Origin of the sequence: Aliivibrio fischeri, from assembly GCA_038993745.2 — a bacterium.
In the GTDB taxonomy this organism is placed as follows: domain Bacteria; phylum Pseudomonadota; class Gammaproteobacteria; order Enterobacterales; family Vibrionaceae; genus Aliivibrio; species Aliivibrio fischeri_B.
In genome coordinates, this window is sequence record CP160630.1 from 1 (window position 1) to 57,671 (window position 57,671).

The following is a 57,671-nucleotide window of genomic DNA, read 5'->3' on the forward strand; positions in this document are numbered from 1 at the left end:
ACTATGAAAACAATTGTACAGCATAAAAGCAATAATTCAACAAATAGCTGAACATGAATTTAATTATGTGATATTCATTAAAAAAGAAATTTTAAATATCAAAGCTGGCATTTACAGATAAAAAACACTAAAAATAATCAAGATAATTACGAGGAAAGTAACTTAAACTTAAAGTGTTACAGCGTCACTAAAGTTGATTTACAGTGTAAATTTTTACGGAAGCGTGAAAAATATTGGCTAAATTACGGTAAGTGTATTTTCAATTAATTTTATGAAAAAAAATTCTTAAAAATTTAGATGTAATATAAGAGATATGCTTGGGTCTATTTCCATCTTATCTGAGTAAAATAGAAGCATGATCAAGGGGTATATTCCACAAATAAACAGGTGTAAATTGATAAAATGTAAGTTCTCAGCTAAGAAGCATGATCAAGCAATAAATAGCTTCGGAAGCATGTATCTTTCTTTCTAAATTACAGAGGATGTATATCTGACAAGGCTTCAGAGAAAATCAACGAAAAAATCAAATAATTCACTCAGGTTGATCTAAGAAGAATGGTACTTGATCATTCTTCTGAAATACGATTAAAACGCATTAGACTTAAGATCATCTTAATTTTATAGCTATTAATGAATTAAAAACGTATTTTCGGACTAATCTTTGGTCTTAAATGTCATCCATCAATAAAAGACACCTCTCAAAAAGGGATAAAATAGAAATTCTGTGGATAACTTGTGTTTAGACCATGATCATTCTTCAATAAAACTCATGATCATCGATTCAAATGGACGATGATCATGCTTTTAAGATTTAATGATCATTGATCCAGAGTCATAATGATCATGCTTTCTAGATATTCTTGATCATGCTTTCATGCGTTTATTTTTTTAATTCTTTATTTTCAGTTACTTAAAAGCAAAAAACCAACCAGATCATAGATCAATATAATCATATAGATCAGAATTAATCATAAAGATCAGTTTAAAATAATAATAATTTTTTTCTTTCTTTAAAGATCCATTTCCATTAACCTATACGAAAGAATGATTAAAATACAATTAATGTCAGTTGAAAATGAATCATATAAAACCTACAGATAAAGAAAAGATCTACATTCCTCTTCCAAGAGATCACAAAGGTGGACACTTATTTGAAATCCCAACAAACTTAGTTGATTGGATTTCACAGTATCAACACTTTAAAGGTGTCACCAAAAGCATTTTAGAATTAATGAATCTTATTTCTTTAAAAGGATTTTCATCTCCAGATGGTTTAGTTTCTACAACTGAAATAATTGAAACAACTGATGGTCATTTAACTCGTGCAGCGATACAGCAACGTCTGCGAACGGCTGTAAACATAGGATTATTTGAACAATTTCCAGTTCATTTTGAACATGGTCTAGCTGGAAAAACCATGCTTCATAAATTTATTAATCCTTCTCAGCTAATTTCTGCACTTGGGATAACCAGTCTTAAGTCAGAACAAAGCCACGAACAAGAAAAACAAAAGCGTTCAAAAGCACTAGCTCAAACACAAGTAAACCGACAATTCCTAACAGAACACGGTTTAAGTGTACCTCCTAGTATGCGTGATGAAGCAGATCAGTTTGTAGTATCTCCAACTAACTGGGCTGGGATCATAGATCAAGCTTTAGCCCCACCACGAACAAGAAAAAATTATCAGAAAGCCATGGTTGCTATTTCAGGAACAAAAGCAATTATTGAAACAAGATCTTCTAAAAACATCATGACAGTTGATGATCTTATGACGCTTTTTGCTTTATTTACTTTAACTGTTCAATACCATGATCATCATCAAGACGATTATCATATTCAAACAAAAACAATGGGAAATAAAACCCCCATTTACATTACTGATATTCTTACACTTCGTGGTAAAAAAGACTCAGGACCTGCACGGGATTCTATCCGAGAAAGTATTGATCGTATTGAATTTACAGACTTTCAGTTACATGAATTAACAGGCCGTTGGTTAAGTGAAAATATGCCAAAAGGCTTTAAAAGTGATCGTTTCCGTTTCTTAGCTAGAACGATCACCGCATCTGATGAGGCACCGAAAGAAGGCAAAGATGGTGAGATCAAGATCAAACCTAATTTGTATATTTTAGTTTGGGAGCCATCATTTTATGATGAATTATTAACCAAAGATTACTTCTTTTTGTTTCCACCTGAAATTTTAAAGCAACATACACTAGTATTTCAGCTCTATAGCTTCTTCAGAAGCCGTTTAGCACGTCGAATGACTGATAACCTACTCCTGAGTGAAATTAATCAAAAACTCGCTCGTAACGTTGATTGGAGACGTTTTTCATTAGATCTTATTCGAGAACTAAAGAAATTAGCGAAGGATAAAGTTACTGAAGAGCTGTTTATTGTTAATTTATGGGGTTATCACTTAACGATTTCGATGCTGGATAGTTCAGAAAAGTTGCCTGATTATCAAATTGATATTCGTTGTGATCCTGAAGAGGTAATTCGATACTCTCGTGCAAGAACAACGAATGCTGGAAAGCGTAATATGGCACCAACAATGCCAAACCCTTTACGTAACGAGATCATGCCAAAGCAAGACCTTGATCAGCTTTCCACGATCATTGATGGTGAATTTGAGCCTATTAAACGCAATGATCCAAGTAAGAGTGGCCGTTTAGGCCGTAGGGTTAAGCTACGTAAACATTCAGCTGAAATTAATGCTGATGAATTAACTATCACATTAACCAAATACACGTCAGAGCAAGCGCTAGAGCGCAGTATTACGGCTTTATCTGCTATGACAGGGCATAGTTCATCCTCTATTTCTGATGAGTGCAAAGAACTATTAGATAAACTAGATTATTTGAAAGTTGCTGGTGAGATCTTACCTTACGAAACATTAAGTAAGACGATTGAATTTTACAATAGTCAAGATCATGGCAAGCATCTATCCATTGAAAACTTGATCTCTGGATTAGCTGTACGTAGAAAGATCTGTAAATTGGTTTATGCACAGAACTATGATCAAGATGTATTGCATGCATTAGATGAAATGGCAGGGTAGTCAATATATTGACACGCTTATGGCTGTTTATTGACAATATGATGACATAAAGAAAAGGGGGAGGCTATTATTACTAACGAATAGACAACCTTTGTCCTTTACCAATCGAAAGATTGGCTCATATTGTTACACATCTTACTTTTATTGTTTAAATAATTGTATTGGCGAGCCTCAGAGCTCGCCGTTTTTTTATCTGCAATAAATCATTTTTACATTCTCCGTATCCTATGACTCCATGATCATTCTTCCATTGAAAAATAAGGTGTTAGAGCGTTTGATACTCGTAATTATGAACAATTTTTATTACTCTATACGCCTATTTATTTTCTATTATTGAGATGAATTCCTATGATTGAACGCCAAGAAACAAAACAACGCATGAGCCGCATCGTAAAACACAACGGAACGATTTATTTGTGTGGTCAAGTATGTGCTGATGCAACAAAAGACATCACAGAACAGACACAAACTATGCTAGATAAGGTGGATCTTCTGTTAGAGCAAGCCGGGAGTTCTCGTGAGCATATGCTGTCAGCTACGATCTACATTAAAGATATGAAAGATTTTGCTGAAATGAATGCGGTATGGGATGCATGGGTTCCTGAAGGCCACGCACCAGCACGTGCATGTGTTGAAGCAAGTATGGCTCGTGACGCTTTATTGGTTGAGATCTCAGTTATCGCGGCTGAAAAGTAATATAAATTAAGTGATTACCAATTTTTATTGGTGATCACTGCTTTTTTAATCAAACTCTCTTGATCATCTTTCCGTAATTCTTCTGTTTTATTTGATCTCTGTTTTCTTACGCCTTGATCATGTTTCTGTAAAATAAATTCTATTACAGAATGACTGTTCTAATTTTGCTTGTTGCTGCATGTGTTTGTACATATCTAAATGTTATAACACGTCCAGTTCTAAGTAATAAATTAAACGGTTTATATTTATTGTGATGATATTTATATGTTGGATATTTTTTGTATATTTATTTATTATATTTATCTTTTTAAAGATTATGAATGGTTTAAGTATTATTTAAAATAAATTAATAAACATTTAAATGTTAAAAGTTAAATTCATGCAACCGTTTACATTTGGTTACATATTCAGTTTTATTACTTATATACACTTTCTTATGGTTTTTTAATCTAAAAAAGTTAATTTTTCTTAGAATATATAGATGTTTTTTGTGTTTATAATCTTAACGGGATATATAGCGAGAAACTGAAAAATATATGTTGTTAATATATAAACAATATAAAAGTCTGCACATTTCATTATGTTTTTTGCATGTAATTTATTTATGACTGATTTATCATGTCATGAAAGATTTTTGTGAATAATCAAATTCATAATGTTAATAATTTATGATGTCTTTAGAAATGGATTTATCAAAGAATCATTGAATAACAATTATTCTTATTTATATATATCCATTTTTTGTACTTTCATACATTGTGGTTTTATCTACATTATTTTTATTGTGGTGTGAGATTTATATGAAAGAAATAGAGAGTAATCCGCCCTTTGAGGTGTTAACTTATAGGAAAAATAGAATAAGTTTAGAAGCTCTTGAGGATAAGTTTTTTTTCTTGATTGATGAAAAAGAGGATAAATTTTCAATATACTTTAAAGATGAAAAATATGGCGTTTTTTTGTCTTATGATTCTAAAGGAAAAGAAGATAAAGTTAATAAATTTCTTTTACCTAATTGTAACTCCCCAATTCATATAGAGACAAATGGAAATAGTGGAATTGAGATTTTTTCCCCTTGTCTAAATTCAATAGTAGAGAGCTTAATAAGAAAAAAATAAACACTGTTTATGGTGAGATCATTAGTAAACTGAGAGTTAACTTTTCAGAAGATAAAAGTAAAATGATTGTGGAGATAAATGCAATTATTTGTTTGGTTTCAATATCTTTGATCGAATCAGAAAAAGAAAGAATAATAGATAAAATAGTCAGTTTTATTAGAGAAAATATAACTAATGATAAATTATCTCTCGATTATGTTGCTCAGAACTTATATATGTCAAAAAGAAAGTTACAATATATATTTTCAAGTAACAAAACAACATATAAGAAGACACTAAACGAAGTGAAAATTGACTTATTAGTCTACTATATAAATGAAAATCCTGATGTTAGTATTAAATACATATTGTCTAAATGTGGTTTTAATTCTCACTCATCAGCAAGTAATGCATTTAAAATTGCAAAAGGTGAAACTCTTTATCAATATAAGAAAAAAGTAAGGGCCTCATAAATAAACAATAAAAAAGCCTAAGTCTAAAAACTAGACTTAGGCTTTTTTATTGTAATGAGTTTAGGCTTATACTGTGAAGTATGAAAGCTCTTCTTTTTGTGATGCAGCTAAAGAAGAGAGTTCTTTGGCTGCTTGATCGACAAGGTTTATCGATAGAACATTCTTATTAACTAGATCAAATGTATTCGTAACATTTACCGCTATCTCTTCGGTCACATTAAATTGTTCTTGTGATGCAGTTGCAACTAATGTGTTTACATCTGATATTGAATTTGCCGAATAAACAATTTCATTAAATGAACTTTTTACATCTTCTGATAAAACGACGGACTCTTGGATTAGTTTTACATTTTCATCCATATTGATATTCGCTTTTTCTGATTGAGCTTGTAATTTGACTATAATTTCTTGGATGTTTATTGTCGACTTTTGTGTTTTTTCAGCAAGACTTCTTACTTCATCGGCAACAACTGCAAATCCTCTGCCTTGTTCTCCAGCTCTAGCTGCCTCAATTGCTGCATTCAATGCTAATAAATTTGTTTGCTCAGAGATCGTTCTAATGACATTGGTTACTTCACCAATGTTAACTGTGTCGTTTCTTAGCTCATTAATCATATTAGCAGTTTCTTGTACTGAGTCATTAATGGTTTTTGTTAGGTTAATTGATTTATCTAATGCTGTATTACCATGTTCAATATTATTAATTGCTTTTTGTATTTCGTTCTCGGCATCAAAAGCATTTGCTGTTACTTCTTTCGAAGTACTAGATAATTCATTGATAGCTGTAGAGATTCCTTCTATTTGTGTTTGTTCTTCTTGTGAATTTTTTGTTGTATCAAAGATCACATTGTTTAATTCTCTAGAGGCAAAAGAAACATTATCAGCTAAAGATAGGCTATTTTTAACTATTGTCGCCAGTTTATCGTTTAATAGAACCATGGATGAGTATATGCCTGTGTCTTTATCTGTTTTGGTTAAATTTTGTGATAAGTCACCATTGGCAATATTTGCTAATATTTCTGATATTTTTCTTGGTTCGCCTCCTATGTTTTTCATCACATTCTTAACTAGATACGCGATTAATGAGATCGAAATAATTATGGAGGAGAGCAAAATTAATAAACTCTTTAGACTTATTTCTGAGATAGCTTCAAACGTAAAGGTCGTGATTTTATTGTTTAAATAAGCTAAATCTTTCATTGCTTGTTTTTCTGCTACCTGCGCATTGGAAAGGTATTTTTTTGAAGAGCTTTATCCTTCTCATTAAAGAGTTTTATTATGTTAGTTTCATAAATAGTTATATCATTTAATATAGTATCAAGGAGTGTTTTGTTATCATCGTGTATCATAAATGAACGTACTTCATTTATTGTATTTTTATTTTTAGTTAAATTTTGTTCAAAAGATTTTATCTTATTATTATCACCATTAACTTGGAAAGTTAGATTATCAATAATTGAATCTCTGACCTGAATTTCAACATCAGATATCCCATTTAGTATTTTTGTTTGATTTTTTACGAACGTAAAGTTCGAATGGATAAAAAAGATCATAACAGTGTTGATTAGTACGATTAATGATATGGTTGATAAACTTAGTTTTTTTAATGTCATATTATTCACATTTTAAATTATATTTGGTTGACTAAATGATAAGTCTTAGATTTGAATTCTTTAATTAGTAAATGTGCAAAAAAACTCATAATGTGCACTTTTGTCTATCGTATATTGATATCACTTCCTTCATGGCACTCACTACTTTTATAGACGTAATGATAGTTAATTTTATTTTTTCTAATTGGTTCTATAACAAAGCTTCTTTTTCCAATGCTATATTGTGATTCGATAATTGAGCGTAAAGAAAGGTAACCACATTTATTTAGTGCTGTAACGAAGCATGCTAGTATTTTGATTTCTGATTTATAGTTTTTTTTCACTGCGAATCCTATTTAAAGTTTGTGTTTTAATATTTTAATATATGAAATTAATTGGTTACTTTTGCGCAAAAAGCGTATTTAAATGTGCAAATTGACTGTGGTTATTGATTCCTATAGCTAGTAATAAAAAGAGATTATTGATAAAAAGGAGGTCTTTTTTAATTGGGAACTTTAAGTTATATATGACACAAACCGATGTTTTTTTATTTATTGACTCTTGTCCACAACCGACTTTATTAACCACAATTGATGGGATTATGGTGTATTCAAATTCTTCATACAAAGAACAGTTTTATCAAGAAAAAGCTAATCAGCTCACTCCTGTTATTGATAATATAATTGAATCAAGTACGGAACCTTTAATACAAGCGAATGCTCTGTATTGTAAGTTTCTTGAATCGTTGTTTTTAAAGAATAAAAAAACAACGATAAAAAAAGAATTATTTTATTATAAACAATATGTTACTCTGCGGACGATTGTTTCTATTGATTGTGATGATTACATATTACTTATGATATCAGAGGAAAAATAACATTATTTTACTGCAACTTATGTGGGTTTATTTTATAAACCCACATAAAATTGATTAGTTAATAATGCCGCAAGCAATTCGTTCTCCTGCTCCACCAAGAAGTTTAGGAATATCAGAATGGTTATCTCCATGTGCATGAATTATAATAGATTTCCCTTTTATTTCATCAATATTAAGCCGTGGTGCTAATACAGGAACTAAAGCATCCCCATACTGATCTACATATAAAGGGGGTAAATCACCTTTATGATTATCTAAGGTCCAAGGGAAACCATGTTTTTTTGTGTTATCGGGGTCATAGTGTCCACCTGCGGAACCGGCTAAAATTTTAACACCGTTATCGCTTATTTTTGGATCACAACTACCTTTTTCATGAATATGAAAACCATGTAAACCAGAAGGTAAATCTATAAGGTTAGGTGTAAAAACAGTTCCAAATTTACTGCTTGATATTGTTATATCTCCAATAAGTTCTTTAGAGGTTAAATCCATCATGTTTACATTATAATTCGTCGCCGATAATGTATAAAAAGGAGTTGCTATTAGTAGTAATAGAAAGCAAGATAGTTTTTTTTGCATTATCATTTTATACCCCTTTTCTTATTTTATTTGAATAGATTCATAAATAAGAACTTCATTTTTATATTCAGCAATAAGCTCTTCTACTAATTTTTTATCTTTTTACTGTTACTGTTCACAACAGCATTAAAGAGTTTAATGCGTATGTTTGAAATCCTATCACTAACTTCTTTTTTTAAAGCAATTTGTGTTTTTAATTTTTTTAATCTCATTTTTTATTTCCTCATTTTAATTATCTTATCGTTGTTTCTCTTCTAGAACGACTGAACTAGCCTTTTTTCACTTAAATCTATAATGAGTTCGGATGTAAAAATAAAGTTTTTTTTAGAAAAAATATTAATGATTATTATTTTGCATATTATTAAATAAATTTAATTTAAAATTATTGATTTTTTTTAATTTTGATATAAGGGATTTGGGTGCGCGTTTTTTGTTTTTTTGTGCGTGTGGTGCAGTGTTTCTTTTTTAAATCCCTTTTTAGAATAGCGCGCTACTACAACATCAAAATATAGGTTTTTAGAATGCGTAATTCATGTTATTTAAAATTAGTACCTGCTCTGTTTAGTTTCTATGCTATGTCAGCTAAAGCTGAGATTATTTATCCAAGTTTTTTCATTGGCGGTAGCTTAGGCTATCAATTAGCTGATGATGATAATTACAGTTATTCAGATCCAGGAGCTCCATCTTTTGGTATTAGCGCAGGGGTTCAATTTAATAATGATTGGCGTTGGGATATTGGATATCAACATTCTGATACGTTTGAAGCACGTCAAAATAATATAGAGTTGACACCTAGGTGGTTTGAAACAGCCTTGCGTTATGACTGGGAATTACAGAAAAACTATAAGGCGTATGCGCGATTGGGTGTAGCTTATTGGGATGTAGATAAAGAAATTAAAGGCATGGAAACTCGTTCAACTCAAGGAATATCTCCATTAGGAGAGGTGGGCGTTAGCTATGCTTTGACACCTAATATTGATATTGAAGGTGGTTTCAAATATATCAATGAAATTGGTGATAAATATACAGGAAGATATGATAACAATTCATTCGTCATTAACTTAAATTACAAATTTATTAATGAAAAGAAAGTTGTTCAGGTCGTTAAAAAGGAGTCTAAGCCTTTGCCTCCAAAGCCTGTTGTACCTGTTAAACCAGTTAAAAAAACAATTACTACGAATGAAGAGTCATATGTAACGTATTTTGCTTTTGCTAGTAGTAAAGTCAATACAGGAAGTCTTGAGCTCAAAAAGGTACTAGATACCCTGAATAAATACCCTCAAAGTCGATTAATTTTGACTGGGAATACCGATTCTATTGGCTCTTACGCTGCAAACCAACGATTGTCGCAAAAACGAGCTGATAGCGTCGCTCGCTTTTTTACTGATCGAGGTATTTCAATATCAAGAATAACGATTCGAGCAGATGGTGAAACTAATCCTGTAGCAAGTAATATCACTGCAGAAGGAAGAAGCCAGAATTTGCGTGTTGATATGAATATTCCAAGTTTTTCTTATGAAGAAGTGGCATCAAAATGATTAAATCAACAATGATTGTGTGGGTTAAATTGCTCACACTTTTTTTCACTGCTATAAGTTTGTTTGGATGTAATGCAGAAGATGCTTTTAGTGTCCCTTCAACAAATGATGGAAGTCAGAAAACTTTAGTTAGTATTCAAATATCGCCAGCTGAAAAATTGAGTTTTGGTAGAAGTGATTTACAAATCGCAAAGGGTAATAAGTTACCGTTATTAGCGATGGGTACATATAGTGATGGTTCAAATGAAAACATTACCGATAAGGTTGATTGGGCAAGTTCGGACCAGTTAATTGTTAGTGTTTCTGGTGTTGGTATAACCCGAGGGGAAGCCGAAGGTCAAAGTGGGATTGTTGCCACTTTGGGGAATATCATTAGTAATGAGCTTGTTATTTTAGTTAATCCTGCAGAGGCTGTTTCTGTCCAAATCACACCAGCATTGAAGAACATTCCTGTAGGTAGTTCTCAGCAGTATGAAGCGGTGGCAACTTATACAGATGGAACAACTACGGTAGTTAATAATCATGAGCGTATAGAGTGGTTTGTATCTAGCCCAACAAAAGTCACGATGACTCCTACAGGCAAAGCTTCTGCTATTGGTGTCGGAAGTATGGAAATATTTGCTATGTTAGGCGACATAAAAAGTAACGTAGCTGATTTGATCGTAACAAATGCGGCAATAATGTCGATTCAAATTGAGCCAGCGGTTAAAGAGATCGCAAAAGGACATAAACAACAATACACGGCAATAGGTACGTTAAGTGATAATACGACTGAAGATGTTACTAATAATGTTACTTGGGCTGTTGTTGGGGATGGTGTTTCTATCTCTGAGAGTGGTTTGGCAACTGGTAATGAAGTCGGAACTGTTAATATTGAAGCTTCTATCGGGGATGTTAGAAGTAATAAAGCCTCTTTAGACGTTACAGATGCTGTTGTAACAGTCCTCAATATTACGCCTTTAAATACAAGTATTGCTAAAGGGCGTTCTCAGCAATATGAGGCGGTAGCCACGTATTCTGATGGGGGAAAAGCGGATGTAACTACTCAAGTTACTTGGAATAGCTCTGATACTAGTACAGCAACAATAACTAATGGCACTGCTAATGGAAGAGCTGTTGGAAGTACGACTATTAATGCCAGTTTTAATGGAGTTAATAGCGAAGATGCGATGTTATCAGTAACTGCTGCTGAGGTGGTTAGCCTTCAGGTTTCTCCTGCGGTTTATAGCCTTGCAAAAGGCACATCACATCAATATACAGCGACTGCGATTTATACTGATGGTAGCTCTGCTGTTGTTAGTAATGATGTTAGTTGGCTGAGCTCTGAATCAGAGATTGCAACTATTACTGTTGGTGGATTGGCTGTTGGTGTTAAAGTTGGTCAGATAACAATAACTGCTTCTTTGGATTCAGTAGTGAGTAACGAAGCTGAATTAACGGTGACTTCCGCAGTATTACAGTCTATTCAAATTACTCCTGCTATGAAAAGTATAGCTAAAGGAAATACTCAGCAATATGAAGCGCTAGGTACATACTCTGATGGTGGGGTGCAAGACATAAGCACATTGGTTAGTTGGAGTAGTTCTGACACTAGCTTAGCAACTATTTCTGCTCAGGGTTTGGCTTCTGGTGTCTCTGTTGGTAATAATATTGATATTAAAGCTACTTTGGGAAGTACTACAAGTAATACTGCTGTTTTAAATGTTACGGCAGCGGACGTAGTATCAATTCAGATTACACCACCGAGTGCAAGTGTCGCAAAAGGTAACTCTCAGCAATACACGGCGACGGCAACATACACAGATGCAACAACTGTAAATATCACAAGTTCAGTCAATTGGTTTAGTTCCGATACGTCATTAGCATCGATTACATCTGCTGGCTTGGCCACTGGTATTAGTGAAGGTGAAGTTAATGTTCATGCAACATTTAATTCTGTTACTAGTAATAATGTAACGTTAACTGTTACTGCAGCAGAGCTAGAGTCTATACAGATTACGCCTCCTGTAATTAGTATCGCAAAAGGTAATACGCAACAATATGCGGCTACTGGTTATTATAGTGATGATCAGAATGTTGATATTACGGATTCTGTTACTTGGATTAGTTCTAATCCTGCTTTAGTTACTATCTCTTCTGGAGTATCAGGTGGTTTGGCTAATGGTGATCATGAAGGACAAGTAAAAATTTCAGCGGAATTTAATTCAAATGTTAGTAATGAAGCTACTTTGTCAGTAACCGCAGCTAAAATAGTCTCTATTCAGGTAACTCCAGCAACAGTAAGTATCGCAGAGGGGAATACTCAGCAGTATTTGGCAACAGCAACTTATACTGATAATCGTACTGCTGATGTTACCAATTCTGTTAGTTGGTCTAGTTCTGATACTGATTTAGCAACTATCGATGCTCGAGGCTTAGCTACTGGTGTTGGTGTCGGCGAGGTACAAGTTATTGCAGTGAAAGATGGTATTTCAAGCAATGAGGCAATATTAACTGTTATTAGTGCTAGTGTTGTTTCAATTCAGGTCACACCTCCTACGAAGAGTATTGCGAAAGGAGATACCCAACAGTATGTCGCGATGGCTACTTATAATAACAGCACAACAAAAGATGTAAGTAATAGTGTTAGTTGGTCTAGCTCAAACTCTGGGCTTGCAACTATTACCTCAGAAGGTTTGGCTACTGGAGTTACTGAAGGTGTTGTTACTATTAATGCTTCTTTAAATGGAGTAACCAGTAATTCGGCATCTTTAACTATAACATCAGCGGTTATTCGTTCTCTGCAAATAACGCCAGCGGTTCAGAGTATTCCTAAAGGTAGTCAACATCAGTATACAGCAATAGCAACATACTCGGATAATTCGACATTAGATGTGACAGGGCGAGTTAATTGGAATTCATCTGATCGTGGTATTGCAACTATTACAAGTACGGGGTTAGCGCAAGGTGTTATTGAAGGCGAAGTATCAATTACTGGTTCTTTAAATGGAATTAGCGGTAATGATGCTACATTGACTGTGACTGCTGTAGCTATTCAGTCTCTTGTACTTACACCTGAAACGGCTAGTATTGTTCGTGGTACAACTCAGCAATATTCGGCAATTGCAACGTATAGTGATAACTCAACGATTGATGCAACATTAACGGGTAGTTGGTCTTCGTCTTCTTCAAGGGTTGCCACTATTAATCGCGGGGTAGCAAGTGGTGTCCGTGTTGGTCAAACGGATATTCAGGTATGGTTCGATGGGATATTGAGTAATGTAGCAAGCCTTACTGTTACAGATCCTGTTTTAGTTTCTTTGGATATTTCGCCAGAGACGACCTCTATAGTAAGAGGTGGTACTCAGCGTTTTGTTGCTGTAGGTACTTATAGTGATTCAAGAATTTCTGTTTTAACTAATCTTGTTAGTTGGAATAGTGATGCCTCTATTGCCACTATTTCTGATTCTGGGCTTGCAACTGGGGTTGGGGTTGGAAGTACAGCGATAAAGGCAACTTTGAACGGTGTACAAAGTAATACGGTAAATCTAAGTGTTACTGCCCCTGTGCTGAATGGCATTGCTGTGACTCCAGTAAGTTCCTCTGTTTCGAAGGGAGCAACTAAGCAGTTTACTGCAATGGCTGAATATAGCGGTGGTGCGCCTTCTGTAGATATAACGGACACTGTTGATTGGCATGTATCAGATACTTCTATAGCAACAATAAGTTTGACAGGTGAAGTTACTGGTGTGGCTGTTGGTCTGGTGAAAGTGACAGCAACTCAAGGGAATATTAGTAGTAATGAAGCAAGTTTAACTGTTGATGATGAGCGATTAATTCCTACATTACCTGATGGAAATAACGTTTGGCTTCCACCACAAGAGTTTGGTTGGTATGAAGATAATTTAGGCATTACACCTGATGGTCAATATACTGAAGACGGTGTTAGTGGGCCTAATGGAAAATCTATTGGATTGTTCACTTTTGCAAATGCAAGAGCTGTGTGTTTTAAATTGAATTCAAGCCCTGCGGGTGGAGGATTTACCAGTTGGACTCTTCCATTACGAGACCATTTTGATAATTTGACTCGATTTAACAGTAATATGTTTGTAGACCATGGTTGGCCTGCTGGCAGATTAGTATGGAGTGGTACTGCTAACCCTGATTTTCCTGTGGCCTCTGGAAATTTGATTATGTTTGACTTAACTAAACAAGGACCAAATAATACAGAGAATGGACTTTCAACTGATTTATATTATGTGGCTTGTGATAGATTTAATAGATAATTAAATATAGTATTGAAACCGAGTATGTTATGTACTCGGTTTTTTTATATTTACAAGTTGATTTATTTATATTTGTTTTAGATTCTACATTCTTATTTTTTATATTGTTTGGGTGCAAATCTGAAGATTGTTTTAAAAATACAAGCTATCGAGTGAGCCTTGCAAAGGGCAATAGCCAATAATACGCAGCAGTGGGGAGTTATAGTGATGGTAGGTCGGAGGATATTAGTGAGGCACGTATCATCTACAGCTATTGCTACCATTACTGCTCGTTATGATAGGTATACAGCAACTGCAGTATTTACAGTAAGATAACGAATAAATATTTTAGTAGAAAAGCCGAATATTATATGCGGCTTTTTTTATGGAATATTATTAATTAAGAGGCCTTGAATATAAAGATTTAAGGCTCTGTCATAGGGTTAACTAAATGACTTCATTATTAAATGAAGAAGGTTTTTATTGGATGGAGATACTTCTAAACTAATAATTTTTAACGTATCTATTATTTAAATTTGACGAAAAGTAAGCATATTATATTTATTTGCATTTATTGTTGTTATTTTGCACTTTTGACTAGATCTTTCACTTATTCTATCACTAATACTTATTGCTCTTTATTATAAAATAGGCTAGGTATATATGAATAAAATAAAGTGTAATTATATTTTTAGTTTGAAAATAAACTATTGTTTTTTACGAGGTGTAGTTTTATCCATTATTTTTCTCTTTTTATATGGGTGTAATTCTGAGGAGGCTTTTAATGACAATATTATTGAAAATAAAAAAGAATTAGTTAATATTCAAATATTGCCAGTTAAAAATATAACTCTTGGGATGAGTGATTTAAAAATAGTAAAAGGTGGTTATCAGGCATTTGTTGCTATTGGTTTTTATAATGATGATTCTAGTGAAAATATTAGTGATGAGGTATTTTGGAGTAGCACATTTTCTGAAATTGCAACGATAACAGAAATCGGAATTGCAAAGGGACTTGATGTAGGAATTACCTCTATTAAAGCGATAAAAGATGGGATCATTAGTAACGAATTGAGCTTAACGGTAACGGCCGCAGCGTTAGAGAGTATTCAAATAACGCCAGCAGTAGTGAGTCTTGCCAAAGGCAATAGCCAACAGTACACGGCGATGGGGTTTTACAGTGATGAAACTAGTCGAGATCTAACTCAAGAGGTGTCATGGCGCAGCCGTGATACGTCAATCGCTACCATCAGTGAAGTTGGGTTAGTCGTTGGTGTGGGGGTTGGAAATTCAATTATCACTGCAGTAAAAGATGGAGTGGTGAGTAACGATGGACGGTTAACGGTAACGGCCGCGGCGTTAGAAAGTATTCAAATAACGCCTGCAGTGGTGAGCTTTGCAAAGGGAAATAGCCAACAGTACACGGCGATGGGGTTTTACAGTGATGAAACCAGTCGAGAATTAACCCAAGAGGTGTCATGGCGTAGCCGTGATACATCAATCGCTACCATCAGTGAAGCTGGGTTAGCCATTGGTGTGGGCGTCGGAAATTCAACGATCACAGCAGTAAAAGATGGTGTGATGAGTAACGATGGGCGATTAACGGTTACGGCCGCAGCGTTAGAAAGTATTCAAATAACGCCAGCAGTAGTGAGTCTTGCTAAAGGCAATAGCCAACAGTACACGGCGATGGGGTTTTACAGTGATGAAACCAGTCGAGAATTAACCCAAGAGGTGTCATGGCGTAGCCGCGATACGTCAATCGCCACCATCAGTGAAGTTGGGTTAGTCGTTGGTGTGGATGTTGGAAATTCAACGATCACAGCAGTAAAAGATGGGGTTGTTAGCAATGATGGACGCTTAACGGTCACGACAGCAGCGTTAGAGAGTATTCAAATAACGCCAGCAGTAGTGAGTCTTGCCAAAGGCAATAGTCAACAGTACACGGCGATGGGGTTTTACAGTGATGAAACCAGTCGAGAATTAACCCAAGAGGTGTCATGGCGTAGCCGTGATACGTCAATCGCTACCATCAGTGAAGCAGGATTAGTGGTTGGTGTGGGTGTTGGCAATTCAACGATCACAGCAGTAAAAGATGGGGTGATGAGTAACGATGGACGGTTAACGGTCACGGCCGCAGCGCTAGAGAGTATTCAAATAACCCCAGCAGTGGTGAGTCTTGCCAAAGGCAATAGCCAACAGTATACAGCGATGGGGTTTTACAGTGATGAAACCAGTCGAGAATTAACCCAAGAGGTGTCATGGCGTAGCCGTGATACGTCAATCGCCACCATCAGTGAAGCCGGGTTAGTGGTTGGTGTAGGTGTTGGTAATTCAACGATCACAGCAGTAAAAGATGGGGTGATGAGTAACGATGGACGGTTAACGGTCACGGCGGCGGCGTTAGAGAGCATTCAAATAACCCCAGCAGTGGTGAGTCTTGCCAAAGGCAACAGCCAACAGTACACAGCGATGGGGTTTTACAGTGATGAAACCAGTCGAGAATTAACCCAAGAGGTGTCATGGCGTAGCCGTGATACGTCAATCGCCACCATCAGTGACGTTGGGTTAGTGGTTGGTGTGGGTGTGGGCAATTCAACGCTCACTGCAGTAAAAGATGGGGTGATGAGTAACGATGGACGGTTAACGGTCACGACAGCTGCGCTAGAAAGCATTCAAATAACGCCAGCAGTGGTGAGCCTTGCCAAAGGCAACAGCCAACAGTACACAGCGATGGGGTTTTACAGTGATGAAACCAGTCGAGAATTAACCCAAGAGGTGTCATGGCGCAGCCGTGATACGTCAATCGCTACCATCAGTGACGTTGGGTTAGTCGTTGGTGTGAGTGCTGGAAATTCAACGATCACAGCAGTAAAAGATGGTGTGATGAGTAACGATGGACGGTTAACGGTTACGGCCGCAGCGTTAGAGAGTATTCAAATAACGCCAGCAGTAGTGAGTCTTGCCAAAGGCAACAGCCAACAGTACACAGCGATGGGATTTTACAGTGATGAAACCAGTCGAAATATCTCCAATGAAGTGTCGTGGCGTAGTAGCGCAATAGCGGTTGCGATCATTAGTGGGCAAGGCATGGCAGTCGGTGTGGACGTTGGCGAAACTATCGTCAGTGCAGTAAAAGATGGGGTGGTGAGTAACCGAGCTAATCTTATTGTTAGTGAAGCCGTTTTAGAATCAATTATAATTTCTCCTATAAATGCATCAATAATCAAAGGTAGCATATTGCAGCATGCTGCTACTGGAATTTATAGTGATGGCGCCAGCCAAGATTTGACTCGAGAGGTATCATGGCGAAGCAGTGATACGTCAATCGCTACCATCAGTGAAGCGGGAGTAGCCGTGGGCGTGGATGTAGGAAGCTCAACCATCACTGCCGTGAAAGATGGAATATTAAGTAACGATGGACGTTTAACTGTAATCGCTATATCTGAACCTGTAAATTATTTTGTAAGTGTGAAGCCTAAACATTCGGTTATATTTGTTGGAGGAGAGCAGCAGTTTGAAGCTGAGCTTGTGTATGATGATGGTTCTAGAGAGATCTTGCCAAATAGCAGAGTGATGTGGAATAGCTCTGCATTTAATATTGCAACAATAACGAATATTGGTCGGGCTAAAGGTATTGTTGATGGTGGAACGCGAATACAAGCGACGTTAGTTGATAATGTTAATGTGTGGGGAGAAACAACATTAAGTGTTATTAATGTTCAATCATTATTCGCATATACTATTAATGTTACCGGAGGCGTTGTTTTAAATTATGGTGATAGATTAGGATTAACTGTTACTGGTTTGTATAGTTTATCAAATAGTGGGTTCGTTGATTTAACATATACTTCTATATGGACTAGTTCAGATCATAATGTCATTAGAATGGAAGGGCCTGTAGCGTACGCAGTTGGCTTCGGCTCTGCAACAATTACAGCTACCTATGAAGGTAGGGTAAGTTCTGTTGAATTAACGGTAAGATAAGTTATTTTTTTGATAAAGCCGCCTCGAATTATTAGAGAGCGGCTTTTATTTATTCTTTTACTTTGCTCTTTAAGCATGAAAATAATGATTTGCTTTTTTTATTATATTTTCTGTTATGTTTTTTATACCATTCTGGATAATTAATAAAAATACCGCCTCTTTCAGTCATTTCATCAAAGTTTATTCGATACATAATAGAAGCATTATCTGCACCATCGAATGTATTATAATCAATATATTGAATTGCTTTTTTTATCACATAGCCATTCCATGCGGGCTTCATAGCTTCTATCCAAGATGATTCAGTGCCAAAGAAAGGCTCTTTTATACCGATGAATTGAATTATTGTTGGATCAAAAACATAGGTACAATTTTCATGTATTAATAATGTTGCCATATGATTTTCATTATTGTCGCGATTTACATCAAGCCATGTCATACCAGGTCTTGTTAATTGACATAGTCTATATTTAATATTTTCTTCTTTTATGCCGTATGATTTAAGAATCGTTCCTATGTGCTTTGCAGAATCAAAGCATTTTCCAGAAGGTTGGTTTATAAACTCTTGTACGACATTATCATCGATAACTTTATTTATAATGTCCTTTATAGTTTTCTTTTTTGTTATAGAGTAATTCTGATGCTTACTCTCTTTTGTATATGATAAATAGTTTTTTTTGTTATTTAATAATGAGGGGTATATTAATTTTTTATTGTAAATAAATGGGTGGTGGGTGAGTGTTTTCTTATTATTAATTAAAAATTGTAAATAGCTTCGTATAGAAAATGGAATGTCTAATTTAATTTTATTTGATAGGTCTAATACCCCATCTCTTTTAGGTAAAAAACGTATAACTATCAAGTTTTTTTCCTCGTTATATTTTTTATTTTTAATTTGTATAAATATTTTTTTGTTAAACGAGGATGTACAAGACTTGAGATGTCTTGCTCTTTGAGTTGATGAAGATAGATATTTTTATATAGCATATTTAATAAACCACTAAAATTATATTGGTAGTTTATAATATATGTATATGATTTTGTTTTTATTACATTATACGCAAGAAGGTGTTATAAATACGCTAATTTTTATTCATGAAACTGTACTTTTAAAAATGCCACTACCACCGTTATTAAGTGGTAGTGAAATTTTATTTAACTAATTTAATACTTTCAACATCTATTGTGGTTTCAGTAAATGTTTTATTAATTTGCCCTTGAATTGTGATGGCTGTTTCTGGTGTAACTTTTAATCCTCTCCATTTACTATAATCAATGTTTACGCTGATCGTTCCTGATGCATCAGTGAATACGTATAAACTACCGCCTAAAGAGGCTGCTAATGAACCAGTTAATGTTACTGGAGTGTCGTCACTGAAAACTCCGGCATCTAATACTGCTTTCACTGATTTTAATCCATACACAGGGCCTGAAAACCCTTGCCGATTAGTGGTGTTTGCAGCAAAACTTGGCGATGAAATAAGAGCTATTAGAAACAGAATTTTTTTCATTAGTAATCTCAATAATTATTTAATTTTTTTAACGCTTCACTTGGAATATCCAAATAGTATCCTTGAATATAATCAATATTAATTTGACGTATTAGTTCAACTTGCTCTAGGGTTTCAACGCCTTCAGCAAGTATTTTTCCTCCTTCATTATGAATTTCATTGGTAATTAACTTTAGTTTTTCGATGATTTCATCATCATCTATTATCTTTTTGATTAATGATATCCCTATTTTTGTTAATTCTGGGTTTACTATTTTTATAGTCTCATAATCAAAATATCCACAACCGACGTCGTCAAGCCAAAATTCAAATCCCAATGTTCGATATTTGTTCATCGCTGATATTATTTTTTCCCAGCAAGGAATAAATGTATGCTCAGTTAACTCAAGTTTTATTTTCGATTTATCTTCTACTTTATTCAATAATATACTAACACTCTTATCTAACAGCATATATGGTGATAGATTAATCGATATGAATCTATCATTATCAATGTGATTTGTTAGATTTAGTATCTGTTCTAGACATATTAACTCTAGCTCATGCATTACATCCTGTGATAGTGCAGCGGAGAATAAATTGTTAGCTTGGAATAAGCTTGAATTTAATGGGCCTCGTGATAAAGCTTCGTAGCCAATAAGTTCTTTTCTCTCTGAATCGTAAATGCCTTGTAGAAATGGAGTGATTTGTTTGTTCTCCAGAACTTTTTTTAATTCGCCATGTGGAGTTGAATACAGTTTATTTAAATTTTTATGTATGAAATTATAATTCTCTCTGTATTTTATAGTCGATAATTCAATTTTTGCTAATCTGAAAGTTAGAATACCAAGTTTATCTTGAAGGAAAATAGTAATACTGCTTTTAATACTTAAATGTATTTGTTCTACATTATTTCCTTCATTTAGAAAATAAATTTTATTTGATTTGTGTTTTTCATCGTGCAAAATAAACTTATTTTTCGATGTTATATGAATAATTAACTCTTTCCATAAATTTTTACAGTAAGAATATCCAAAGAGTTCTATAATTAATGGCCAGTTAGTTAGAGCTACTAATGTAATTGTTTTCATGTTTAAACTTGCCTAAAAATTATATGACGGATTTTTACCAATGGTCATTATGGCCTTCGTTTAGCTAACGAAGGCCATAATTATTCCTACGGGATGTTGCTTAGTGACGAGTCTATTATTAAGTTATGTGAGAAAGTAAAAAATCACTTAAAATGCAATTAAATCTCGTTTATGTGCATCTATATATCTATAAAAATAATTACTTCGCTTTCCTTTGTTTGTTTTATGAATGTTTTTTGCGTTTTGTAGAGTTGTGAGATTAAGTATTTCCAAGTTTTAAGGATGGAATGTTCATACGTCACATAAGTAAGAATTTTTTGGCCTCTGACATTTCTCTAACATAACGCCTTATTTATTCCGTACACTGCCCGCTTCTTAGTTAGTTTGGTTTTTTCATGTCTGTTTTCAAATATTCACCGCTCTTTTTCTCTTTATTTTTAACTGCTTGTGGCTCTGATTCTGAAGATTCATCAGATACTTCAAGTTATTGTGATACGAGTATGGGGAGTAGGGTGAGTGAAAATGGAAACATGAAAACAACATTTCCTAAAATTAGCTGCCAAGTTATAGTTAATCCTGATATTGGTTTTACTGATTTTCATTCTATTTCAATTAAAGATAACCAATGGAAGCCTGTTCCTTCATACCCTGAAACCAGTACAGTTTATTATCGCTGGGATTGGTCGGTTTTGCAGCCTACGGATGCTGATTCATTCGATTTCTCTGAAATAGAAGAAGTGGTAACTAAGGCGCAAAATGCCAATAAAAAATTAGCTCTACGCATTGTAGCAATGGAAAATACGGGCTACGGAGCAGCAGAAAGCAAATTACCAACATGGTTAATGAACACTATTTCAGGAACAGATGCTCCTAATGGTGTGTTTATTCCTGATTATACGAGCTCTGGGTTTTTAAGTGCGGCCAATAAGTTGATAGCTAAATTAGGAGAGGTATTTGATGATCCTGATTTAATTACAAGCATAGATATCGGTATGGTTGGTTCTTGGGGTGAGTGGAATTTAGAAGATGCTTATCCTGGTGACGGCACGTTAGGTTTATACGCTAGCGGTGAGAAAGGACTATTTTCTAATTTTTCTCGTTTTTCTGAATACGCTGATATGTTCGAATCTGCGTTTACTCAAGTACCTAGAGTAATGTTAATTGGTTCAGCTAATGAAAATGAAACCTTTTTAGCTCAAGCAACAAGTAGTACAAAACCAGCTGGGTGGCGAGCCGATTGTTTGGGCGATAAGTACGGTTATTTTTCTAATAGTTGGAGCCATATGGATGAAGGCTACCCTGAGGCATTAACAAACGCTGAACAACATGGTTCGCCGAATATTAAAAGCATCTGGAAACAAGCTCCCGTTCAGTTTGAAACTTGCGATGATATGACGGTATGGAAAACACATCATGCATACACAATTAACGATGTCACTGAAGTGTTTAATTATGCACTTGACCATCACGCATCATTGATTAACGCAAAATCAAAACCAATTCCTGATGAATTTCAACCTGCTGTTCAAGAGGTACTTAAAAAGCTCGGTTATCGTTTTGAATTAATCTCTCTAACGCATTCTAAAGAGGTTTTAGCATCAAATTCGATGTCAATTACTTCTGAATGGAAAAACAGTGGTGTAGCCCCTTCTTACTATCCATATCGACTTGCTTATCGCTTTGTTGATGCTTCTGGAAATGTAGAAGCAAAACAAGAGACCTCAAGAAATGTTCTTGATTGGTTACCTGCTGAAACAAGAACGGGCACGGCTCCTGTGATTAATCTTCAAGATGATATTAAGGCTCCAGCGTCAACAGGCATATATGATTTACAAGTCGCTTTAGTAAATGATCTTGGGGATGCACACATTAAGCTTGCGATAGACATGCCCCAAGAAAATAATTGGTATACGATTTCTAAGGTTACGATTAATTAATGTCTTTGTTTAAGGCAGTCTAAGCAATAAGAAATCGTAAAGATGTATGGTCTCTGAGCGAGTTGGAGCTTGCTCATTGATTTGGATTAATTGATGTTTAATCGTATAGATCCGAAAACCGACAATAGAGATAAGAATAAACGCAATGACGTAGATAATTGTATGATTGGATATGTTCATGCTGCCCCACCTTATTGAAAAATCAATGATAACGACTGCTTACATTAACCATACATTTAATGTGGGTTTAATTCTGATAACTGGATTAAAAAAACAGCATAAAGTTTAATTTTTATCCAAAAAAAACAGCCACTATCATCGAGTGGCTGTTTTATTATATTTATGATAAACGTTAAGATTAACGAGTTAGATACGCTGCAACGAAACGAGTAATATCAACCATATCTGATACTTTAATGAATTCTTCCGTTGTATGTACTTTTGACATACCAGTAGAAAGGTTAACCGTTGTTAAGCCTTTTTCATTAAATACGTTTGCATCTGAGCCACCACCAGTCGGTTTAGTAAACGGATCGATGTTAATGCTTTCAAACGCTTCTTTAATACTTACAACATGTGGGTTTTCATCTGCAATTTTATAAGCGTTGTATGCGCGAGTAGAGATGATTTCAATTTCAGCACCGTGTTTATCAGCTGCTGCTTTAAATGTTGATTCCATATGTTCAACTTGCTTCGCTAATTTTTCATCATCTAGAGAACGAGCTTCACCTTCAATGTACAGCTCTGGCATCACAATGTTCGTTGCTTGACCACCACGTACGACACCGATGTTAGCCGTTGTTTCTTCATCAATGCGTGATAATGTCATATTAGTAATCGCATCAGCCGCAACCGTTAGAGCATTAATGCCTTCCTCTGGAGCTAAACCTGCGTGGGCTGGACGACCTGTAATGGTTACTTTAAGGTTCTGTTGACCTGGTGCTGAGGTAATGATGGTACCGATAGGGCCGCCTGAATCTAGCACGATAGCGTGGTTAGATTGAATGTAGCTCATATCGAAATTTTTAGAACCGTGTAAACCGCCTTCTTCATAAACCGTAAAAGCCAGCTCTAGTGTTTTGTGCTCTTGGTTGTTTTCTTTAATTACTCGAACCGCTTCCATTACAGCGGCGATACCTGATTTGTCATCACCACCAAGAATAGTGTTACCTTTAGAGCGGATTACACCATCTTCAATAATTGGTTCAATGCCGTTACCCGGCGTTACTGTATCCATGTGAGAGCTAAATACAATGCTTCCCTCTAATGAACCGTCCAATCGAGCATAGATGTTGAAACCATTTGATACGTACTCTGGTACTGGTAATTTTGATACGGTAAAGCCAAGCTCACCTAATTGCTCTGCTAACGCTTCTGCAATGGCTTTTTCATTTTTTGATTCACTATCAATCTGGATAATATCTAGAAAGTGATTTACTAAACGTTCTTGATTCACTTGAGTCATGATTTTTCTTCTTTCTTAAAGGAAACTTAAAATCACTCTAACCAAAGAAAGCGCCCAGAAAGATGAACTGAATCAATAAAAGCGCCGACAGCTTTACCATATTCATGCGTTATATCTTAATAATTAAAAGGTATAACAAATAATCAATATTTTATAACATTTTGCAACTTTCTCGATTCATATCACTCTTATCTATATATTAATAAGAAAGGTAACGAGGTTGCTATGAAATCACGATTAAAAATCACAACAGTTGCTCTACTGTTTGCTTCATTTTTTGCTGTTATAACAAGTTTCTTTTCTACCGCTGAAGACATGACTCAGCCAATGAAAGGGGACAATGAGGTTGCGACTCTTGCTGGGGGATGTTTTTGGTGCACTGAATCTGATTTAGAGAAGTTAGATGGAGTGGTGGATGTGGTTTCTGGTTATTCTGGGGGAACCCTTGAAAATCCAACCTATAAGCAAGTGTCATCAGGAACATCAGGTCATATTGAAGTGATTCAAGTGACGTTTGATCCGAAGGTGGTTTCTTATGAACAGATCCTTGATCATCTTTTCAGGCATATCGACCCAACAGATAATAAAGGATCGTTTGTTGATCGCGGTCCTCAGTATCGTCCTGCTATTTTTTATCATAATGAAGATCAGAAAGTGATCGCTCAGAATTTTATGAAAGATATTGATGCAGCAGGGATTTTTCCAAAACCGTTAGCTACTGAGTTAATTGAGTATAAGACATTTTGGCCAGCAGAAGCGTATCATCAAGATTATTACAAGCGTAATCCTATTCGTTATAAGTATTATCGTCATGGTTCTGGTCGTGATAAGTATTTAGATTCTGTATTTGGTGAAGATAGAGAGGAAAATCCGAAAACATTACGTCAGTACATTACTGAATATGAAATGGCAGTTAATGTGAAGCCTTACAGTAAGCCTTCTGAAAGTCAGATCAAGAAGTCTTTGACAGAACTGCAATATTATGTAACGCAAGAAGAGGGAACAGAACGTCCATTTGATAATGCTTATTGGGATAATAAAGCGGAAGGTATTTATGTTGATATCGTAAGTGGTGAGCCTTTATTTTCATCAACTGATAAGTATAAATCCGGGACTGGTTGGCCAAGTTTTACGAAACCAATTAATAAAGCGTACATTGTCGAAGAGGATGATTTCCAGTTATTCACTAAACGTACTGAGATTCGAAGCAAGTATGCAGATTCACATTTAGGGCATGTTTTTAATGATGGCCCTAAGCCTACAGGTTTACGTTATTGTATGAATTCTGCTGCGATGCGTTTTGTTGCAAAAGCAGATTTAGAAAAAGAAGGTTACGGTGAATATTTGTATTTGTTTAATTAAATAGGTTATAGCTGTATTTAGATTGTTGTATATCAAGGGGGCTTATAAATTTTAATTTTTAGGCCTTTTCAGTTAGTCTCCCATGTATCGTTAATACTTAATGAGTCAGTTTATTACCATGAATAAGTTCAAGATAATGTTACTTTTGCTATTTGTTGCAAATACTGTTCAAGCCAAAGAAGACAAAGAGGCATATCAGGATTGCATTTTCCAATATGTTACTGGGACTGAAGAGCCTAGTGTTTCACTGATGTTAACCAATGCCTGCAAGAAACTTTATATTGATAACTTTATGCTAGAAGAAAAAGAAGCTAATTATAATCAATGCTTACTTGATAATCTTCAAAGTTCTAAAAATAAAGTAGCATCATTGAAAGTTAAGCAGGCATGTGATCAGAAACATCGTAGCTTTTTCAATTAATAAATTGATGTTATTTCAGCAAATCAATAGTAAGAAAACCCCAGCTCATCAGTGGTTAAGCTAGGGTTTTTATTATATAGGTATAATTTTATTTATTTTGTGCTGCAATGTGAGTTGCGATTGCATCCATTAATGCTGGTGATAGGCAATCGTAAGTAGGTAGGCCTAGTTCAACAAAACGAGCACGGATCGCATCCATATCTTTAGGATCTGTACCTGTTTCAATAATAGATGATACAAATGCAGCAAATTGTGGTGCAGACCAACCTTTATCAGCTGATAGCTCTGTGTGAACAAAGTCTAAACCGAAGAACGGATGACCTTCGTTATCAATACGACCGTACATGTGAGTACCACACTCTTTACATGCATGACGTTTAATTGTTGCTGTTTCATCAATAACAACTAATTTCTCAGCATTTGCGATAACTTCAACATTGCCACGTGGAATCACTGCAACTTGAGAGAAGATAGCACCTTCTGGTTTCCAACATTTAGAACAGCCACAAGCATGGTTGTGAGCCGTTTGAGCGGTTAGCTTAACTGCTACTTTATTCTCTTTACATTGACAGTGTAATGTACCGCCTTGGAAGTTTTCATCTGTCGCTGCAAAGCCATTGTCGATTGCTGGATGTAGTTTTGTAATTGTCATTTTTTTTCCTGTAAATACGTTCAGTATTTTTCGTAATGCGTTGTTCAAGCTTTGAACCTTTATCAAATTTTAGTTAGTTGTTTTCGTTATCTGAGCGCTCAAACGATGGGAGGCATTTTTCTCCTTTCTGTGGCGGTAAACAATTAGGTAAATTGTAATTCATTATTACCAATACGTAATAATGTAATCTCCAAGTAAGTGCTCTATTACTTTTGTGTAATGTTTATATTAGTAAGTGTTGTTTTTATCTTTATGATTTTAAAGGTTTATTTTCATGTTTTTTCTTTTTATAAAAAAATAGCTATTTAATAGGTTTTGTAAATCACAACTATAAGTACAAGCTATTATCTTTAATTTATTTCTAGGTTTATTCTATCACCGTAGTTTATTTGGGGATTTAGATATGACAAAAAGTGCATTAGTTGTTGAAGGTGGCGCAATGCGTGGCATTTTTGCTAGTGGGGTATTGGATATTTTCATGAAAAATGAATTTATGCCTTATGACTTTGCTATTGGTGTTTCTGCGGGAGCATCTAATTTATTAGGCTACCTTTCAAATGCACCACAACGCAGTTTTCATGTCATCACTAAATTGGCTACCCATAAACGTTTTTTTAATATTCCTAGATTTGCAAAAGGCGGGGATCTTGTGGATGTTAAATGGCTTATTGATGAGTCTAATATAAGACATCCTCTTGACTTAGATACGTTATTTTCTTCTATACCTATGTATGCAGCAGTAACAAACATTGATAGTGGTCATGCTGACTATTATCAAGTTAAAGAAAATAATCTTAATGATGTTATTGAAGCGACAACGGCTTTACCAATTGCATATAAATCAACACCTTGTTTTTCTGGAGGATGTTATACCGACGGTGGTGTGGCGGATTCTATTCCAGTGAGGGAAGCTTATCGTCGTGGTGCTAGAGATATTACGGTTATTTTATCTCATCCATTAAGTTATGAAATGAAGGCACCTAAATCGTCTTGGTTAATTACGAAATTATTGTCACGGTATCCACAAATTGCGAAAGCTATGCTTGTTCGTGCAGATAATTACAATTTATCATTAGAATTCATTCGTAATCCTCCTGAGGGAACGACGGTTCGTGTTATTGCTCCACCTGAAGATTTTGCAGTTAAACGCCTTTCAATGAAATCTCCTATATTAATGGAAGGTTATCAAATGGGTGTTTCTGCTGGATTAAATCATTTATCAAGTCGTGACGGTACATTTGGATTAGATACTGAAAATTGTCATTTCTGTATTTAATTCTATTTTTATAAACAGTTTTATCGTGCACTTTATATAAACAAGGAATCAATCATGAGTAAGAAGTTAACAACAGCAGCAGGCTGTCCTGTTGCACATAACCAAAATGTTCAAACTGCGGGTAAACGTGGCCCTCAATTATTGCAAGATGTGTGGTTTTTAGAAAAACTGGCGCATTTTGATCGTGAAGTTATTCCTGAGCGTCGTATGCATGCGAAAGGCTCTGGTGCTTACGGTACATTTACGGTTACTCACGACATTACGAAATATACGAAAGCAAAATTGTTTTCTGAAATTGGTAAACAAACCGAGTTATTCGCGCGTTTTACAACGGTAGCTGGTGAGCGTGGTGCTGCTGATGCTGAGCGTGATATTCGTGGTTTTGCATTAAAATTCTACACAGAAGAAGGTAACTGGGATTTGGTTGGTAATAATACACCCGTATTCTTCCTACGTGATCCACTAAAATTCCCTGATTTAAACCACGCAGTGAAACGCGATCCTCGCACAAATATGCGAAGCGCTAAAAATAACTGGGATTTTTGGACATCACTACCTGAAGCACTTCATCAAGTGACCATCGTAATGAGTGATCGTGGTATTCCTGCAACATACCGTCATATGCATGGTTTTGGTAGCCACACGTTTAGTTTTATTAATAGCGATAATGAGCGTTTTTGGGTTAAATTCCACTTTAAATCACAACAAGGCATTAAAAACTTGTCAGATGCTGAAGCTGCACAAGTGATTGGTCAAGATCGTGAAAGTCATCAACGTGATTTACTTGAAAGTATTGATAACCAAGATTTCCCTAAATGGACACTAAAAGTTCAGATCATGCCAGAAGCGGATGCGGCAACAGTGCCTTACAATCCGTTTGATTTAACAAAAGTATGGCCACATAAAGATTATCCTTTGATTGAAGTGGGTGAGTTTGAGTTAAACCGTAATCCGCAAAACTTCTTTGCTGAAGTAGAGCAATCAGCATTTAACCCAGCAAACGTAGTTCCTGGTATTAGCTTCTCTCCAGATAAGATGCTACAAGGTCGTTTATTTGCTTACGGTGATGCACAACGCTACCGTTTAGGTGTAAACCACCAACATATTCCTGTGAACGCTCCTCGTTGTCCTGTTCACAGTTATCACCGTGATGGTGCTATGCGTGTTGATGGTAACTTTGGTAGCACGCTAGGTTATGAACCAAATAATGAAGGCCAATGGGCTGAGCAACCTGATTTTGCAGAACCAGCATTAAATCTTGATGGTGCAGCTGCGCATTGGGATCACCGTGAAGATGAAGATTACTTTTCACAACCGGGTGATCTATTCCGCCTAATGACCGCAGAGCAACAAGCTATATTGTTTGATAATACTGCTCGTAACTTAAATGGCGTACCAAAAGAGATTCAACTTCGTCATTTAAGACATTGTTATAAAGCTGACCCTGCTTATGGTGAAGGTATCGGTAAACTGCTTGATATTGATGTAAGCGAATTTAATTGATAAAAAAGTTAATATAAGGCGACGAATGAGTCGCCTTTTTTATGTCTATCATTTTGATTTAAATAAAATTTATCAAAATGATAAAGTCGTTACTGTTATGGTTTTTTTCTTTGTAAAAAATGAGACCGAGTGTTCACTTTAAGAAATGGCCATATTCATTTTTTTATTTCTGGGGATATAGTCAATCCAATTGCATTAAATGAACCGGAGAAGTACCCCATGAGTGCATACATTCAATTTCCAAAAGAAACGTTTAATAAAACAGCGCCAATTGCTTATGGTGAAGATGAGCAAGAAGTGATGATTGATCAAGTCATTTACGACTATATCTTAAAATACAGCAAAGACTCGGCTGAGGCTCAAGGATTATTATCATTGCTTGTATCTGAAAATAAAGACTTTATTGAGAAAGCTCGTGAATCCTCAGAGATTAAAGAATCTCGAGCTGATTATATTGTTAATTTGATGAGTTCTGCATTATTGAATGTGTCTCCTGTTCCGCTTGATGCGCATCAAACCGTTGAAATTAATTTTGATAATTTAACTTTTCAATGTGGAAAAACTGTAAGTCAGTGTTTTTCTATTCCAGCGTTCATCATGAGCATGATGAGTCAAAATGATGTACAAGAAGTCATTGAATCTGAACTTGTTCATATTGACGCAAAAGACTTTAATTTCGAACTTTTTAACAGTTATATTCGAGGCATTTTATTCTCACGATTATTTGAGAATAAGATCACCGCAGACAACTGGGTCTAGTCTGATTTTATGAGCGGTTATCATTTTGGTATACCGCTCTTTATTATGATGGTTTACGTGAGTTTACATTGTAAATTTCATGAAGTGAGTCGAAAGCCAAATTGCTTTTTTCATTTTGTTCATGAGCGACTGGAAAGCAGATAACAAAATGATAAATCGCATTTAATAATGAGCCGATATATCGAGTGAAATCGTCTTTTTTTGCTAGCTTTGTTTGTGTAAGTACTATGCTATTAAGTGCTGTATCGTTCATAAACAAGGAAAGAAAATGACTAATAAATTAACTTCGCTCACTATTGCTTTTGTTGGCGCATTATCTTCAATGGGAGCACAAGCACATGGCTGGGTTGAATACCCTAGTGCAAGACAAAATACCTGTTATTTAGATGGAGGTTTTTGGGATAACACCATTCCCAATCAAGCGTGTCAGGCTGCTTATGATGAATCTGGCGCTTTTCCTTTTGTTCAGCGAAATGAAGTTGCCGCTAATGTACCTAATTATCAAGATATGGCACACGTTCAAGCGATTGTTCGTGATGGTCACTTATGTTCCGCAGGTGATGCTGCTAAGTCTGGATTAAACTTAGGCTCATTACATTGGCAGAAAACAGCGATAGCACTGGATGCAAATAACCAGATAGAGTTGATCTTTAATGCGACAGCCCCACATAACCCTTCTTACTGGCAGTTTTATCTTTCTAATGAAAATTATGATCCAACGGTTCCACTTACTTGGGGAGATTTTGTTCTTATTGATACTGCAGGTAATGTTCCTGTTGGAGAAGATAAAAAATACCGAATTAAAATAACATTACCAGCAGATAGAAGTGATTCTGCGGTTCTTTATACGCGTTGGCAGCGTGAAGATGCAGCAGGTGAAGGATTTTATAACTGTAGTGACATTTCATTTAACGGCTCAGGCACAACACCACCAAAGCCAACCGATCCTGTTGAGCCACCACAATACTCAGACTTAGGCTATTACATTAATCAAGGATTTGGACCTGTTGAATCTGGAGATACGGTTCGTTTTAGAACGTTTGATTCTACAGGAACTGAAACTACGGATATTAGCTTAGCTATTACAGCAAATAATACATCAACATGGTCAGCCGAATTGGCAGGGCAGTTTAATCAACTCAAGAACAAAGAGTGGTTCATTGGTATTTGGCATCAAGAAATGAATCATTATATGTATGATTCAAATAATATTTATGCAAATAAAGTTTTTGCACCTACAGCGAATGTGAGTTACCAGCTGTCTTTAATTAAAGCCGATATCACCCCACCTGTTGAGCCGCCAGTAGAACCGTCAAATCCATGGGATAAAACCGCAACGTACAATGCAGGCGATATCGTGGATCATAACGGAAAAGCATGGGTGGCACAGTGGTGGACAAAAGGTGAAGAGCCAGGAACGACAGGTGAATGGGGAGTGTGGCGAAAGTAAATTTTAATTAAGGTAACTAGTTCGCTCTATTATTCTTCTTAAAGCTCTGGATTTTTCTGGGGCTTTTTTATTGTGCATTAAAACATCATACTTCTCGACAATGTGATCGAGATCTCTGTATAATTCGCGCCTAGATTTTCTCATTCATCATACTTTCGTTCTTCATCTTTTAGCGCTCTATCGCTTAATCATGACTTGTCAGTAAACCTAGGAATTACTTCGTTGATACAATCAAACAATATCACTATGCAGTTTGGCGCAGAGCCTTTATTCGAAAACATTTCAGCAAAATTTGGCAACGGTAACCGTTATGGTTTGATCGGGGCGAATGGTTGCGGAAAATCAACCTTCATGAAGATTCTAAGTGGCGCATTAACTCCTAGCTCTGGCAACGTATCAATGACACCGGGACAAAAGTTAGGTGTGCTAAGTCAAGATCAATTTGCGTTTGAGCAATTTAACGTAATCGATGTTGTGATCATGGGTGACAAAAAATTATGGGAAATCAAACAAGAGCGTGACCGTATCTATTCATTACCTGAAATGAGTGAAGAAGACGGTATGAAAGTGGCAGAGCTTGAAAGTGAATTTGCTGAAATGGACGGTTACAGCGCTGAAAGTCGTGCTGGTGACATCTTAATCCAAGCTGGTATTGATGAATCACTTCATTTTGGTTTAATGCAGCAAGTGGCACCCGGTTGGAAATTGCGTGTGTTATTGGCACAAGCTCTGTTTGCAAATCCTGATATTTTGTTACTTGATGAACCAACCAACAACTTGGATATTCATACGATCAACTGGTTAGCTGAAGAGCTAAATCAACGTAAATGTACCATGATCATCATTTCGCACGACAGACACTTCTTGAACTCTGTATGTACGCATATGGCGGATATTGATTATGGTGAATTACGTATCTATCCTGGTAATTATGAGTATTTCTTAGAAGCATCTAGCTTGATCCGTGAGCAATTGCTAGCTGGAAATGCGAAAAAAGAAGCTGAGATTAATGAGCTACAAGATTTCGTAAACCGTTTTGGTGCTAATGCATCGAAAGCGAAACAAGCAAGTTCTCGTGCTAAGAAAATGGAAAAGATCACTCTGGATGAAGTTAAGTCATCTAGCCGTATGAGCCCATCAATTAACTTTGGTGAAGGTAAAAAATTACACCGTCAAGCATTAGAGCTTGAAAATTTAGGTCATGGTTTTGATGGTGATGTTCTATTTAAAGGCGGAGACTTACTGCTTGAAGCGGGTACACGTTTAGCGGTAATTGGTGAGAATGGTGTAGGTAAAACCACCTTCTTACGTTGTTTAGTTCAAGACTTAAAACAAAACGAAGGTATTGTTAAATGGTCTGAAAACGCTTCTGTCGGTTATTGTCCTCAAGATAGCACTGCTGATTTTGATAATGATTTAAGTATTTTCGATTGGATCTCTCAATGGCGTACCACTAAGCACGATGATCTTATGGTTCGTGGTATTTTAGGTCGTTTGTTATTTACTGCTGATGATGCAAATAAGAAAGCGCGTAACTGTTCAGGTGGTGAGAAGAACCGTTTATTATTTGGCAAGTTAATGATGCAAGATATCAATGTACTTGTTATGGATGAACCAACAAACCACATGGATATGGAAGCGATTGAAGCTCTGAATAATGCGTTAAAAGTGTACCCAGGTACGCTAATCTTTGTAAGTCATGACCGTGAGTTTGTATCGTCTCTTGCAACGCATATCATTGATATTAAAGATAAGAAGATCATTAACTTCCAAGGCACTTATGATGAATATTTAGATCATCAAGTTAAAATGCTTCAGGTTAAAATTGCCTAATTTATTCGCTTTAGGTTAAGATCTTTAAAAACGCGAGTTTGATTACCAACTCGCGTTTTTTTATTTTGTTTATTTAGGAATTATATATGTCACTCATTAACGCTAAAGAAGCGGCACCAGCACATACTGTCGTTGTACTCGATTTCGAAACTACTGGTTTATCTCCAAATCAAGGAGATCGTGCAATCGAGATTGGTGCTGTTAAATTAGAAAATGGTGTGGTGGTTGATCGCTTTCAAGGTTTAATGAATCCGGGGTTTAGAGTCAGTTCATTTATAGAAAACTATACTGGTATTTCTAATCGTATGCTTGCAGATGCAGCCAGTTGTGATGAAGTGATGAATGAGTTTGCCAACTTTATTCAAGGTTGCAATTTGGTTGCTCATAATGCCTCGTTTGATAAGCGTTTTTTAGATGGGGAGTTAGCGTTAATCCAGCGTGGATATGATGGGGATTTTGCTTGTTCACTATTAGTTTCTAGACGATTAACTCAAGAAGCGTCGTCGCATAAATTAGGCGATTTGGTTGCTTATCATCAAATTGAAAATGATGGTGTATTTCACCGAGCATTAGCTGATGCTGAGGTTACGGCATCATTATGGTTAGTATTATTAGAGACGTTAGAAAGAGAGCACGGAATAGTAAATCCAAGCTTTGAATTAATGATGAAGATAGGTAAAACCCCTAAAGCATCCATTGCAAATTTTTTGAAAAAGAATCGCTAATACGAAGGGGTGGGGTATTGTTTTAAAAGTAGACGACTTACAATGAAGAAATAAATAGATTGTAACTCATTGGATGATAACCATAATGGATTTAAATTTACTGAAAACGTTTGATGTTGTAATGAATACACTTAGTGTAAACGAAGCAGCTGAAACATTAGGAAACACTGCTCCGGCGGTCAGTCATACTTTAAATCGTTTACGTAAACAGTACCAAGATCCTTTATTTGTCCGTAAAGGGAGAGGAATCGTTCCAACTAACTTTGCTATAGAGCTTCATGCGGAAATTCAAGAACCACTTAATCGATTACTTAATGGCGCGAAATCTCGTCAAGCGTTTGAGCCTAAAACCAGTAAACGTACGTTTCGTATATCAAGTCATAAAGATTTAGATTTGATGGTGGTTCCTCCATTAATTGCTTATCGGGATGAAAATGCACCTAATGTAAAGCTTAAAGCAGATATTGAGCATTTAAATGAGCAAGACAGACAAACAGATTTACGAATGCGTAAAGTGGATTTAATTCTTGCTACTGTTCCTTTAGAAGAGCATGGTTATCACAATAAACTGCTTTTTGAGCAACAGCTTGTTGTTGTATGCAGTAAAAACCATCCAAGGATTAAAGACAGTATTACTCAAGAACAGTTTTTTGCTGAGCAGCACTTATTGTGGCAAACCCAAAGAATGGATAAATTCATTATGGATTCTTTGGTAAAAGAAAAATTGCCTAAAAGAAAAGAAGCTTATACAACGGGTTCTGTATGTAACTCTATCGTAATGGCAGCTCAAACGGATTGGCTCTGTGTTACTGGAGTATGGCATGCCAAGATGTTATCTAAAATGACACCACTTACTATTTTACCTTTGCCCTTTGAAGCCCACCCCTTACCTGTTTATATGACATGGCATAATTCACAGCACTCTGATACTGGTCATCAGTGGCTCAAATCTATGTTTGAGCAAGTAACTAATAACCTGATAGATTTAAAATTATAATATTAAATCCATTAGATTTTGGATTTAATATTATTTAATCCACTTTTCAAAGTTACGCTATCGATCGTTTATTTTTCGAGCCTTATTATTTCTCTATCGACGAACAAGCTGAGTTGTTCGTCTTCATAGAGAAGATGAGTTATGACATTAAAAAAATCCATAGTATCACTTGCTGTAATTACAACATTAGCACCAACGCTTGTGCTTGCTGCTTCAACAACTAATCAACCAAAAGAAGCAACCCCTTTTACTATTCAAAAAAATGATCAACTAAAACAATATTTAAATTTTGATAATAAAGCTGATTTTGAAAATGCTTCTCGTGGTTTTATTGCTACTTGGCCAGAAAAAACGATTAAAGATGCGAAGGGAAATGTGGTTTGGGATTTCGCTAAATTTGATTTTATCAATCAGGATAATGGTGTAGAAACCATTAACCCATCACTTCTTCGTCAAGCTAAATTAAATAATATCAATGGGTTATTTAAAGTTAAAGATGGCGTGTATCAAGTGCGTGGTTTTGATTTGTCAGTTATGTCATTTATTCGTGGTGATGATGGTTGGATTGTTATTGATCCACTTATTTCTCCTGAAACTGCAGCTGCAGGCCTTAAATTATTAAAAGAAAATGTGGAAGATGTGCCTGTTACCGGTGTTATCTTTACTCACTCTCACGTTGATCATTTTGGTGGTATTTTAGGTGTAACGACTCAAGAAGAAATTGACAATGGGGATGTTGCAATTGCTGCTCCTGAAGGCTTTTTCTCGCACTCTGTTGCAGAGAATTTGATGGCTGGTACAACCATGTCACGACGTTCATCTTATATGTATGGTAACCTTCTTGAAGCAAGTAACAAAGGCATGGTTGATGGTGGTTTAGGTAAAACAACATCATCAGGAGCTCCTGGTATTGTCAAACCAACAGAAATTGCTAATTACACTGGCCAAGAAATGACAATTGACGGTGTGGACTTAGAAGTTATGATGGCTCAAGAGTCTGAGGCTCCTTCTGAGTTTATGTTTTATTTCCCGCAATATAAAACGATGATGGCTGCAGAAGTCATGACACATACTATTCATAATATTTCGACATTACGTGGTGCTAAAACTCGTGATGCGTCTTCGTGGGCTACATATGTTGATCAAGCCTTACATACCTATGGTGATAAAGCTGACACAATGATAGCTTCTCATCACTGGCCAACTTGGGGTCAGGAAAATATTAAGAGTCAGTTAGCGAAGACTCGTGATATGTATAAATACGTGCATGATCAAACATTACGCCTAGCAAACAAAGGTTATACTCCCAATGAGATTTCAGCGACAATTAAGTTACCAGATTCATTAGGCAAAGAATGGTATAACCGTGGCTATTACGGTACGGTTTCGCACAATGCTCGCGCAACCTATGATTATTACTTTGGTGCGTGGTGGGATGGCAACCCTGCAAACTTAAATCCATTAACTCCAACGGAAGAAGGTAAAAAGTACGTTGAAGCGATGGGAGGCGAGAAAAAAGTTATTGAAATAGCACAAGCTGCAATTAAAAAAGGTGAATATCGCTGGGCAGTAACTTTGCTTAATAATGTAACATTTGCGAATCCTAAAAATATGGATGCTCGTTATCTAGAAGCTGATGCTATGGAGCAACTAGGCTATCAATCTGAGTCTGGCCCTTGGAGAAACTATTATTTAGGTGGCGCTAAAGAGCTTCGAAATGGTATTAAACCTGTTGCAACAACACATACAGCAGCAATCGCAGTGAATATGCCATTTGATCAGTTTATGAAATATTTAGGGGTAACAGTTAAACCTGAAGTTGCCAAAGGCATGGACATTAAAGTGAATATTGATGTTGAAGGTGATGGAAAATACTCAATGGATTTAAGTAATTCAGTATTGAAATCATACTCAGGAACTCAATTTGATAACGCAGATGTAAATATTACGCTATCTCGTCAGACATTTGAAAGTATGATGGCGAAAAAGACAACATTGAAAGATGAAATCAAAGCGGGTCAGTTTAAAGTATCTGATCAAGCTAAGTTCCAGAAATTTATGTCTGTATTTGATCAATTTAATTTATGGTTTGGTGTTGTAACGCCATAAGTTAAATGCAAATAAGCCCCATTGAATGAAGGGATTCGATGGGGCTTTTTATATTTTAAATTAACAACTAACTTTTCATTTATTTATATAGGAATGAGACTAAAAGCGTCGATTTAGAAGTGTGATAAATTGTCTTTTTCTATCTGACTTCCATCCGTATTCCATGGCTAATGACCAATTTTGATTAAATACGTAGTTAGCCCCAACTAAGCTAGCCCATTTATCCGTATTACTTTGTTTTACTTTATAGTCAATGCCAACCCCTTCGTAGTTATACGTTCCGGTTAGTGTTAATGTGCTATCTAAATAGGTACCGCCAGCATATACGGCGATAGATTGAGGGCCTGTGATCGGGAATATCTTTCCTACCCTAGGTGAGATATTGACGATTAAGCCTTCTGCATCATTCTTTTTCATATCAGCGTAAGTTACTGAAATAGGTAGAGTGACGAAATAACTGTTCCACCCTGAAGCCAATACGGTTCCTAAGGTATAGTTTGTACCTTCTAAATGAGCGGTAACACTTACATTAGGATTTTTTCCTTGTAGCCTACATGATGGAGGCTTTAATATTCCGCTGCAATCTCTACCTAATTGTTTAATTAAATCATCGCCGCTGAATTGTATTCCTATATCAGCCGTCCCTTTAATTTTCCCTACCGCTCCAAAGACATTCATAAAAGGGAATAGCCACGCATCTAGCTTTAGCTGAGGTGATTGAGTGTTATTACTGTTGTTATCAAAAGAAACAAAATCAATAGGGTACTGTTTAGAGCCATTAATCCCCACATCTAAATCACGGATATCCATGTATTGAAAAGTATCTGTATAGATAATGCTTATGCCATAAGGTTTGGGTAATGAATAACCTTTATCAATGACTGCTTGTGCATAAAAAGGAAGTGACCTTTCCCATTTTTTCGGGCTTTTGTTGGTTTTGGTGAATAGCTATCAGCTTTTGTAGGTTCGGTTTTATTTGGAATCGTAAAGTCACCTAATCCTGTATCGTTTAAATCATGGTTAACGGAGGTTGATAAGTAGCGCAATGTTCCTGTTGCACCGAAACCAGAATTTGATAGTACATAGACTGGGACATCATTTTCTGCATCAAGAAGTGCGGCTGAAGTTGTTGTCCCTTCATCATCAAGATTTAAGGCCGCTTCAAGTGAAAGAGTGTGGACTCCTCGCTTGTATTCAGCGATTGCCTCTTCTGTATCAAAAATAGCGAGGGCTTCATAATTACCAAGAGCCAAGCCAATACCAAGGTCATATCGGTTAACATCAATATAAGTAATTGAAGAATCTTCATTATTATAAATAGCCCCTCTTCCTGTCGCTCCTCCAATTGCCGGAACCATGATGCCTGATAAACTGACTGTACCATAGCCTTTTGCTGATTGAAGTTGGTCGGCAACATCAGGGTAGTCTTTACTGATTTTAGTGATGATCTCAGAGGAGGTGGTATTTATTTTGTTTCTTACATCGTCTCTGTCTTTTTTGGGAACATGAGAGCTGCAACCTACCAATATTCCTAAATAACAAAACCATAAAATACGAATCACCATATGCATAATCCTTTAGCTAAAGCTGATCGAAGCGAAAAAGAGAGTGGGATCTAAAGCGCATTAATTCTTTTGGCCACCGTATTTGTGAATAATTAAGTATAAGGTATTTATTTGTGACTGTTTGGTTTTTAAGGAAATAAAATCACTATTAGTTGTTTTCGTTATTCATTGTCGCTTTTGTTCAATTTTCAAATAAATAGGAAGATTATCATACTCTGAACTAATCATATTTTTTCTGTAAAAACGGAAAAATAGTGGGGCTAATTGATGAGAAAAAAAGTAAAACTTCATTTGTTTATCATCTTGTTGTAAATAATTGCTACCAAGATCTTAAAACGATGAAAAAGAGAGGTTCATCGAAAAACTTTCATTGCTATTTTTTCTGTATACGGTGGTAAAATCTCGGAGCAAAATAGAGCAGTTTAATCCCCCTTGTTTTATGAGGGACCTGCATTAGATTGCTTACCATTGATTTTAAATACTTTTATCAATGGTAAACAATCTACCATATGTATGGAGCAACAAATGAGTGAGCAAATTCTCACACTATCGCAACTAGGCTGGCGACCTTATTTTCAACAACAACTGACTTTTGAAGATTTAACTGATTTTCAGGTTGGTCGAATTATTGAACAACATCGAAGCAATGTGATTGTTTTGAGTGAGCAAGGCCAAGTGAGTTTATTACCACCATCTGGTGATGAGCGTGTTTGTGTGGGTGATTGGGTACTATTTGATGAAGATCTACGAATTCAGCGTGTACTAGATAGACAATCATTGTTTGATCGTAAAGCACCTGGTTCTAAAGTCGCATCACAGCTGATTGCTGCGAATGTTGATAGTGTCATGATCGTATGTTCTCTGAATAACGATTTCAATTTGAGCCGTATTGAGCGTTATCTTGCTATTGCAAAAGAAGCTGAAGTAGAGCCTGTGGTTGTTCTGACTAAAGCTGATTTATGCGATGATGCTGATGATAAACAAGATCAAGTGCAAAAACTGAATCGTATGATGAGCGTATACAGTGTGAATGCGCTAGATGCGAAAGAGCTAACAGCGTTACATAGCTATTGTAAAAATGGTCAAACTATCGCTTTCTTAGGTTCATCTGGTGTTGGTAAATCAACATTAGTTAATGGATTGCTTGGATTTGAAGCTCAAGAGACGGGCGAAATCCGTGAAGATGACAGCAAAGGTAGACATACAACAACACACCGAGCTCTTAAGCTAATGCCTCAAGGCGGTTTGTTAATGGATACTCCTGGAATGCGTGAATTGCAACTAGCAGATTGTGAGCAAGGTGTGAATGCTACATTTAGTGAGATTACAGACCTTGCGCTAACATGTCGTTTTAGTGATTGTTCACACACCAAAGAGCCGGGTTGTGCTGTACTAAGAGCGGTTGATTCTGGTGAGTTAGATGAGCGCCGTTTGGTGAGCTACCAAAAGCTAATGCGTGAGCAAGCTATTAATGGTGCAAGCCTAGCTGAACAGCGAGCGAAAGATAAAGCATTTGGAAAAATGGTACATGGCGCTATTGCTGAAGCTCGTAGCCGTAAAAAAGGGTATGAGTCGAGCACTTATTAATATACAAAGTTAATTTATAAAACCGTCTTTATTATTTTGAATAAAGGCGGTTTTTTTATATAAAATCATTCAATATAAATATGAATGATTTTATAAGACTTTTAATTATGTTTTGTTATTTTAAAGATTTATGATGTAAATTTAATTGTTATTTGTATTAATATTATACGATATAATACTGTTTGTAGATTGATATCACTTTGTCATTCCGTTGCAACCCATTGATTTTTATGTGGTAAGTTGTAAATATCTAAAATATCTAAAATATCTAAGGTGAGTTAATGTGTTTTAATCGTTTGTTTTTTAAATGGCATTATTAAAAAATCAAATGATTAAATTATATAATTGAAATTTAGTTTCAAGTTGAATTATATAATTATATGTAACTTGCATAAATCTCTAGTGTGAATGATTCTTATTTGAACAAATACTTTCATTAGCATAATTCTATATTTTAAAAAAACGAATTATTTAATGTATTTGAGTGTTTTAATTTTAGGATTTATTTACCATGTATTATATGGAGTTTTTATGAAAAAAAGTTTTATTTATTGCTGTATATCTCTTTGTTTAAGTGGTGGAGCTTATGCTTATGATGATGTAGATGGGGCGGCAGTTGCAATGCTTAGCAGTGTACAGAATCCTGATGTAGTTTATATCGATGCGCAAAACTGGGATGAATCAGCTAGTAATGTTATCAAATATACTGATATGAATGATGATATAGTTGCTAATAATAAGAAATATTTGATTGATTTCAGTCGAATTACCGTTCCAGAGTTAAAAGAAAAAAAGAAATCATTATTACGAAATAATATCGGTTTAAGCTTTGAAGAAGACTTCTTGATTGTTACTCGACATAAAGGCAAGTTAATGTTTTCTCCTTTGAATAATGAAAATGATGCTAATTTATTTACTTTAGATTCTAACGATGAACACTCTCCTCCAATTGCCGCCTTATCCTCCGGTGAGGATGTATCTGGCCAATCAGGTTCACTTCCACATGTTTCATTTTATCTAGAAGTAAATAAACAAATCACAGATGCTGAATGTAGCTTTCCAAATTCTTTAGTTTGGGATGATCGTGGTTCTCGATCTTTTTGTAGTAATGGTAATATTTCTTTAATTTATCAAGTTATTTTAGAACGTTCATTACAGTTTGGTACGAGTGCGGCAGCAACCCCTGATGCGAAAATTGTTAGGATTAGTTTAGATGATAATACATCTGGTACTGGTATTCATTTAAATGAGCAATTGTCGGAAAGAGCAAATCATGCCGGTTATCAAGTTATTTCTGGGTGGGCTATCGAATGGTCAGCAAGTGCGATTGCTCAAGACTATTTATTTGATTTTTCGACATCTAATAATAAAGCTCAAATTTTAAAAACATTTCCAAGAGAGAATATTAATGCTAATTACAGCATAACAGAGACATCAGGATTTAGTGTGGGAGTTTCTGGTGGAGCTGAGATTAGCGCTGAAGGACCGAAAGGAAGCCTTCAAGCTAATGCTAGTTATAATCAAACGAAGTCTCTGACATTTAATACATCTGATTATCGAGTGGAACGAAATTCACATTCACCGCATCATGTTTCATTTAAATGGAATAGAGAGCAATATGCGACATCAGAATCGTTATTAACATCTTGGACAAATTTAGTTTGGGTTACTGACTACCCTGTTGATCTTGGTTTAGTTAAACCTATTGGTTACGCAAGCTTTGTTCCTAAGTTTGATGTTATCTATAAAGCATCTCCAAATGAAACCGGTACTACAGTATTCACTATTGACTCATCAGTAAATATGAAACCAATTTATAATCGTTCTTGGTTTTATTTTTATGGAGTCGGCGCACATCAAACATACTATGGTGTCGAAGATTCGCCTCTTCGTCGTATAAATAAACCTGTGTCATTTACTGTTGATTGGGAACATCCGGTTTTTACTGGCGGACGACCTGTAAATTTACAACTTGCTTCATTTAATAATAGATGTATCAATGCTGATGATAATGGAAATTTATCGCCTTCTATTTGTTCGACAAATAGTGTTACACAGTCATTTATTTATGATCAGTATAAACGCTATGCTAGTGCTACAGATACGAAAAAATGTTTAGATGGACAAGATTTAACAAAGCTTAATTCGTGTAATTTTAATTTGAGTCAACGTTGGGAATGGCGTGGTGATAAATTGCAGAATGTATATGTAAAAGGAGATGTTGGTAGTGCCGAATATCTTTCTCATAATAAATCAACGGGACAAATTGGCTTGTCTATTGAAGAAAATACTGAGCAGAGTATTCGTACTATCACGTCTTATACATCTGTTTTTGACCCGAAAAATGTGAACAACAAATCATTAACTATTTTTGCTGATGCTGATTATTCTGGTGAACGTTTATCAATTTCAGATAGTATTGCTGACTTAGAAGGTATGAATAATAAATTGAGTTCATATACGATTCCAGATGGTTGGGAAGTTGTTTTCTTTGAAGGCAAGAATTTTACTGGAGGATACTATACTAGACATTCTAGCAGTTCTTATGCATCTGATTTTAATGATTTAATCCAGTCTATTAGAATTCGTCAAAAGTAATAAATTTAAATACTAATAAGGCTCCTTAATAGGGGCCTTTATTGTATTTGATGTTATGAGTTTTGTTATTCATTTTTTAGAGCACATATAAAAATTATGGTAGCGGATTAATTTATAGGTTTTGGGTATCGATGAAAGTTGAATATGGTGTAGGTTGGAATAAAAAAATCAATCCATTTCTAGTGCATGATAAATATAAAATATATGGGTACGTTTCATTAGATAAATTATCAGAATGGAATAGATTGATACCTAAGCAGAAAGAATGCGAATTTTTTTGTAAAAAAGAATATCGTTATCTTTTGTGAATAGAGGCATGGATTGCCTTTAGGTGATAAACCTCGTACTATCCTAATTAATTGAAATAATCAATAATTTGACCCAGTAAGAGTATGTAATTATGAACAACGATGCAGACATCATCACAAACCTAGAAGATCTAGAAACGTTTTTAATCTCAATTGAAAATGGTGGTTTTGGCTTAACAAATGTTGCCGGTATTGCATTAGCAACAAGCAATAAAGATGGTCGCCGTTTTGTTGCCGTATTGGATGATAAGCACCAGCTTTTATTGTCTCGTTGGGTAACAGAGGAAGTGTTTCAAACGGGGCAAGATTTAGTGCGTAACGGTCCAAACCGAACAACGCATTAATTATTGTTCTGAGTTCTATTGTTTCTAACTAGGAAAACTGATTTATAAAGTAATGGTTAGGAACAATAGAAAGTAATGATTGCGCATATGAAGAAAACAAACACCATTGCTTCAATCAGCCACTCTTTGTCATCCCAGCCTAATAGTTTTATCTCTGCTTTCGTTAGTTTGATTTCTAAGTCTTCAAAATCATCATTTAAATCGCACATAGCCATTCCTTTTTATGTCTGAAATTTAAAGTGATCTTATCGTTCCTTTTGGTTTAGAAAAATTGAATAATTTAAAACTAGCATTTAATTAAACTAAACAAGAAAGAGGGGGTTAGTACCGCTCCTCTTTGCTTCTCTATTAATTATTTGATTGTATCCTTTCGATTCATGTACTTAGCGATAAAGTAAGGTGGGATTAAAAAGATTAAAAAATAGATGGATTCATGGATGAATATGGATGCTATTTTCTCTTCATGGTTTAAGTAAGCAAATAAAGCCGATATATCCAAAAGGATATAGAGTGTTGCTAATACACTTGAAATGATGAAAGCCAAGCCGAGAATATCTCTTTGATAAGCTTTTGATATCGTCATTTTTATTCCTTCAAAAATGTTAGGTACAAAATAACTTACGCCTAATCATCCGGTGATTTTTTGCGCTATATCAATAATTATTTTTTGTGTGTGGAAAGTAAGATTTACTATTTGATAATTAAAGAAAAATTGGATTATTGCTGTTAATTACGTTCTTTTATAGTGCTAATTAATTGGTGATAATTAACAGTTAAGTAACCATTCCGATACAACATATTGATAAGAAAGAGAAAGTTTGAGAATTATAAGTCAAAAGTCTGGTTTCATAATATGAAAGTGGTAGCATGATCTGGTGTGTTATTTAAGGAATAGAAAAATGGTCACCACCACTCCAACGCGTTTTAAAGTTAAAGTGAACACAAGCAAAGGAAGCTCTTATTGGACACTTAGTGGTTCTACAACCATTTTTGAAGAAGCTGTTGTTTTTACTATGGAATCCATGCCAGATTTCTTTCGACAGTCGCTTAATCAGGATTCTATTGAATTATTACCTGTTGAGTAAAAGAGAAAAAATGCAATTTGTAGTGCATGAGTATAAAGGACAACGTTAATTTAGTGTTGTCCTTTTTATTTAATAACTATAAATAGCTGTATATATAGATGATTTATCTGCAATGGTGCGTTATTTTTAATTTATATGAGTGCAAATAACAATATTGTTAGTTATTAATAAATAAATTTAAGGGTTAGTTCTCATTCTGTTAAATAGAAAAAGTTGACACTTAAGTTTGGGACTTATGCATCAAATGGTGAAAGCTTCAGATGATATAAAGGCAAAAAATACACCCACAAAAAGTAGGTGTTAATGATGTCATTATAATTCTGGAGTAGTAGTATGCAAGACAATAATGCACGATTTCCCACGATAGCTAAGGTTTTGATCCTCAGACAATTTTTATGGGGTGCCGCTTTTTATGGTGCCTTTGTACTTCTCACTAAATTCTTTCTCGATGATCTTAATTATAGCGAAGCTGATACCATAATGATGATGGGGGCCTTTGGTGCCGTTGGCCCTGTATTCTCTGCCGTTGGTGGTTTTTTAGCTGATAAGTTTATCGGTGCATTTCGTGCTGTATATATAGGTTATGCCACTTATTTAGCCGGTTTTTTATTACTAGGTATTGGTGCGAGTCAGCTTAATGTGCCTATGAGTATTCTGGCTATTGCCTTAATTGGTTTTGCTCGTGGATTATCAGCAACATGCCCAACGGTTCTTTTTGGGAATTCATATTCAGAGACGAACCGCGAGGCTTTTCAACAAGGTCTTACTATAAATTATTCAATTAACAACCTTGGTTCTTTTTCTGCTAAATATCTTTTTCCTTTTTTAATTGCTTACCTAGCTTATCAAGGCGTATTTTTTGTATCTGCTATTTTAATGGCGCTAAATTTACTTATGTTTTATAAGTTCCGTAAAGAGCTAGTGAGTGTCGGTAATGATTTAGATAAAGCGCCATTACCACTAAAAACTTGGGGTCTGTTTTTTGCTGGTTCAGCAGCTATGCTAGGCCTAATCTTTTGGATATTTTCAAACCTTGAAACGGGTAAATATATTCTTTATACCTTGGGCTTTGGTGCTATTGGTTATTTTATTTATGAGATAACTCAAGCTACACGCGCATATCAATACAAAATGGTGGCAGTATTAATTACGGTTTGTATTCTTATTGTGTTCTATTTCTTTTATGGTCAAATGTTTACCTCAATGAACATGTACGCCATTAATTTAATGGATGATACGTTACTTGGTTTTATTCCTATCCATCCTGAATCGAATATGGCATTTAACCCTCTATGGTGTTTTGTTCTTGGTGGACCAATGATTCAACTTTATGCATGGTTAGATCGTAAAGGATATTCGCCAACAATTCCGACCAAAATTGCGGGTGCATTCATGCTAAGTACCATTGCTTTTGGTTATTAGAACTTTCAGCAGGATCAATTGGTGAGAATGGTAAAATATCAGCAGATTGGATATTACTGGTTCACTTTTTTCAATCAGGGGCTGAGCTTATTGTTGGGGCTTTGGGCGCTGGGTTTATTTTTGAAATGGTGCCACGTTACCTTGCTGCGTTTTCAATTGGTTTACGCGCGGTTGCGATTTCATTAAGTGGTATTTTAGCGGCGGTAATTGCAACGAAAATCGCGTTACCAAAAGACATCGTATTTACACCAGAAGTGGTTGAAACCGTGTATACCAGTTACTTTTATATGCTAGCGCAAGTGGCTGCATTTATGGCGGTATTGACGCTAGGGTTATCTAAAGTGATTCAAAAGTTAATTACTCGAGGTGAAGCGTTAGAAGCAGAAGAAAAAGTAGACACAACAATGAGATCAAATATCGGTTGATATAAAGTAGTAAGATGAGCAAAAGAAATAAGAAAAGAGCGAATAGCTCTTTTCTTATTCTGTTTGGTGGGAAAGAGTCAAATTATACCGCCATGTTGAAGTTCATCGGAAAAGGAAAAAAAGAGATAAGCTCCACTGGAAATCAAGAAAACAAAAACAAGCTCTTCAAAAGTCCAAGCTTTTATATTCCATTTTCTTTTATTCCTCCCCAGCCCCTTTAATTCTTTTTGATCCAACTCTATTTCTAGATCCTTAAAGTAGTCATCTAAATCGTCACACATACGTAGCCCTCCTAGAACGTAACTATTTAGCTTGATCTAGACTACGCCAATTATCTTATTTGCATAACTGATGTAAATTACAGTAATCAATAATATTGTTTATATATCAGCTAAAACCGACCGACATAAGCTTTACCAATTAAGTTATTATCTTTTTTAGATAAATGGTGATTAATGTGCGTGAGCGTATCTACTTTCACCTCACTTAATTTTCCTTTTATTGGTAATAAATTTGAGCCATGCGTACTATCAATCAATGGAGCATCATTAGTTACCTTTGCAGTATTATGTTAGTTTTCAACGACAATTAGCCGCCAATACGACGGCTAATTTATGGGGGATTGAGTTTTATTTAGACAGTTCAGCCGCGGTATCAACAAAAATACCTTGGATATCTTTTGCTTCACGCTCTGTTTGTCCGCCGTGTTTTAAAAATGCAGAGATAATAGCGGCTGTTTTTTGTTCTTTAGCACGCTCTAAAAAGTAACGTAACTCTAATTCTGCGCCCGCGTCTTCATCTTTAATTGATGTCGCAATGATCTCTTTGTACATCACAATATCACGCACTTCTAATGTGCTAATCACACCTAAAGTCATGGCTAAAAAGTTATCCATTTCTGCTTTAGGAACAAATTGAGTAATGATATTTAAGTTTTCAGCTTGTTGTGCTGTGAAATCGTTACCCAATAGAAGAGCTTGTAATGCTTTGTTTTTGCCCATTCTTCTTGCGAATTGAACTGCGCCTTGTCCGCCAGTAGGAATATTTACGTGAACTTCTGGTTGAGCAAACGCTGCATTCTCGGTGCCATAAGCAAGATCACACGCCATAACAAACTCATTACCGCCCCACGAGCCACACCATCAACTAAAGCAACAGACACTTGTTTCATTGCTTTGATGTTCATGATCATGTGGTTGAACTCAATAGACGCTGCTTGACCGCCTTGCGTACCGTTGATCACGTTTAGATCAAGGTGTGCTAAAAAGAAGGTTTCATGCAGTGATTTAAACACCACCACTTTAGTATCTCGGTCATCTTTTAAAGAAAGTACATACTCATTAATTTCGTTAATTAGATTAATGGTTAATACATTCACTGGTGGGTTATTGATAGCTACTGTTGCGATGCCATTTTGGTTAGTGATTGATAATGTTTTCATAATGTACTTCCTCTAAATCGCCTATTGGCTAGTTTAAATATGGTTACGTTGAGAGGGTGTCCTCTGCGTCAGTGAGGTAACTATAAGTAATCTATTAGATGAGAAAAATACTAATAAAGGCACAATATTGATGCTAAAATTGCACCAATACTGTTTTTATTTATTCCCGTGAGGCTCAAATGGATTTTTCTAATCGCTTACTTTTATTGTTAGAAGTCACTGAACTTGGCTCTTTTACTAATGTTGCAGAGCAAAAGAATCTTGATCGTTCAGTCATTTCAAAGCAGATAAGTCGTTTAGAAGAAGAGTTAAGGGTTCGCTTACTTAACCGCACCACGCGCTCGTTATCATTAACCGCTGCGGGTAATGAGATGGTCAACCAAGCGAAGCTATTACGTGATTTGCTTAATAACACTCATCGTTTAGCGCAAAACTACCATTCTGAGCCAAGAGGGATATTACGAATTACCAGTTCAATGATGTTTGGGCGACAGTACGTTCAAGATGCTATCTCGGTTTTTCAGAAGCAATATCCAGATGTGAAGTGCGAGTTGAGATTAGAAGATAGAGTGGTGGATATCGTGCAAGAAGGCTTTGATATTGGTTTTCGTATTGGCAGACCAAAGAACTCCAGTTTGATTTCTCGTAAAATTGCTCGAAGCCGTTTGTTAATTGTCGCGTCGCCTGATTTTATTCAACAGCATGGGAAAATAGAGACGATTGAAAAGCTAGAATCTCTACCCGCGACGATTTATGCGGCTCCCGGTTTATTTATTGATAAGTTCACTTATCTTGATGAAAACAAGGTTGAGCAACAGTTTCATTTGAATGTCGCGTATAAAGTGAATGATGTTGAGATGGTAGTAAAAAGTGCAGTAGCAGGTAATACGCTTGCAGTGGTAACAGCCCAAATGATTGAAAACGAAATTATTGAAGGAAAGCTTATCCCAATAATGACTCATTTGAATCTTGAAGATTTTGGAACGTTTTATGCCGTATACCCACACCGAGATGCCCCGATTAAAACCAAGTTATTTATTGATGTTTTAAAATCGATTATTGGAGAGGACTCTCCGATGTGGGAGAAAAATATACCAGATTTCGCCAAATTATATGGCGGTACGAAGTAGTTTGTCGGTTTAGCTTTGAGCTGTTTTTAAGCGTTAAGGTTTCTCGCCATCTTCTCTGCAATACGCTTAAATTCAGCGATCTCTTCATCAGAGATATCCATCGACATCTTTTCAAACATCGTTTTATCAATCCCCGAGATTTTTTTCATAATCTCTTTGCCACCTTCAGTGATACGAAGGCATTGGCTGCGCTTATCTTCAGGGTTAGGCTCTTTAATGATGAGTTCTTGTGTTAATAAAGAGCTTAAAAGGCGTGTGACTTGAGCTTTATCTCTATGTAAATAATTAGCAATATCAATGGCTGTACAATGTGGTTTGTGGTTAATGATCTTGATAACACGCACATGCATAGGAGTGATCCCAAGCGCTAATTCTTCAATTTGGTCATGTAAATTACGCTTTAATGTATGCACGAGCGTGAACAAACTCTCTAACGATTTTCTTTCTGACATTAAACTCTCACCATGAAAGTGGTTGACATTGTCAACTAAAAATATATAGTTGATATTATCAACTTAATTGAGCGTTCTTTCAAGAGGAAGCTCAAATCAGTTTGTTGTTATTTACGACACAATTCAGATTATTAGAAGGTAGAACTATGATCCCTAAAATTAGAAAAGATAAGTGTTACCGAGTGACGATTGAAGAGATAACACCAGAGCAAGAAGTGGCTCAAACATTAGCGTTTGAATTTCAAGATCGTGAAGATGTTTTTAATATCGTGAACAACGTAAAGCAAAAAAGTGGTTTGGAGCCAGAAGTAGCAACCAGAGTGGGTGTTGCATTGCGTTTATTGGGTCCTGTGATGATGGCAAATCGTAAACATGAATTGTTTGCGGATTTTATGCCGCACTTTAAAACCTTTATGCAGAATTTGAAGAGTAAAGTGAAAGGCAAATAAGAGAGTGATGCTTTTCTGTCCACTGATTTTATGAAAAGAAAGCCGAGTATTTAAGTACTTGGGCTTTTTTATATCTACTGTCTACCTTGAAATGATCTTACACCTTGAGGACATTTAAAAGGATACTTCATTATTATATTTAATTTTGTTTAATTGGTATCTATTTGTTATTAAATGATTTTTTAAGGTTTTCGTCTGTTTTTACTTGTCGATTAAACAAGGCTAAATTTACATTTAAAGGTTAATCAATAGTGGTGAATAGTCGTAGTCGCTAATATCTAAAGTCATAAAGCAGCATAAATAAAAAAACTCAATGAAGATGAACGATACATACATCAAGAGGAATCATATGAATATATTCTTAGACTACGCTTCATTAGGCATACTTTTTATTGTTTTATTAATCTTCATTTATGGATTAATTATTGTGCATGATATTCCCTATGAAATGGCGCTTAAAAGAAACCATCCTCATGCCGAGGCTATTCATGTTGCGGGGTGGATTAGTTTATTTTTTCTTCATGTTCTGTGGCCGTTTTTGTGGATTTGGGCAAGTATGTATAACGGCGATAAACAAGCATGGTTAGGGGAGAAAGATAAGGTCTCAGCACAAGAATATTCATCTTTGATTGCTCGTATTAATGAATTAGAAAAACAGATTAAGGAGTAAAAGATGGAAACGCTTATCATCTTAAGTTACATCGCTCTATGTATCATCGTATTTAAAGTTTGTAATCTTCCTAGAAATAAATGGACGATTACAACGGCTTCTGTCATTGGTCTGTTTCTTGTAGGTTGGATATTTTTATATATGGCGATGTATCAACCCGTCTCTCGCATGGCAAGACTTTATAGTGTAACCACACCAATTACTTCTCAAGTGGAAGGGTTAGTAACCGATGTATTTGTTCAAGGTAATCAGCAATTAAAGGCGGGAGATCCGTTATATCAAATTGATAAAGCGCCTTTTCAAGATAAAGTAAATCGAATCCAGAGTGATATTGCACGTACAGATTCAGCAATAGATTTTTATCAAGCTGAGTTTGATCGATACCAAAAATTAGGAACCAAAGGGTTCTCTTCTCAAGAAAATATCGATGATATAAAATCTCAATTACTGCAACAAAAAGCGGATAAAAATAAATACCTAACTCAGCTTGATTTAGCGAAATTCAATTTGGATCATACAACGGTAGTTGCACCTACCGATGGTTATGTTACTCAAGTTGCTTTAAGACCGGGAATGAAGAGTCGTGTGGTACCTTTTCAAGGTAATTTGGTCTTTGTTCATAAAGAGGATAAGCAGTTATTTGCAGCATTTAAGCAATCTCCCGCCCGATATATTAAAGAAGGGTACCCAGCCGAAGTGACGTTTAATACGATTCCTGGCCATGCTTATAAAGCACATGTGGTGCGAGTCAATAACATCATCGCACAAGGGCGGTGACCCCTTCAGGTCTAATGCAAGCACCTGAAAAAATCAGTCAGGGTGGTAGGATCTTAGTTAAAGTCGAGTTGGATAACCCATCGTTGTTGAAGGGCATGCCACTTCCTTCGGGTACCGATGCTCATGTTGCAGTGTATTCACCTAAATGGGAAATGTTTAGCTTGGTACGTAAAGTTATTCTTAGAATGCAAAGTTGGGAAAATTGGGTGTTTGAGGGTTAAAGACCCTGTTACTTGAATAACAAAGGCGAGACTACTCAGTTAGTTTCGCCTTTTTATCATAGATGGTCGGTATGATTTGTTATTCAACACTTGGAATGGCGTTAGTGATTGCGCTACGTAACCATTGGTGGCCAATATCGTTTTTTGAGTTTGATGCCACGTCATATAAATGGGAACTTTATTGGTTTTAAAAGGTACTGGAAATATATTCAGACCAAAGCTTTCTGCAACTTTTGTGGCATGCCACTTACTTGTCACACATAGCCAGTCTGTTTCTGAGGCTAATAGTAACGCCGTTGTCGTCGAGCCTGTGGTATAGGCAATTTTTCTTTTTGGAAGGCTGTTTTCAATAACTAAAGAATCGAGTGTATTGGTATTTAGTCGTTGTGTTTTCCACATAAGATGACTTTCATTCATGAAATCTTCCATGGTGAGAGTCTCTTTTATTCGAGGGTGATCTTTATTTACGGTCACGACGAGTTCTTGTTCAAATAGAATTTGATTTATATAACCATGATCAGTGAGTGGCACGGTCGCTAAAATAACATCAACTCGTCTGTTGCGAAGAGCGTCTTGCCTATCTTGCTCATTCAAATGTTCGATATCAGCATCAAAGGTAATATTTGGCGCGTGCTTTTCTTTATATTTAACTAAGTTTGGTATGAGTAATAAATCAATATCTTTATGGCTAGATATTCGGAAAGTACGTTGACTGTTTTGTGCTTCAAAGTCTAAATGAGATTTAGAACCGTTGATAAGAAGGTTCAGAGGGCCTTGAATTTCGCTATGTAGCTCTAACGCAAAACTGGTCGGGATAATCCCTCTGCCTTGACGAATAAAGAGGGTATCTTGATAGTGTTCTCGTAAACGGTTTAGTGCATGACTTACTGCTGGCGCAGTGACATTGAGCGCTTCCGCTGCTGCGTTAACACTTTTTGATTTCATTACCGCATCAAATGTTTTAAGCAGATTTAAATCCATTTTCACCTCTTAGTATATTCAATCTTATCCTTAGAAAGAGCCGTTTATGCTCTGCGCTTTTTAAAAGCATACCAACCGGCGCTTAGTAAGGTTTTAAGTACCACACTAAATGCACTCAATTGAGGATCAGCGTCCTTTCCATCTGCAATACGCCACATTTGATGCTCATACCAAACAAGCCCTACCATCGCCATTTTATCTAATGCAGGTTTGCCTGTTGTTGGTTCTGCTAACGGCATTCCATAGTCTGAATTTTGCATTAATTTATTTGGGAAATCAGGGTCAACAGCCATGGTTCGTGCAATACCGATAAAGTCAGTCGCAGAGGTATTTAAGGCTTCATTCATTGCAGGAGCAGAGCGAAAACCACCAGTCACAACCAAAGGTGTATTAACTAGCGTTCTTACTTTTTCCATGTAATCCATAAAGTAAGCTTCACGTTTAACGGTACTTTCTTTTACTGGTTTATTTTTATCTTTGGATCCCATCATTGATGGACTCTCGTAAGTGCCACCAGATATCTCAATTAAGTCGATGCCGTTATTACTTAAAGTTTGCACAACCTGCATTGATTCTTCTTCAGTGAAACCGCCTTTCATAAAATCGGCACTATTAAGCTTAATGCCTACCGGGAATTCAGCCCCAACTTCTTTACGAATAGCATTATATACTTCGAGTACGAAACGCAGTCGGTTTTCTAATGAGCCACCCCATTTGTCGTTTCGTTGATTGTGCCTTGAGGATAAAAATTGACTAACAAGATAACCATGAGCACCATGAATTTGTACTCCAGTAAAGCCTGCTTGCTTTGCTAGTTTGGCACTGGTAGCGAATTTAGTAATGATCTCTTGGATTTCACTCTCAGTGAGTTCTCGTGGGGTATTAAAACTTTTTTCTAGTCCACGCTCTAACGGTATTGCTGAAGGGGCTACTGGATCTGCACATAGAAATTTTGGAATTTGCTTACCTGGATGGTTAAGTTGCATCCATATGTGTGAGCTATTTTGCGTGCCTGCCTTTGCCCATTCACTAAATAATCTAAGGTCACTTTTCTCATCTAAAACCACATTCTTAGGCTCGCCAAGGGCGGTTCTATCCACCATGACATTACCTGTCATCGATAAACCAATACCGCCTTTAGCCCAACGTTGGTATAAGGTTACCAAACCAGAAGTCGGGTTATGCTGCTTATCGCCAAGCTGTTCACTCATTGCTGATTTGAACAGACGATTTTTAATAACTTGACCATGAGTAAGAGTAAATGGTTGATTGAGATCTATCGAATTCATACGTGCCTTATGGTTATATTATTATGTGATTAGGGCGTGTTAATCATAAAAGATCAACACGCCCTAGTTAGTATGCACTATTTTATCGATATAAATGTAAAGATTGCACAATTTGTATGTGTGTACGCTAATACTATATTTAGCCAACCATCTCGCATTGCCCTTCGATTTTTATTTTCTGTTTCTTCTCTAACACTTCAAATACAATCAACAGTGCTGCTGCGATGATGGCACCAATAAAGCATAAATACAGTGCACTGTAATAGTTGTATAGCTCACCTACCACACCAACTAAAACACTGGATACCAATACACTGATATTCAACATGTTTGAGAATAAAGTAGAAGCAGTGCCTAATCTGTCTTTCATCATATCTTGTAAAGCAACCATACCAAGTGTTGCACAAACACCAATAAAGAAACCATTTAGTATCTGAGCTATCAACATTGAAGTAAAGCTGGTGCTTGAAAGCATAACAAGAAAGAACATAGCGCCAGATATAACACCAAGGGTCATCACTCTGGTTGTACCCATTTTCTCAGCCATTTTGCCAGCACCAAGCATCACAGGGATCTCGCATGCTGCAGCTACACCAAACATCAGCCCTAACCAACTAACATCCACTTGTAACTCTTGTGAAAGATACAAAGGCATACTTGTAATGTACAAATTGTTAGCTGAAAAGGCACAGACGATAATGAAACAATAGAGAATCACCATGCGTCCGAGAGGCTTATGTTCAGTAATTACGGCTGTTTTTTCTTCTTTTGTTACGACGTTATCAGGAATAAATTTAGCAATGATCAGTATTGCTACTGATACTGTTATAGCAGAGACAGCAAATGCTGCATTGAATCCAAATTGTGCTTTAAGCATGAATGCTGCTGGTGGGCCAAATACCCAAGCTATGGCAAGGCCTGCTCGCATTGTTGCTAAAAAACTGGTGCTGTTGGTAACGTGTCTGTCACCATATTCACGACCTAAAGCAAACAGTTGACCAAAAGAAGCACCACTTACGCTCCCAAATACGATCGCCATGGTAATCGCTAACCAATAATCACGAATAACAGTAAAACTGGCGACTAAAATTAAGTAGCTTGCTAGTGATATCATCAGAATGGTTTTACGGTTCCAATGTGTGTCTGAGCGTTTAGCAATAAATTGAGATACGATCACTGAACTGCTGACTGCAAGTGTCATATATAGACTCAGCATCATTGGTGAAGCATCTAGCTCTTCAACAATGAACAGGCTTGATAGTGGATAAAAAAATGCACTGCAAAGCCCCGTTATAAAAGCGGTAAAAATAAATAGTAAAGAGGTTTTATCTTTATACATAACTCAATTCCAGTATACGAAATGTGGTTTAAGTGATCATTTGGTTTTACGGGTAGTCTACTTAATGATGAGCCTATTAATTGATGTTATTCGAGCTAGATCTAATACTATTCATTCATCTTGTTATGCTTCTTTGACAGAAAATTATCATCATACTATTCTGAAACGGAAAGGAATCGATTGGAGTAGCAATGAAGCTGTTTAAAGAGCATGTACTGAATTTACCTAATTTTGATTGGATCGTAAGAGAGTTTCATTGTCGAGTTGAAGATAATGAGTTTGCGTGCTCTTGGCATTATCATTCTGAGTATGAATTGGTGTTGTATCTTGATCCTGATGGGCATTTCAAGGTAGCTATTTTGCAGGTGATGCAATTGGTGATATTCACCATAATTCTTTATTTCTTTATGGCCCAGGTTTACCTCATATGGTGGCAGGAAGAAGTGTGAAGGTAGAACAGTCAAAGCACCACACTTTAATTATCTGGTTTGCTCATCATTGGGTTGAACGCTTAATAGCACTTATTCCTGAAGCAAGAAACTTAAAACGTTTATTGGACAATTCGGCTTATGGGCTGTCGTTTAGCGTAGAGGTAGCACTGAAGGTATCTGAATTATTAAAACAAGCAACATCATTAGATCGCCACCAACAAGCTGTAAAAGTTATTGAGATAGTAGTGAGCCTTGCTGATGATATTGAAGCAAAGAAATTATCAACAACACCTTATCGAATTAAACCTCTTTCGGATGATTCAGAATTTAATCACCGCATTGAACGAGCAACAAGATACATAGAAAAACACTATGGTGATGCGATAAAGATTGCTGATTTATGCAAACGACTTCATATGAGTGAGAGCTCGGCTTATCGTATGTTTGAGAAGCATTATGGGATGAGTTTTTCTGATCATATAAAGCAATACCGTATTGGTAAAGCTTGTGAACTGTTAGCGAGTACTAACTTACCTGTTGCGCTCGTTGCTGAGAAGACTGGGTTTAAAAATATATCCAATTTTAATCGTCAGTTTAAGGAGTTAAAAACCATGACGCCGAGTGATTTTCGACGTCGATTTAATTAAAACAGAACTTTGGTTACAGCTGATAAATTACGTTATTATTTATTACCTTCTAAACTCGGTTGATGTTCTTATGCCTACCACCTCTTTTTCACTGATCCCTGTAGGGGTTAGATTTATGTTTCTTTCAGCGCTTGGATTTGCGCTTATGTCTGCGTGCGTAAAATACGTGAGTAATTACGGTATTCCAGTATTTGAAATTGTGGCAGCAAGGGCGCTCGTTTCTTTGATCATTAGTTATGCTGATGTGAAACGAAAAGGCATTTCGATATGGGGAAATAATAAGCCATTACTTCTTGCTCGTGGGGCTGTAGGTACAACGGCTCTTATGTGTGTTTACTATGCAGTGACGACTCTACCTTTGGCTGAAGCTACGATCTTACAATATGTTCATCCTATTTTTACCGCATTGCTCGGCGTTCTATTTCTTAAAGAACACATTCAAAAATCAACCATGCTTTGCATTGCGTTCTGTCTTGCTGGGTTGTTTGTCATGGTTCAGCCAAGTATGGACAGTGGAAGCACGAGCGAATTGCCAATTTTTAGTATCGCTGTTGCTTTGTGTGGTGCGTTAGGAAGTTCTATTGCTTATGTGATAGTTAGAAAGCTCAGCCAGACAGAAGATAGCTCCGTTATTATCTTTTATTTCCCATTAGTGGCATTATCCATCTCAACTGTACTGATTTGGAATGACTTTGTATGGCCAAGTTTGTTCCTTACGATGATCTTGATTTTAATCGGCATCTTCACACAAATTGGGCAATACGGACTGACCAAAGCTATGCAAACCCAAGCCGCGGGTAAAGCGTCTGCTTACTCTTATGTACAGATTGTCTTTTCAGCGTTATTAGGTGTTTGGATATTTAATGAAATTCCATCCATTTGGACATATTTAGGTGGTGGCTTGATTGTGACTGGTGCGCTAATTAACGTATTTGGTAAGCAGTCGGTTTCTATCACGAAGAAAAATAGTTAGGCATAAAATGAATGAAAGCGCTAATTTACTTAAGTTAGTGCTTACTCTCTTTGTAAGTAATCGCTTTAATTGATCGAAGCAGGGCCAACAAATTTTATTTTGTTAGCCCCTGAAAAAACATAATGATATGTGAGTGTCTATTAATATTTACTCAACGTCGCAATTAGTGCAGCTTTGTAGTGCGATTTCGTGTTCAAAAACTAATGCGTCATTTTCAGCCAGAAGTTCTGCAATTTCATCTGCTACTTCTTTCTCATCATCAGCTTCAATTTGGCCTTCTAGCTCTTCTTCTGAATAACCGTAGAAGTTCAGTAATAAGTAATCAC

General features: G+C 35.9%; 47 protein-coding genes and 4 pseudogenes (1 of these 51 running past the window's edge). 31 read left to right on the forward strand and 20 right to left on the reverse strand.

From position 1 onward, the window contains the following. Positions 1 to 1,075 precede the first annotated feature (1,075 nt). The 4 genes from AAFX60_014055 (at position 1,076) to AAFX60_014070 (ending at position 5,324) form a co-directional block, all read left to right on the forward strand. On the forward strand, positions 1,076 to 3,061 hold the full coding sequence (locus AAFX60_014055) for a replication initiator protein RctB domain-containing protein (GenBank protein XDF79558.1): 1,986 nt from the start codon (positions 1,076 to 1,078) through the stop codon (positions 3,059 to 3,061). 348 nt (positions 3,062 to 3,409) lie between these two features. Beyond that, a complete protein-coding gene (locus tag AAFX60_014060; GenBank protein XDF79559.1) occupies positions 3,410 to 3,757 on the forward strand; it encodes a RidA family protein in 348 nt (115 codons plus the stop codon). Between the two features lie 800 nt (positions 3,758 to 4,557). Beyond that, entirely contained in the window at positions 4,558 to 4,872 is a 315-nt protein-coding gene (locus AAFX60_014065) for a hypothetical protein (GenBank protein ID XDF79560.1), read from the forward strand. Next, positions 4,830 to 5,324, forward strand: coding sequence for an AraC family transcriptional regulator (locus tag AAFX60_014070; GenBank protein XDF79561.1), 495 nt, complete (start codon positions 4,830 to 4,832; stop codon positions 5,322 to 5,324). Before AAFX60_014065 ends, AAFX60_014070 begins: the two co-directional genes overlap by 43 nt. Before the next feature lie 66 nt (positions 5,325 to 5,390). Here AAFX60_014070 and AAFX60_014075 read toward each other — a convergent pair whose 3' ends face one another. Beyond that, positions 5,391 to 6,524: a methyl-accepting chemotaxis protein gene (locus tag AAFX60_014075; GenBank protein XDF79562.1), complete on the reverse strand. Its 1,134-nt coding sequence runs from the start codon at positions 6,522 to 6,524 to the stop codon at positions 5,391 to 5,393. Positions 6,525 to 6,538: 14 nt separating this feature from the next. Next, complete coding sequence (locus AAFX60_014080; protein ID XDF79563.1) at positions 6,539 to 6,937, reverse strand: hypothetical protein; 399 nt, start codon at positions 6,935 to 6,937, stop codon at positions 6,539 to 6,541. Between the two features lie 505 nt (positions 6,938 to 7,442). Here AAFX60_014080 and AAFX60_014085 point away from each other — a divergent pair. Next, positions 7,443 to 7,793, forward strand: coding sequence for a hypothetical protein (locus AAFX60_014085; protein ID XDF79564.1), 351 nt, complete (start codon positions 7,443 to 7,445; stop codon positions 7,791 to 7,793). A gap of 54 nt (positions 7,794 to 7,847) precedes the next feature. Here the strand turns inward: AAFX60_014085 and AAFX60_014090 are convergent, their stop codons facing one another. Beyond that, complete coding sequence (locus tag AAFX60_014090; GenBank protein XDF79565.1) at positions 7,848 to 8,378, reverse strand: superoxide dismutase family protein; 531 nt, start codon at positions 8,376 to 8,378, stop codon at positions 7,848 to 7,850. Between the two features lie 515 nt (positions 8,379 to 8,893). Here AAFX60_014090 and AAFX60_014095 point away from each other — a divergent pair. The 3 genes from AAFX60_014095 to AAFX60_014105 all read left to right on the forward strand — a co-directional run bounded on the left by AAFX60_014095 (position 8,894) and on the right by AAFX60_014105 (position 18,141). Then, positions 8,894 to 9,910 (forward strand): OmpA family protein, encoded by a 1,017-nt coding sequence (locus AAFX60_014095; GenBank protein XDF79566.1) that lies wholly within the window; start codon positions 8,894 to 8,896, stop codon positions 9,908 to 9,910. Continuing rightward, positions 9,907 to 14,175, forward strand: a complete 4,269-nt coding sequence (locus tag AAFX60_014100) for an Ig-like domain-containing protein (protein XDF79567.1) — start codon at positions 9,907 to 9,909, stop codon at positions 14,173 to 14,175. Before AAFX60_014095 ends, AAFX60_014100 begins: the two co-directional genes overlap by 4 nt. 837 nt (positions 14,176 to 15,012) lie before the next feature. Next, positions 15,013 to 18,141 (forward strand): Ig-like domain-containing protein, encoded by a 3,129-nt coding sequence (locus AAFX60_014105; protein ID XDF79568.1) that lies wholly within the window; start codon positions 15,013 to 15,015, stop codon positions 18,139 to 18,141. Positions 18,142 to 18,190: 49 nt separating this feature from the next. On the opposite strand, the gene AAFX60_014110 is transcribed toward AAFX60_014105, so the two are convergent. The 3 genes from AAFX60_014110 to AAFX60_014120 form a co-directional block, all read right to left on the reverse strand. Beyond that, positions 18,191 to 19,003 (reverse strand): hypothetical protein, encoded by an 813-nt coding sequence (locus AAFX60_014110; protein XDF79569.1) that lies wholly within the window; start codon positions 19,001 to 19,003, stop codon positions 18,191 to 18,193. Positions 19,004 to 19,292: 289 nt separating this feature from the next. Next, positions 19,293 to 19,652: a NirD/YgiW/YdeI family stress tolerance protein gene (locus tag AAFX60_014115; GenBank protein ID XDF79570.1), complete on the reverse strand. Its 360-nt coding sequence runs from the start codon at positions 19,650 to 19,652 to the stop codon at positions 19,293 to 19,295. An 8-nt stretch (positions 19,653 to 19,660) separates the two neighbouring features. Then, positions 19,661 to 20,722, reverse strand: a complete 1,062-nt coding sequence (locus tag AAFX60_014120; GenBank protein XDF79571.1) for an EAL domain-containing protein — start codon at positions 20,720 to 20,722, stop codon at positions 19,661 to 19,663. Positions 20,723 to 21,117: 395 nt separating this feature from the next. On the opposite strand from AAFX60_014120, the gene AAFX60_014125 reads away from it, so the two are divergent. Beyond that, the gene (locus AAFX60_014125; protein ID XDF79572.1) at positions 21,118 to 22,659 is read left to right on the forward strand and encodes a DUF4832 domain-containing protein; all 1,542 of its coding nucleotides are present in this window, start codon (positions 21,118 to 21,120) and stop codon (positions 22,657 to 22,659) included. A 9-nt stretch (positions 22,660 to 22,668) separates the two neighbouring features. Here AAFX60_014125 and AAFX60_014130 read toward each other — a convergent pair whose 3' ends face one another. After that, complete coding sequence (locus tag AAFX60_014130; GenBank protein XDF79573.1) at positions 22,669 to 22,839, reverse strand: hypothetical protein; 171 nt, start codon at positions 22,837 to 22,839, stop codon at positions 22,669 to 22,671. A gap of 178 nt (positions 22,840 to 23,017) precedes the next feature. Further along, positions 23,018 to 24,124 (reverse strand): M20/M25/M40 family metallo-hydrolase, encoded by a 1,107-nt coding sequence (locus AAFX60_014135; protein XDF79574.1) that lies wholly within the window; start codon positions 24,122 to 24,124, stop codon positions 23,018 to 23,020. A 225-nt stretch (positions 24,125 to 24,349) separates the two neighbouring features. On the opposite strand from AAFX60_014135, the gene msrB reads away from it, so the two are divergent. Together msrB and AAFX60_014145 are read left to right on the forward strand one after the other, a co-directional pair. Then, complete coding sequence (gene msrB, locus AAFX60_014140) at positions 24,350 to 25,486, forward strand: peptide-methionine (R)-S-oxide reductase MsrB (GenBank protein XDF79575.1); 1,137 nt, start codon at positions 24,350 to 24,352, stop codon at positions 25,484 to 25,486. A 118-nt stretch (positions 25,487 to 25,604) separates the two neighbouring features. After that, the gene (locus AAFX60_014145; GenBank protein XDF79576.1) at positions 25,605 to 25,907 is read left to right on the forward strand and encodes a VF_A0006 family four-cysteine protein; all 303 of its coding nucleotides are present in this window, start codon (positions 25,605 to 25,607) and stop codon (positions 25,905 to 25,907) included. An 88-nt stretch (positions 25,908 to 25,995) separates the two neighbouring features. Here the strand turns inward: AAFX60_014145 and gfa are convergent, their stop codons facing one another. Then, positions 25,996 to 26,559, reverse strand: coding sequence for an S-(hydroxymethyl)glutathione synthase (gene gfa, locus AAFX60_014150; protein XDF79577.1), 564 nt, complete (start codon positions 26,557 to 26,559; stop codon positions 25,996 to 25,998). 403 nt (positions 26,560 to 26,962) lie between these two features. On the opposite strand from gfa, the gene AAFX60_014155 reads away from it, so the two are divergent. The 8 genes from AAFX60_014155 (at position 26,963) to AAFX60_014190 (ending at position 37,211) form a co-directional block, all read left to right on the forward strand. After that, positions 26,963 to 27,835, forward strand: a complete 873-nt coding sequence (locus tag AAFX60_014155) for a patatin family protein (protein ID XDF79578.1) — start codon at positions 26,963 to 26,965, stop codon at positions 27,833 to 27,835. A 54-nt stretch (positions 27,836 to 27,889) separates the two neighbouring features. After that, entirely contained in the window at positions 27,890 to 29,338 is a 1,449-nt protein-coding gene (locus AAFX60_014160) for a catalase (GenBank protein XDF79579.1), read from the forward strand. A 219-nt stretch (positions 29,339 to 29,557) separates the two neighbouring features. Further along, a complete protein-coding gene (locus tag AAFX60_014165) occupies positions 29,558 to 30,097 on the forward strand; it encodes a hypothetical protein (GenBank protein ID XDF79580.1) in 540 nt (179 codons plus the stop codon). Positions 30,098 to 30,365: 268 nt separating this feature from the next. Beyond that, positions 30,366 to 31,547: a lytic polysaccharide monooxygenase gene (locus tag AAFX60_014170; GenBank protein XDF79581.1), complete on the forward strand. Its 1,182-nt coding sequence runs from the start codon at positions 30,366 to 30,368 to the stop codon at positions 31,545 to 31,547. A gap of 222 nt (positions 31,548 to 31,769) precedes the next feature. Next, positions 31,770 to 33,380, forward strand: a complete 1,611-nt coding sequence (locus AAFX60_014175) for an ABC-F family ATPase (GenBank protein ID XDF79582.1) — start codon at positions 31,770 to 31,772, stop codon at positions 33,378 to 33,380. A gap of 86 nt (positions 33,381 to 33,466) precedes the next feature. After that, the gene (locus AAFX60_014180; protein ID XDF79583.1) at positions 33,467 to 34,105 is read left to right on the forward strand and encodes a 3'-5' exonuclease; all 639 of its coding nucleotides are present in this window, start codon (positions 33,467 to 33,469) and stop codon (positions 34,103 to 34,105) included. Between the two features lie 85 nt (positions 34,106 to 34,190). Beyond that, complete coding sequence (locus tag AAFX60_014185; protein ID XDF79584.1) at positions 34,191 to 35,102, forward strand: LysR family transcriptional regulator; 912 nt, start codon at positions 34,191 to 34,193, stop codon at positions 35,100 to 35,102. A gap of 141 nt (positions 35,103 to 35,243) precedes the next feature. Then, a complete protein-coding gene (locus AAFX60_014190; GenBank protein XDF79585.1) occupies positions 35,244 to 37,211 on the forward strand; it encodes an alkyl sulfatase dimerization domain-containing protein in 1,968 nt (655 codons plus the stop codon). A 99-nt stretch (positions 37,212 to 37,310) separates the two neighbouring features. Here the strand turns inward: AAFX60_014190 and AAFX60_014195 are convergent, their stop codons facing one another. Both AAFX60_014195 and AAFX60_014200 read right to left on the reverse strand, forming a co-directional pair. After that, positions 37,311 to 38,021 carry a hypothetical protein gene (locus AAFX60_014195; GenBank protein ID XDF79586.1) on the reverse strand — a complete coding sequence of 237 codons (711 nt, stop codon included), beginning with the start codon at positions 38,019 to 38,021 and terminating at the stop codon, positions 37,311 to 37,313. Between the two features lie 29 nt (positions 38,022 to 38,050). Next, positions 38,051 to 38,776 carry a hypothetical protein gene (locus AAFX60_014200; protein XDF79587.1) on the reverse strand — a complete coding sequence of 242 codons (726 nt, stop codon included), beginning with the start codon at positions 38,774 to 38,776 and terminating at the stop codon, positions 38,051 to 38,053. Positions 38,777 to 39,301: 525 nt separating this feature from the next. Here AAFX60_014200 and rsgA point away from each other — a divergent pair. From rsgA to AAFX60_014215, 3 genes are all read left to right on the forward strand, one after another. Then, a complete protein-coding gene (gene rsgA / locus AAFX60_014205) occupies positions 39,302 to 40,363 on the forward strand; it encodes a ribosome small subunit-dependent GTPase A (protein ID XDF79588.1) in 1,062 nt (353 codons plus the stop codon). 531 nt (positions 40,364 to 40,894) lie between these two features. After that, positions 40,895 to 42,961 carry a leukocidin family pore-forming toxin gene (locus AAFX60_014210; protein XDF79589.1) on the forward strand — a complete coding sequence of 689 codons (2,067 nt, stop codon included), beginning with the start codon at positions 40,895 to 40,897 and terminating at the stop codon, positions 42,959 to 42,961. 400 nt (positions 42,962 to 43,361) lie between these two features. Further along, entirely contained in the window at positions 43,362 to 43,613 is a 252-nt protein-coding gene (locus tag AAFX60_014215) for a hypothetical protein (GenBank protein ID XDF79590.1), read from the forward strand. A 56-nt stretch (positions 43,614 to 43,669) separates the two neighbouring features. Here the strand turns inward: AAFX60_014215 and AAFX60_014220 are convergent, their stop codons facing one another. Together AAFX60_014220 and AAFX60_014225 are read right to left on the reverse strand one after the other, a co-directional pair. Then, a complete protein-coding gene (locus AAFX60_014220; protein XDF79591.1) occupies positions 43,670 to 43,822 on the reverse strand; it encodes a hypothetical protein in 153 nt (50 codons plus the stop codon). 143 nt (positions 43,823 to 43,965) lie between these two features. Continuing rightward, positions 43,966 to 44,196 (reverse strand): D-fructose-6-phosphate amidotransferase, encoded by a 231-nt coding sequence (locus AAFX60_014225; GenBank protein XDF79592.1) that lies wholly within the window; start codon positions 44,194 to 44,196, stop codon positions 43,966 to 43,968. A gap of 316 nt (positions 44,197 to 44,512) precedes the next feature. Between AAFX60_014225 and AAFX60_014230 the strand changes: the two genes are divergently transcribed. Together AAFX60_014230 and AAFX60_014235 are read left to right on the forward strand one after the other, a co-directional pair. Further along, complete coding sequence (locus tag AAFX60_014230) at positions 44,513 to 44,698, forward strand: hypothetical protein (protein ID XDF79593.1); 186 nt, start codon at positions 44,513 to 44,515, stop codon at positions 44,696 to 44,698. 333 nt (positions 44,699 to 45,031) lie between these two features. After that, positions 45,032 to 46,545 (forward strand): annotated as a pseudogene (locus tag AAFX60_014235) (peptide MFS transporter). A gap of 77 nt (positions 46,546 to 46,622) precedes the next feature. Here AAFX60_014235 and AAFX60_014240 read toward each other — a convergent pair. Together AAFX60_014240 and AAFX60_014245 are read right to left on the reverse strand one after the other, a co-directional pair. Further along, on the reverse strand, positions 46,623 to 46,826 hold the full coding sequence (locus AAFX60_014240) for a hypothetical protein (protein XDF79594.1): 204 nt from the start codon (positions 46,824 to 46,826) through the stop codon (positions 46,623 to 46,625). Positions 46,827 to 47,174: 348 nt separating this feature from the next. After that, positions 47,175 to 47,986: pseudogene (locus AAFX60_014245) on the reverse strand (enoyl-CoA hydratase/isomerase family protein). 179 nt (positions 47,987 to 48,165) lie between these two features. On the opposite strand from AAFX60_014245, the gene AAFX60_014250 reads away from it, so the two are divergent. After that, the gene (locus AAFX60_014250) at positions 48,166 to 49,116 is read left to right on the forward strand and encodes a LysR family transcriptional regulator (GenBank protein XDF79595.1); all 951 of its coding nucleotides are present in this window, start codon (positions 48,166 to 48,168) and stop codon (positions 49,114 to 49,116) included. A gap of 26 nt (positions 49,117 to 49,142) precedes the next feature. Here AAFX60_014250 and AAFX60_014255 read toward each other — a convergent pair whose 3' ends face one another. Then, positions 49,143 to 49,568: a MarR family transcriptional regulator gene (locus AAFX60_014255; GenBank protein XDF79596.1), complete on the reverse strand. Its 426-nt coding sequence runs from the start codon at positions 49,566 to 49,568 to the stop codon at positions 49,143 to 49,145. 146 nt (positions 49,569 to 49,714) lie between these two features. On the opposite strand from AAFX60_014255, the gene AAFX60_014260 reads away from it, so the two are divergent. From AAFX60_014260 to AAFX60_014275, 4 genes are all read left to right on the forward strand, one after another. Beyond that, positions 49,715 to 50,017, forward strand: coding sequence for a DUF3861 domain-containing protein (locus AAFX60_014260; GenBank protein XDF79597.1), 303 nt, complete (start codon positions 49,715 to 49,717; stop codon positions 50,015 to 50,017). A gap of 349 nt (positions 50,018 to 50,366) precedes the next feature. After that, positions 50,367 to 50,687, forward strand: a complete 321-nt coding sequence (locus tag AAFX60_014265) for a DUF3302 domain-containing protein (protein ID XDF79598.1) — start codon at positions 50,367 to 50,369, stop codon at positions 50,685 to 50,687. Between the two features lie 3 nt (positions 50,688 to 50,690). Beyond that, positions 50,691 to 51,464 (forward strand): biotin/lipoyl-binding protein, encoded by a 774-nt coding sequence (locus tag AAFX60_014270; protein XDF79599.1) that lies wholly within the window; start codon positions 50,691 to 50,693, stop codon positions 51,462 to 51,464. 14 nt (positions 51,465 to 51,478) lie between these two features. Continuing rightward, on the forward strand, positions 51,479 to 51,685 hold the full coding sequence (locus AAFX60_014275; GenBank protein XDF79600.1) for a hypothetical protein: 207 nt from the start codon (positions 51,479 to 51,481) through the stop codon (positions 51,683 to 51,685). Positions 51,686 to 51,764: 79 nt separating this feature from the next. On the opposite strand, the pseudogene AAFX60_014280 reads toward AAFX60_014275, so the two are convergent. The 3 genes and pseudogenes from AAFX60_014280 to AAFX60_014290 form a co-directional block, all read right to left on the reverse strand. Then, positions 51,765 to 52,666 (reverse strand): annotated as a pseudogene (locus AAFX60_014280) (LysR family transcriptional regulator). Between the two features lie 44 nt (positions 52,667 to 52,710). Beyond that, positions 52,711 to 53,955, reverse strand: a complete 1,245-nt coding sequence (locus tag AAFX60_014285; GenBank protein XDF79601.1) for an NADH:flavin oxidoreductase/NADH oxidase family protein — start codon at positions 53,953 to 53,955, stop codon at positions 52,711 to 52,713. 139 nt (positions 53,956 to 54,094) lie between these two features. Beyond that, the gene (locus tag AAFX60_014290) at positions 54,095 to 55,294 is read right to left on the reverse strand and encodes a sugar efflux transporter (GenBank protein ID XDF79602.1); all 1,200 of its coding nucleotides are present in this window, start codon (positions 55,292 to 55,294) and stop codon (positions 54,095 to 54,097) included. A gap of 191 nt (positions 55,295 to 55,485) precedes the next feature. Here AAFX60_014290 and AAFX60_014295 point away from each other — a divergent pair. Both AAFX60_014295 and AAFX60_014300 read left to right on the forward strand, forming a co-directional pair. Then, positions 55,486 to 56,372, forward strand: a pseudogene (locus AAFX60_014295) (AraC family transcriptional regulator). 70 nt (positions 56,373 to 56,442) lie between these two features. Next, positions 56,443 to 57,345, forward strand: a complete 903-nt coding sequence (locus AAFX60_014300; protein ID XDF79603.1) for a DMT family transporter — start codon at positions 56,443 to 56,445, stop codon at positions 57,343 to 57,345. Between the two features lie 147 nt (positions 57,346 to 57,492). On the opposite strand, the gene AAFX60_014305 is transcribed toward AAFX60_014300, so the two are convergent. Then, positions 57,493 to 57,671, reverse strand: the 3' portion of a protein-coding gene (locus tag AAFX60_014305; protein XDF79604.1) for a hypothetical protein. The gene runs 193 nt beyond the window's last position; 179 of the gene's 372 nt are visible here — the last part of the coding sequence; its start codon lies off the right edge, out of view — the gene reads right to left on this strand; the stop codon is at positions 57,493 to 57,495.

What these genes read in the sequence shown, in the direction of transcription:
- AAFX60_014090 (XDF79565.1), bottom strand. Translation starts at nt 8,378, where the DNA reads ATGATAATGCAAAAAAAACTATCTTGCTTTCTATTACTACTAATAGCA.
- AAFX60_014270 (XDF79599.1), top strand. Translation starts at nt 50,691, where the DNA reads ATGGAAACGCTTATCATCTTAAGTTACATCGCTCTATGTATCATCGTA.
- AAFX60_014260 (XDF79597.1), top strand. Translation starts at nt 49,715, where the DNA reads ATGATCCCTAAAATTAGAAAAGATAAGTGTTACCGAGTGACGATTGAA.
- AAFX60_014185 (XDF79584.1), top strand. Translation starts at nt 34,191, where the DNA reads ATGGATTTAAATTTACTGAAAACGTTTGATGTTGTAATGAATACACTT.
- AAFX60_014160 (XDF79579.1), top strand. Translation starts at nt 27,890, where the DNA reads ATGAGTAAGAAGTTAACAACAGCAGCAGGCTGTCCTGTTGCACATAAC.
- AAFX60_014165 (XDF79580.1), top strand. Translation starts at nt 29,558, where the DNA reads ATGAGTGCATACATTCAATTTCCAAAAGAAACGTTTAATAAAACAGCG.
- AAFX60_014300 (XDF79603.1), top strand. Translation starts at nt 56,443, where the DNA reads ATGCCTACCACCTCTTTTTCACTGATCCCTGTAGGGGTTAGATTTATG.
- AAFX60_014065 (XDF79560.1), top strand. Translation starts at nt 4,558, where the DNA reads ATGAAAGAAATAGAGAGTAATCCGCCCTTTGAGGTGTTAACTTATAGG.
- AAFX60_014145 (XDF79576.1), top strand. Translation starts at nt 25,605, where the DNA reads ATGAATAAGTTCAAGATAATGTTACTTTTGCTATTTGTTGCAAATACT.
- AAFX60_014215 (XDF79590.1), top strand. Translation starts at nt 43,362, where the DNA reads ATGAACAACGATGCAGACATCATCACAAACCTAGAAGATCTAGAAACG.
- AAFX60_014120 (XDF79571.1), bottom strand. Translation starts at nt 20,722, where the DNA reads ATGAAAACAATTACATTAGTAGCTCTAACTAACTGGCCATTAATTATA.
- AAFX60_014290 (XDF79602.1), bottom strand. Translation starts at nt 55,294, where the DNA reads ATGTATAAAGATAAAACCTCTTTACTATTTATTTTTACCGCTTTTATA.
- AAFX60_014125 (XDF79572.1), top strand. Translation starts at nt 21,118, where the DNA reads ATGTCTGTTTTCAAATATTCACCGCTCTTTTTCTCTTTATTTTTAACT.
- AAFX60_014115 (XDF79570.1), bottom strand. Translation starts at nt 19,652, where the DNA reads ATGAAAAAAATTCTGTTTCTAATAGCTCTTATTTCATCGCCAAGTTTT.
- AAFX60_014230 (XDF79593.1), top strand. Translation starts at nt 44,513, where the DNA reads ATGGTCACCACCACTCCAACGCGTTTTAAAGTTAAAGTGAACACAAGC.
- AAFX60_014155 (XDF79578.1), top strand. Translation starts at nt 26,963, where the DNA reads ATGACAAAAAGTGCATTAGTTGTTGAAGGTGGCGCAATGCGTGGCATT.
- AAFX60_014130 (XDF79573.1), bottom strand. Translation starts at nt 22,839, where the DNA reads ATGAACATATCCAATCATACAATTATCTACGTCATTGCGTTTATTCTT.
- AAFX60_014210 (XDF79589.1), top strand. Translation starts at nt 40,895, where the DNA reads ATGAAAAAAAGTTTTATTTATTGCTGTATATCTCTTTGTTTAAGTGGT.
- AAFX60_014195 (XDF79586.1), bottom strand. Translation starts at nt 38,021, where the DNA reads ATGGATATCCGTGATTTAGATGTGGGGATTAATGGCTCTAAACAGTAC.
- AAFX60_014055 (XDF79558.1), top strand. Translation starts at nt 1,076, where the DNA reads ATGAATCATATAAAACCTACAGATAAAGAAAAGATCTACATTCCTCTT.
- AAFX60_014085 (XDF79564.1), top strand. Translation starts at nt 7,443, where the DNA reads ATGACACAAACCGATGTTTTTTTATTTATTGACTCTTGTCCACAACCG.
- AAFX60_014220 (XDF79591.1), bottom strand. Translation starts at nt 43,822, where the DNA reads ATGTGCGATTTAAATGATGATTTTGAAGACTTAGAAATCAAACTAACG.
- AAFX60_014080 (XDF79563.1), bottom strand. Translation starts at nt 6,937, where the DNA reads ATGACATTAAAAAAACTAAGTTTATCAACCATATCATTAATCGTACTA.
- rsgA (XDF79588.1), top strand. Translation starts at nt 39,302, where the DNA reads ATGAGTGAGCAAATTCTCACACTATCGCAACTAGGCTGGCGACCTTAT.
- AAFX60_014095 (XDF79566.1), top strand. Translation starts at nt 8,894, where the DNA reads ATGCGTAATTCATGTTATTTAAAATTAGTACCTGCTCTGTTTAGTTTC.
- AAFX60_014200 (XDF79587.1), bottom strand. Translation starts at nt 38,776, where the DNA reads ATGGTGATTCGTATTTTATGGTTTTGTTATTTAGGAATATTGGTAGGT.
- AAFX60_014190 (XDF79585.1), top strand. Translation starts at nt 35,244, where the DNA reads ATGACATTAAAAAAATCCATAGTATCACTTGCTGTAATTACAACATTA.
- AAFX60_014135 (XDF79574.1), bottom strand. Translation starts at nt 24,124, where the DNA reads ATGACTCAAGTGAATCAAGAACGTTTAGTAAATCACTTTCTAGATATT.
- AAFX60_014225 (XDF79592.1), bottom strand. Translation starts at nt 44,196, where the DNA reads ATGACGATATCAAAAGCTTATCAAAGAGATATTCTCGGCTTGGCTTTC.
- AAFX60_014180 (XDF79583.1), top strand. Translation starts at nt 33,467, where the DNA reads ATGTCACTCATTAACGCTAAAGAAGCGGCACCAGCACATACTGTCGTT.
- AAFX60_014075 (XDF79562.1), bottom strand. Translation starts at nt 6,524, where the DNA reads ATGAAAGATTTAGCTTATTTAAACAATAAAATCACGACCTTTACGTTT.
- AAFX60_014250 (XDF79595.1), top strand. Translation starts at nt 48,166, where the DNA reads ATGGATTTTTCTAATCGCTTACTTTTATTGTTAGAAGTCACTGAACTT.
- AAFX60_014060 (XDF79559.1), top strand. Translation starts at nt 3,410, where the DNA reads ATGATTGAACGCCAAGAAACAAAACAACGCATGAGCCGCATCGTAAAA.
- AAFX60_014100 (XDF79567.1), top strand. Translation starts at nt 9,907, where the DNA reads ATGATTAAATCAACAATGATTGTGTGGGTTAAATTGCTCACACTTTTT.
- gfa (XDF79577.1), bottom strand. Translation starts at nt 26,559, where the DNA reads ATGACAATTACAAAACTACATCCAGCAATCGACAATGGCTTTGCAGCG.
- AAFX60_014285 (XDF79601.1), bottom strand. Translation starts at nt 53,955, where the DNA reads ATGAATTCGATAGATCTCAATCAACCATTTACTCTTACTCATGGTCAA.
- AAFX60_014265 (XDF79598.1), top strand. Translation starts at nt 50,367, where the DNA reads ATGAATATATTCTTAGACTACGCTTCATTAGGCATACTTTTTATTGTT.
- AAFX60_014240 (XDF79594.1), bottom strand. Translation starts at nt 46,826, where the DNA reads ATGTGTGACGATTTAGATGACTACTTTAAGGATCTAGAAATAGAGTTG.
- AAFX60_014275 (XDF79600.1), top strand. Translation starts at nt 51,479, where the DNA reads ATGCAAGCACCTGAAAAAATCAGTCAGGGTGGTAGGATCTTAGTTAAA.
- AAFX60_014105 (XDF79568.1), top strand. Translation starts at nt 15,013, where the DNA reads ATGAGTGATTTAAAAATAGTAAAAGGTGGTTATCAGGCATTTGTTGCT.
- AAFX60_014255 (XDF79596.1), bottom strand. Translation starts at nt 49,568, where the DNA reads ATGTCAGAAAGAAAATCGTTAGAGAGTTTGTTCACGCTCGTGCATACA.
- AAFX60_014170 (XDF79581.1), top strand. Translation starts at nt 30,366, where the DNA reads ATGACTAATAAATTAACTTCGCTCACTATTGCTTTTGTTGGCGCATTA.
- msrB (XDF79575.1), top strand. Translation starts at nt 24,350, where the DNA reads ATGAAATCACGATTAAAAATCACAACAGTTGCTCTACTGTTTGCTTCA.